At 68.1% G+C, this 56,956-nt stretch carries 54 protein-coding genes (2 of these 54 only partly in view); 30 read left to right on the top strand and 24 right to left on the bottom strand.

Annotated elements, in window-relative coordinates:
• The 3 genes in view from OG817_RS11020 to OG817_RS11010 are tightly spaced (at most 38 nt apart) and all read left to right on the top strand, a layout consistent with a single transcriptional unit that may run on beyond the window.
• Positions 1-593: the 3' portion of an ABC transporter ATP-binding protein gene (locus OG817_RS11020; protein WP_406053743.1), read on the top strand. The gene continues 466 nt to the left of window position 1, outside the view; the window shows 593 of its 1,059 coding nt (coding positions 467-1,059); its start codon lies beyond the left edge, outside the window; its stop codon occupies positions 591-593.
• Between the two features lie 38 nt (positions 594-631).
• On the top strand, positions 632-4,189 hold the full coding sequence (locus OG817_RS11015) for a CHAT domain-containing protein (protein WP_406053741.1): 3,558 nt from the start codon (positions 632-634) through the stop codon (positions 4,187-4,189).
• Positions 4,186-4,707: a hypothetical protein gene (locus OG817_RS11010; protein WP_406053739.1), complete on the top strand. Its 522-nt coding sequence runs from the start codon at positions 4,186-4,188 to the stop codon at positions 4,705-4,707. Before OG817_RS11015 ends, OG817_RS11010 begins: the two co-directional genes overlap by 4 nt.
• Here the strand turns inward: OG817_RS11010 and OG817_RS11005 are convergent.
• A complete protein-coding gene (locus OG817_RS11005; RefSeq protein ID WP_406053737.1) occupies positions 4,698-6,479 on the bottom strand; it encodes an ABC transporter ATP-binding protein in 1,782 nt (593 codons plus the stop codon). The genes OG817_RS11010 and OG817_RS11005 overlap by 10 nt on opposite strands.
• Positions 6,472-8,295, bottom strand: a complete 1,824-nt coding sequence (locus OG817_RS11000; protein WP_406053735.1) for an ABC transporter ATP-binding protein — start codon at positions 8,293-8,295, stop codon at positions 6,472-6,474. Before OG817_RS11000 ends, OG817_RS11005 begins: the two co-directional genes overlap by 8 nt.
• Before the next feature lie 107 nt (positions 8,296-8,402).
• On the opposite strand from OG817_RS11000, the gene OG817_RS10995 reads away from it, so the two are divergent.
• The 4 genes from OG817_RS10995 to OG817_RS10980 all read left to right on the top strand — a co-directional run bounded on the left by OG817_RS10995 (position 8,403) and on the right by OG817_RS10980 (position 12,976).
• On the top strand, positions 8,403-11,039 hold the full coding sequence (locus OG817_RS10995; RefSeq protein ID WP_406053733.1) for a LuxR C-terminal-related transcriptional regulator: 2,637 nt from the start codon (positions 8,403-8,405) through the stop codon (positions 11,037-11,039).
• Positions 11,040-11,091: 52 nt separating this feature from the next.
• Positions 11,092-11,343, top strand: coding sequence for a hypothetical protein (locus OG817_RS10990; RefSeq protein ID WP_360447624.1), 252 nt, complete (start codon positions 11,092-11,094; stop codon positions 11,341-11,343).
• On the top strand, positions 11,340-12,029 hold the full coding sequence (locus OG817_RS10985; protein WP_406053730.1) for a DUF4386 domain-containing protein: 690 nt from the start codon (positions 11,340-11,342) through the stop codon (positions 12,027-12,029). Before OG817_RS10990 ends, OG817_RS10985 begins: the two co-directional genes overlap by 4 nt.
• A gap of 83 nt (positions 12,030-12,112) precedes the next feature.
• Complete coding sequence (locus OG817_RS10980; protein ID WP_406053728.1) at positions 12,113-12,976, top strand: EamA family transporter; 864 nt, start codon at positions 12,113-12,115, stop codon at positions 12,974-12,976.
• On the opposite strand, the gene OG817_RS10975 is transcribed toward OG817_RS10980, so the two are convergent.
• From OG817_RS10975 to OG817_RS10965, 3 genes are all read right to left on the bottom strand, one after another.
• A complete protein-coding gene (locus OG817_RS10975) occupies positions 12,977-13,345 on the bottom strand; it encodes an STAS domain-containing protein (protein WP_406053726.1) in 369 nt (122 codons plus the stop codon).
• A 161-nt stretch (positions 13,346-13,506) separates the two neighbouring features.
• Positions 13,507-14,205, bottom strand: coding sequence for an NADPH-dependent F420 reductase (locus tag OG817_RS10970; RefSeq protein ID WP_406053724.1), 699 nt, complete (start codon positions 14,203-14,205; stop codon positions 13,507-13,509).
• A gap of 4 nt (positions 14,206-14,209) precedes the next feature.
• Entirely contained in the window at positions 14,210-15,241 is a 1,032-nt protein-coding gene (locus OG817_RS10965) for an LLM class flavin-dependent oxidoreductase (protein WP_406053722.1), read from the bottom strand.
• Positions 15,242-15,396: 155 nt separating this feature from the next.
• On the opposite strand from OG817_RS10965, the gene OG817_RS10960 reads away from it, so the two are divergent.
• The 4 genes from OG817_RS10960 to OG817_RS10945 all read left to right on the top strand — a co-directional run bounded on the left by OG817_RS10960 (position 15,397) and on the right by OG817_RS10945 (position 18,440).
• Positions 15,397-15,852 carry a hypothetical protein gene (locus OG817_RS10960; protein WP_406053720.1) on the top strand — a complete coding sequence of 152 codons (456 nt, stop codon included), beginning with the start codon at positions 15,397-15,399 and terminating at the stop codon, positions 15,850-15,852.
• A complete protein-coding gene (locus OG817_RS10955) occupies positions 15,849-16,586 on the top strand; it encodes a mandelate racemase/muconate lactonizing enzyme family protein (protein WP_406053718.1) in 738 nt (245 codons plus the stop codon). Before OG817_RS10960 ends, OG817_RS10955 begins: the two co-directional genes overlap by 4 nt.
• 119 nt (positions 16,587-16,705) lie before the next feature.
• Positions 16,706-17,122 carry a hypothetical protein gene (locus tag OG817_RS10950; RefSeq protein WP_406053716.1) on the top strand — a complete coding sequence of 139 codons (417 nt, stop codon included), beginning with the start codon at positions 16,706-16,708 and terminating at the stop codon, positions 17,120-17,122.
• A gap of 4 nt (positions 17,123-17,126) precedes the next feature.
• On the top strand, positions 17,127-18,440 hold the full coding sequence (locus OG817_RS10945) for a magnesium transporter MgtE N-terminal domain-containing protein (protein ID WP_406053714.1): 1,314 nt from the start codon (positions 17,127-17,129) through the stop codon (positions 18,438-18,440).
• 4 nt (positions 18,441-18,444) lie between these two features.
• Here the strand turns inward: OG817_RS10945 and OG817_RS10940 are convergent, their stop codons facing one another.
• Positions 18,445-20,250, bottom strand: coding sequence for a sigma-54-dependent Fis family transcriptional regulator (locus OG817_RS10940; RefSeq protein WP_406053712.1), 1,806 nt, complete (start codon positions 20,248-20,250; stop codon positions 18,445-18,447).
• A gap of 162 nt (positions 20,251-20,412) precedes the next feature.
• On the opposite strand from OG817_RS10940, the gene OG817_RS10935 reads away from it, so the two are divergent.
• From OG817_RS10935 to groL (OG817_RS10895), 9 genes are all read left to right on the top strand, one after another.
• Positions 20,413-20,658, top strand: a complete 246-nt coding sequence (locus OG817_RS10935; protein WP_406053710.1) for a hypothetical protein — start codon at positions 20,413-20,415, stop codon at positions 20,656-20,658.
• A 95-nt stretch (positions 20,659-20,753) separates the two neighbouring features.
• Positions 20,754-22,403 (top strand): hypothetical protein, encoded by a 1,650-nt coding sequence (locus OG817_RS10930; RefSeq protein WP_406053708.1) that lies wholly within the window; start codon positions 20,754-20,756, stop codon positions 22,401-22,403.
• Between the two features lie 90 nt (positions 22,404-22,493).
• On the top strand, positions 22,494-23,549 hold the full coding sequence (locus OG817_RS10925; protein WP_406053706.1) for an NADH:ubiquinone reductase (Na(+)-transporting) subunit F: 1,056 nt from the start codon (positions 22,494-22,496) through the stop codon (positions 23,547-23,549).
• Complete coding sequence (locus OG817_RS10920; RefSeq protein ID WP_406053704.1) at positions 23,546-24,730, top strand: hypothetical protein; 1,185 nt, start codon at positions 23,546-23,548, stop codon at positions 24,728-24,730. Before OG817_RS10925 ends, OG817_RS10920 begins: the two co-directional genes overlap by 4 nt.
• Positions 24,727-25,101 (top strand): propane 2-monooxygenase effector subunit MimD, encoded by a 375-nt coding sequence (gene mimD / locus OG817_RS10915; protein ID WP_396393431.1) that lies wholly within the window; start codon positions 24,727-24,729, stop codon positions 25,099-25,101. Before OG817_RS10920 ends, mimD (OG817_RS10915) begins: the two co-directional genes overlap by 4 nt.
• A 14-nt stretch (positions 25,102-25,115) precedes the next feature.
• Positions 25,116-26,159, top strand: a complete 1,044-nt coding sequence (locus tag OG817_RS10910; RefSeq protein WP_406053702.1) for an amidohydrolase family protein — start codon at positions 25,116-25,118, stop codon at positions 26,157-26,159.
• Positions 26,159-26,866 carry an iron-sulfur cluster assembly protein gene (locus OG817_RS10905; RefSeq protein WP_360448997.1) on the top strand — a complete coding sequence of 236 codons (708 nt, stop codon included), beginning with the start codon at positions 26,159-26,161 and terminating at the stop codon, positions 26,864-26,866. The genes OG817_RS10910 and OG817_RS10905 overlap by 1 nt, the downstream gene beginning before the upstream one ends.
• A 2-nt stretch (positions 26,867-26,868) precedes the next feature.
• Positions 26,869-27,894: an NAD(P)-dependent alcohol dehydrogenase gene (locus OG817_RS10900; RefSeq protein WP_406053699.1), complete on the top strand. Its 1,026-nt coding sequence runs from the start codon at positions 26,869-26,871 to the stop codon at positions 27,892-27,894.
• Positions 27,895-27,919: 25 nt separating this feature from the next.
• Positions 27,920-29,611: a chaperonin GroEL gene (groL, locus tag OG817_RS10895; protein ID WP_406053697.1), complete on the top strand. Its 1,692-nt coding sequence runs from the start codon at positions 27,920-27,922 to the stop codon at positions 29,609-29,611.
• 4 nt (positions 29,612-29,615) lie between these two features.
• Here the strand turns inward: groL (OG817_RS10895) and OG817_RS10890 are convergent, their stop codons facing one another.
• From OG817_RS10890 to OG817_RS10850, 9 genes are all read right to left on the bottom strand, one after another.
• Positions 29,616-29,993, bottom strand: a complete 378-nt coding sequence (locus tag OG817_RS10890; protein ID WP_406053695.1) for an ArsR/SmtB family transcription factor — start codon at positions 29,991-29,993, stop codon at positions 29,616-29,618.
• Positions 29,994-29,996: 3 nt separating this feature from the next.
• Complete coding sequence (groL, locus tag OG817_RS10885) at positions 29,997-31,646, bottom strand: chaperonin GroEL (RefSeq protein ID WP_406053693.1); 1,650 nt, start codon at positions 31,644-31,646, stop codon at positions 29,997-29,999.
• Positions 31,647-31,665: 19 nt separating this feature from the next.
• Positions 31,666-32,691 (bottom strand): NAD(P)-dependent alcohol dehydrogenase, encoded by a 1,026-nt coding sequence (locus OG817_RS10880; protein WP_406053691.1) that lies wholly within the window; start codon positions 32,689-32,691, stop codon positions 31,666-31,668.
• On the bottom strand, positions 32,688-33,425 hold the full coding sequence (locus tag OG817_RS10875) for an iron-sulfur cluster assembly protein (RefSeq protein ID WP_406053689.1): 738 nt from the start codon (positions 33,423-33,425) through the stop codon (positions 32,688-32,690). The genes OG817_RS10880 and OG817_RS10875 overlap by 4 nt, the downstream gene beginning before the upstream one ends.
• Positions 33,422-34,453, bottom strand: coding sequence for an amidohydrolase family protein (locus tag OG817_RS10870; protein WP_406053687.1), 1,032 nt, complete (start codon positions 34,451-34,453; stop codon positions 33,422-33,424). The genes OG817_RS10875 and OG817_RS10870 overlap by 4 nt, the downstream gene beginning before the upstream one ends.
• Before the next feature lie 84 nt (positions 34,454-34,537).
• Positions 34,538-34,873 carry a propane 2-monooxygenase effector subunit MimD gene (gene mimD / locus OG817_RS10865; RefSeq protein ID WP_131354711.1) on the bottom strand — a complete coding sequence of 112 codons (336 nt, stop codon included), beginning with the start codon at positions 34,871-34,873 and terminating at the stop codon, positions 34,538-34,540.
• 2 nt (positions 34,874-34,875) lie between these two features.
• Positions 34,876-35,973: an aromatic/alkene monooxygenase hydroxylase subunit beta gene (locus OG817_RS10860; protein ID WP_406053685.1), complete on the bottom strand. Its 1,098-nt coding sequence runs from the start codon at positions 35,971-35,973 to the stop codon at positions 34,876-34,878.
• 1 nt (position 35,974) lies between these two features.
• Positions 35,975-37,015: an FAD-binding oxidoreductase gene (locus OG817_RS10855; protein WP_360449016.1), complete on the bottom strand. Its 1,041-nt coding sequence runs from the start codon at positions 37,013-37,015 to the stop codon at positions 35,975-35,977.
• A gap of 79 nt (positions 37,016-37,094) precedes the next feature.
• Positions 37,095-38,732, bottom strand: coding sequence for a methane monooxygenase (locus tag OG817_RS10850; protein WP_131515078.1), 1,638 nt, complete (start codon positions 38,730-38,732; stop codon positions 37,095-37,097).
• A 187-nt stretch (positions 38,733-38,919) separates the two neighbouring features.
• On the opposite strand from OG817_RS10850, the gene OG817_RS10845 reads away from it, so the two are divergent.
• Positions 38,920-40,620, top strand: coding sequence for a sigma-54-dependent Fis family transcriptional regulator (locus OG817_RS10845; RefSeq protein WP_406053682.1), 1,701 nt, complete (start codon positions 38,920-38,922; stop codon positions 40,618-40,620).
• A 267-nt stretch (positions 40,621-40,887) separates the two neighbouring features.
• Here OG817_RS10845 and OG817_RS10840 read toward each other — a convergent pair whose 3' ends face one another.
• Entirely contained in the window at positions 40,888-41,028 is a 141-nt protein-coding gene (locus OG817_RS10840; protein WP_406053680.1) for a hypothetical protein, read from the bottom strand.
• On the opposite strand from OG817_RS10840, the gene OG817_RS10835 reads away from it, so the two are divergent.
• The 5 genes from OG817_RS10835 to OG817_RS10815 all read left to right on the top strand — a co-directional run bounded on the left by OG817_RS10835 (position 41,027) and on the right by OG817_RS10815 (position 43,447).
• Entirely contained in the window at positions 41,027-41,461 is a 435-nt protein-coding gene (locus OG817_RS10835; protein WP_406053678.1) for a hypothetical protein, read from the top strand. The two genes, OG817_RS10840 and OG817_RS10835, sit on opposite strands and share 2 nt — an antisense overlap.
• Positions 41,458-42,135, top strand: coding sequence for a heparinase II/III family protein (locus tag OG817_RS10830; RefSeq protein ID WP_406053676.1), 678 nt, complete (start codon positions 41,458-41,460; stop codon positions 42,133-42,135). The genes OG817_RS10835 and OG817_RS10830 overlap by 4 nt, the downstream gene beginning before the upstream one ends.
• Before the next feature lie 2 nt (positions 42,136-42,137).
• A complete protein-coding gene (locus tag OG817_RS10825; RefSeq protein ID WP_406053674.1) occupies positions 42,138-42,503 on the top strand; it encodes a hypothetical protein in 366 nt (121 codons plus the stop codon).
• A gap of 56 nt (positions 42,504-42,559) precedes the next feature.
• The gene (locus OG817_RS10820) at positions 42,560-43,234 is read left to right on the top strand and encodes a VOC family protein (protein ID WP_406053672.1); all 675 of its coding nucleotides are present in this window, start codon (positions 42,560-42,562) and stop codon (positions 43,232-43,234) included.
• Between the two features lie 72 nt (positions 43,235-43,306).
• Positions 43,307-43,447: a hypothetical protein gene (locus OG817_RS10815; protein WP_406053670.1), complete on the top strand. Its 141-nt coding sequence runs from the start codon at positions 43,307-43,309 to the stop codon at positions 43,445-43,447.
• A 9-nt stretch (positions 43,448-43,456) separates the two neighbouring features.
• Here the strand turns inward: OG817_RS10815 and OG817_RS10810 are convergent, their stop codons facing one another.
• From OG817_RS10810 to OG817_RS10790, 5 genes are all read right to left on the bottom strand, one after another.
• The gene (locus OG817_RS10810; protein WP_406053668.1) at positions 43,457-44,923 is read right to left on the bottom strand and encodes a M81 family metallopeptidase; all 1,467 of its coding nucleotides are present in this window, start codon (positions 44,921-44,923) and stop codon (positions 43,457-43,459) included.
• A gap of 94 nt (positions 44,924-45,017) precedes the next feature.
• Entirely contained in the window at positions 45,018-46,244 is a 1,227-nt protein-coding gene (locus tag OG817_RS10805; protein WP_406053666.1) for a hypothetical protein, read from the bottom strand.
• Positions 46,234-46,752, bottom strand: a complete 519-nt coding sequence (locus tag OG817_RS10800) for a SigE family RNA polymerase sigma factor (protein ID WP_406053664.1) — start codon at positions 46,750-46,752, stop codon at positions 46,234-46,236. Before OG817_RS10800 ends, OG817_RS10805 begins: the two co-directional genes overlap by 11 nt.
• 144 nt (positions 46,753-46,896) lie before the next feature.
• The gene (locus tag OG817_RS10795; RefSeq protein ID WP_396393411.1) at positions 46,897-47,352 is read right to left on the bottom strand and encodes a nitroreductase family deazaflavin-dependent oxidoreductase; all 456 of its coding nucleotides are present in this window, start codon (positions 47,350-47,352) and stop codon (positions 46,897-46,899) included.
• The gene (locus tag OG817_RS10790) at positions 47,352-47,762 is read right to left on the bottom strand and encodes a VOC family protein (protein ID WP_396393410.1); all 411 of its coding nucleotides are present in this window, start codon (positions 47,760-47,762) and stop codon (positions 47,352-47,354) included. The genes OG817_RS10795 and OG817_RS10790 overlap by 1 nt, the downstream gene beginning before the upstream one ends.
• A 69-nt stretch (positions 47,763-47,831) precedes the next feature.
• Here OG817_RS10790 and OG817_RS10785 point away from each other — a divergent pair, with 69 nt between their 5' ends.
• Positions 47,832-48,578: a DUF429 domain-containing protein gene (locus OG817_RS10785; RefSeq protein ID WP_406053661.1), complete on the top strand. Its 747-nt coding sequence runs from the start codon at positions 47,832-47,834 to the stop codon at positions 48,576-48,578.
• Here OG817_RS10785 and OG817_RS10780 read toward each other — a convergent pair.
• The gene (locus OG817_RS10780) at positions 48,575-51,010 is read right to left on the bottom strand and encodes a glycosyl hydrolase (RefSeq protein WP_406053659.1); all 2,436 of its coding nucleotides are present in this window, start codon (positions 51,008-51,010) and stop codon (positions 48,575-48,577) included. The genes OG817_RS10785 and OG817_RS10780 overlap by 4 nt on opposite strands.
• Before the next feature lie 173 nt (positions 51,011-51,183).
• Between OG817_RS10780 and OG817_RS10775 the strand changes: the two genes are divergently transcribed.
• Positions 51,184-51,621 (top strand): hypothetical protein, encoded by a 438-nt coding sequence (locus OG817_RS10775; protein ID WP_406053657.1) that lies wholly within the window; start codon positions 51,184-51,186, stop codon positions 51,619-51,621.
• Positions 51,622-51,667: 46 nt separating this feature from the next.
• Here OG817_RS10775 and OG817_RS10770 read toward each other — a convergent pair whose 3' ends face one another.
• Both OG817_RS10770 and OG817_RS10765 read right to left on the bottom strand, forming a co-directional pair.
• Positions 51,668-53,401, bottom strand: coding sequence for an L-aspartate oxidase (locus OG817_RS10770; RefSeq protein ID WP_406053655.1), 1,734 nt, complete (start codon positions 53,399-53,401; stop codon positions 51,668-51,670).
• A 78-nt stretch (positions 53,402-53,479) separates the two neighbouring features.
• Positions 53,480-54,028 (bottom strand): GNAT family N-acetyltransferase, encoded by a 549-nt coding sequence (locus OG817_RS10765; RefSeq protein ID WP_406053653.1) that lies wholly within the window; start codon positions 54,026-54,028, stop codon positions 53,480-53,482.
• Positions 54,029-54,210: 182 nt separating this feature from the next.
• Between OG817_RS10765 and OG817_RS10760 the strand changes: the two genes are divergently transcribed.
• Entirely contained in the window at positions 54,211-54,837 is a 627-nt protein-coding gene (locus tag OG817_RS10760) for a sigma-70 family RNA polymerase sigma factor (protein WP_406053651.1), read from the top strand.
• A gap of 96 nt (positions 54,838-54,933) precedes the next feature.
• A protein-coding gene (locus tag OG817_RS10755; RefSeq protein ID WP_406053649.1) for an ATP-binding protein crosses the window boundary here: on the top strand, positions 54,934-56,956 show its 5' portion. 731 nt of this gene lie beyond the right edge of the window; only the first 2,023 of its 2,754 coding nucleotides appear in the window; it begins with the start codon at positions 54,934-54,936; its stop codon lies off the right edge, out of view.

Genomic DNA, 56,956 nt, shown 5'->3' with positions numbered 1-56,956 from the left:
TCGAGGCGGTCGGTCTGTCCCCCGCCGGCGACATCATGCACCGCTATCCGTATGAGCTCAGCGGCGGGCAGCGGCAACGCATCGGCTTCGCCCAGGCGCTGGCGCACAAACCCAAGCTGATCCTCGCCGACGAGCCGGTGTCGATGCTCGACGTATCGATCCGCATCGGCCTGCTCAACCTGATGAGCGAGCTGCGCGAGACCCAGGGTGTGTCGTTCCTCTACATCACCCACGACATCGCGAGCGCGCGGTACGTCGCCGACCGTCTCGCCATCATGTACGCCGGGCACATCGTCGAGTCCGGCCCGGCCGAGTCCGTGCTGGCCAACCCCAAGCACCCGTACACCGACCTGTTGCTCGGCGCGGTCCCCGACCCGCGGGCACCGCTGACCGCCGCCGTCGAAGGCGACACCGGTGAACCGCCGAAGGTCATCGATCCCACCCCGGGCTGCCGCTTCCGCTGGCGCTGCCCGCTGGTCGTCGACGAGTGCCACCAGACGACCCCGCTCCTGCGCATCCTCGGCACCGACCATGAGGCCGCCTGCCACGTCGCCGAATCCGATCCGGGGCTCGAGGACACAACGGCGCGTTAGGTTCGCGGTCGCCCTGACGTCTTTGCAACGTCAGGGCGATGCCGTATCCAGATGGTGTGACGTCCCTGTGCCCGAACTGTGGTGCGCCGAGTGCTGCCTACGAGGCCGGTGGGCTGGTCGAGGTCGTCCACGATGCGGAGATCGACGGGTTGCGCAAGCTCTTCACCGGCGAACTGCTGCTGTCGCACTGTGAGGTCTGCGGCGATCCACTCGACGTTGATGTCAGCGTGGTCTGTGTCTCGGACGACCCACGGGCGATAGACCTGTTGTGCGGCCGGATGGCCCAGGGCTGGGACGCCGAGGCAGTGATCGCCCGCGCCGGACTTCCGGTCGACCGGCCATACGTCTCGCATCCGTCTGCCGAAAGCCTGACGCGAAGTGCTGCCGCACGGATGAAGGCGCGTCTGGCCGCGATCAACGCTGCCGGGACGGCCATCGCGGAGCATCGCCTGATGAAGTACCTCGAGGAGCACTGGCGGCAGCTTCCCGCCGAAACGTTCGCTGCTGCGATCGTGCCCGCAATCGCGCCGGTGCCAGGCACCAGAGTCGCCGCAGTCCGTGCCCAGGATGCCGGCCAGGCGGACGCCCCGACGTTCGAGGCGGTGTTGCGGTACTACGGGTCGATGCAGGCCCAGGTCTGGTTGGCACTGTGCCACTCGTGGATGCAGGACGAGACGCATGGTGAGTCCCTCCAACGCGACCTGGAGCGTTACGTGCTGCGCGGCTACGTCCTACCGGGGGCGCTCGATGCATTCGACGAGTACGCCGACACCCTCGAGACCGAGGATCTCCCGTTCCACGGCAGATACGTTGTCGAGGCCACCAGAGCCGCGGTGCACCTGGGAGCTGACGTGCCGGTGAGCGACGGACGCGAGTGGGCCATTGCTCTGGCATCACTCGAGTTCGCCTATCGGCAGGACAGCACCGAGGTACCGGACGCCTTCGGCGCCATCCGGGTGGCCGAGGAGTTCGCCCGAGCCAGCGTGTCCAGACAGGACGCGTGGTGGGCCGCGCAGTTCCTCCTCGCCACTCTCGTGCAGGACCGCGCCGCGCAGGCCGCTCGGGCCGACGCGGATGCCGCGGTGGGCAGGATCACGGGGGAGGAAATCCTCGCCGTGCAGGAGGTTGTCGAGTTCCTGGGCTTCTCGGGTCGGGACAGCGTCGTCAGTGATGTCCTCGCCGGGTTCGGCAAGGAGCCCGGATTCGAGCAGTTGCTGGATGCCGTGGATCGGTTCCACGAGCGCGGCGACGACGTCGACTCGGCACTGTCCTTCATCAAGGACATGGACGCGCCGCTGCTCCGCGCCGGACAGGCAGCCGAGCTCGAGCGTCTCGCCGACCGTGTGATCGATCGGTTCCCGTCAGTGGACGCACGCGCCGCCACCGAGACCTGGCTGGGTTCGCGACTCAAGCTGATCCGCCAGCCGAAACGCTTCCTGGCCAGAGTTGGTTCGGAACCGCGGCCCTGGGAGGCGGAGCTGGGCGGCATGCGGCGAGCGGCGCTCCTGACCGAGCGATCGAACGCACTGCGGCTGGCCGGACTGCCCGAGGTAGCACTGGAGGTCGCCAGGCAAGCGCGGGCCGCCCTGCCGGATGACGCCGGCGATGCGAACAAGGCGGTCGGGGACCGCAACATCGGGATTCTCCTGCGCGAAACGGGCGCACCGGATGCCGCGCTCGCCATCTTCACCGCGTTGAGCGCACGCGGCACGGCCGCGGAACGCCTGGAGGCCTTCCATTCGGTCGCAGTCACGCTCGCGATGTTGCACCGCGTACCTGAGGCGATCAGCGCACTCGAACACGCACTCGCGCTTGCCGACGGTCCACAGGCACACCGTGCCCTCGCGCTCCGGGCTGCTCTCGCCAACCTCACCGCGCCCGACGATCCGGCCAGAGCGGCTGAGCTGGTGCGCGAGATCCTCGATCCAGCCGCTGTGATCACCGATCCGTACGTCGTCCTGCCGACGGCCGCGGCACTGTTCATCCTGGCCGGGACGGCGCCGGAGCTGGTCGATCCCGATCAGACCGACTCGATCGACCGAAACCTGACCGAGGTCCGCGATCGCGCGATCGCCGCCGGCGACGTAGCTGTCGCCTGCCACGCCGCGAACGCGACGGCCGTCCTGCACGATGTCCTCGGCCTCGCCGACAACCAGGACCGATGGCTCGCTGCCGATCGACTCGCCGTCGAGCTCGGACAGATTCCCGACGCGATCGTGCTGCTGCGGCTTGCCGCGTTCGCCTACGAACACGACGACTGGGAGGGTGCCGGCCAGGTCCTCGGCCAGGTGCCGACGGCTCTGCGCCGGATGTATCGGGATGTCCGGGACCTCGCTGCCGTCGCGACCAGCACCGAGTCGCTCCGCTATGCGGCCGAGCGGTTGGCTGCAGCTGCACTCGGCAGCGTGCTCGACCGGCAGAGCACGCCCTGGAGTGCGCTTCGTCAGGTGGCGGACGTGGGCCGCAACGCGATCGGCCGTACGGTGGCGCGGAACAGCCGGTCGTGGAGCAGCGACGCGCCGTTGCCGGATGACCATCGGCTCGCAGCGCTCGCCGAACCGGATAGATCCATCGGCGTCGTGGAGTGGATCGAGACGACCGAGGTGTACGTCTGCATGCTCACCGTGATCACGCCGGATGGGCAGGTACGGTCGCGATTTCTCGAGGCACCCGACGAGGACCCGGTCGCCCTCGCCCCTGTCCTGCACAACCTCATCCGCGGCTGGCGGCGCGGACGCTCAGGTGACCCGCTGCAGCAGGACCAGTGGCAGGCCCTCGTCGCCTGGTGGACGCGGGAACTGTCCGAAGACCTGACCGATGGCGACCACGTGGTCGTCATCGAGCACCCGGACCTCGTCGGACTGCCCTGGCATGCTGCCTGCGGCGGCCTGTGGACGTGTTCGTACGCGGCGGGATGGTTCGCACTCCTGCAGGACACGCAGGTGAGACCCGTCCGAGGGATCGGCGTTGTGCGCGTGCCGAAGTACGGGGACGCAGAAGAGGTCCGCGACGCGCTCTTGACCTCGACCGCTCGAACCCGGGCCTTCGCGAACTCGTCGGGGCTGCAGTTCCAGGCCGCCGAGGAAGCACCGGCGGACGCCGCGGCCGTGATGTCGCTGTTGAGCACGGTCGACGTCGCCAAGCTTCTCTGCCACGGCTATCAGGATCCGCAGACGAACGAAGTGGGCATCATTGTCGCCGACGCGGGAGCGCTGCCACTGCGGAACTCGATCGCTGCTTCCACTGAGCGCGGCCGGCGCCATCGGCTCGACTGGTCGGCACTCCAGACGCTGGAGCAGGCACCGATGGTGATCTTCTCACTGGCGTGCCTGAGCGGCGTCGTCCATTGGACCGGCCTGGGCGAGCGTCTCGGACTGTTCACCGCCTTCGGACCGGCCGGTACCCGCGCACTGATCGCCCCGCGCTGGGAGGTGCCTCCCGCCGAGGTTGCCCCTATTCTCGACGCAGCGCTCGAGATCTGGCTGGCAGGCGACCTGGATCTGGCCCGTGCGCTACACCAGGCCTGCACGGCCGCCGCGGAAACTCTTCCGCCACGCTATGCCTGGGCCTTGATGCTGGAGGGGGACTGGAAATGAGCCAAACGTTCGAGGAACTGCTGGCCGAGTTGCGGCCCGACGCCGACGCGGTGGAGCAGGCCACGCGGTACTACCTCGCCGAGAAGAGCGGCGACCTGGACCCGGCGAAGATGAAGGACCAGTTACGGCAGGCTGCCGGAGAGCGCGGTCCTGAACTCGACGCGGCGCTGGCAGGGGTCGAGCAGGACGGTGCACAGATCGAGTCCGCCTGCCTCACGATCCTGGCCGAGGCCTGGGAGGACCCAGCCGAGCGCGACGCCGTCCGCGGGGCCCTGCAGGATGCCAAGGCGCAACTGCCCGTCATCGAGGTAGCCCTCATCGCCATCACCGTCGCCTACGGGATGTACCTGCTGGCAACGCGCGGCATCAAGCGACGGCTGAAGGTCAAGCGGCACAACCCGGATGGCTCCATCGACGAGATCGAGGAGGTCGAGTACGAGACGCCGGACGCGCCGCTGCGGGCCATCACCAAGCTCTTCTCCGGCGGGCAGTCGTCGGAGACCGGCGATCAGCGGTAGGCGCGCGCCTGGAGTTCGAAGAGTTCGGCGTAGCGGTGGCCCGCGCCGAGGAGGTCCTCGTGCGTGCCGACCTCCTCGACGCGGCCGTTGTGCATGACCACGATGAGGTCGGCCATGCGGACGGTCGAGAAGCGGTGGGAGACGAGGACGGTGATGCCGCCGGTCTCGGTGGCCGCGATCTTCGCGGCGGCGGCGTACTGCTCGTAGAGGCGGTGCTCGGCCTCCGGGTCCAAAGCGGCGGTCGGCTCGTCGAGGAGCAACAGCAGTGGGCGTTCACGCATGAACGCCCGGGCCAGCGCGAGTCGTTGCCATTGGCCACCGGACAGCTCGACGCCGTCGGTGAACTTCTTGCCCAGCTGCGTATCCAACCCGCGCGGCAGCCCGGCGACGACGGACTCCGCGTCGCCTCGCGCGACCGCGGCACGGACGGCCGCCTCGTCGGAGGCTCGGTCGACGTCGCCGAGCCCGACGACGTCGCGGGCCGCCAGCTCGAACTTGACGAAGTCCTGGAACCCCGCCGAGAGCTGCGACCGCCAAGCATCCGGTGAGATCGTCGACAGCTCCACGCCGTCGACCAGAACGCGCCCGGTCGTCGGGTCGTACATCCGCGCGAGCAGCTTCACCAATGTCGTCTTGCCCGCGCCGTTCTCCCCCACCAACGCGACCGCCGACCCCGCGGGCAGACTGAGACTGACATCGGTGAGTACGGCGGAATCCGTGCCAGGGTAGGAGAATCCGACGTTCCGCAGCTCGATGCCGGACACCAGCCGGGCCGGTGCCGCGGTTGTGCTCGACGTCCAGGAGTTCTCCTTCGCGTACGTGCGCAGCCAGTCGTACCGGCTGAAGCTCCGCACGACCTCGCCCACCCAGTACACGTTCCGCGCGATCCCGCCGGTCATCTGATCCACCTGCGGCGCCAGCAGCAGCACAAGTACGACGTCGCCCGCCGTCTGCTGCCCGTTCCGGGCTCGCGCGATGATCCACACCACGGCCGCGGCGTACGCGAGACCGAACACGAGGCGGACGGACCCATCGACCTTGCCGCCCCATCGGGCCGCCGCGACTCGGCGCCGGAACCGCTCCGTCTGCAACGCGAAGATCCTGTCCAGCAGCACCTGTCCGAGCCCGAAAACCCTCAGCTCTAGGCCCGTCCGCGGGTCCTTCGCGACCTCGATCAGCCGGTCGATCAGGCGCTCCTGAGGCATCGAGTCCTCCCACGCCTTGTGCTGCCGCGTGCTGCTCAGGTACGCCGACCAGATCCGTGACGCACCGAGCAGCGGAAGGATCAGCAGCAGCGGATTCACCGACCCCAGCAACCCGAGCACGGTCACCGTGTTGGCAATCGTCGCGAAGGCCCACAGCAGCACCTCGGCGCCGACGCCCATCCGCCACGCGCGTTCGCGCACGAGCTCCAGCCGGTCGGCCACATCCGGCCGTTCGTGATGCGTCAGCCCCGGAATGCCCGTCGTCACGTCCAGCAGGTCGGCGTGCACGCGACCGGCCATCCGCTCCTGCGCGGTGTCCTGCAGCGGCCAGCCGACAACGTCGGCGACGAACGAGACCGCCAGCGCACCGACGATGATGCCGATGCCGAGCGCGATCGTGCTCGACTGGTCTTCCGCGATCCCGTCGACGAGCCGGCTGACGCCGTACGTCTGCAGCGGGGCCGTGACCGCTCGGGCCGCGACGAGCACGGCCGAGATCGTCATCAGCAACGGCGCGGCCCGGAACGACGTGGACAGCCACAGCCAGCAGATCCGGAGGCTACGCATCGAGGACCTCGCTGCCGGCCTTGTCCGAGGACGTCACGTATCGCTCGGCCTGCAGGCGGAACATGGCGGCGTACGTCCCACGCTTGTCGAGCAACTGGTCGTGCGTGCCGTCCTCGATGATGTGGCCGTCGGCCAGCACGCAGATGCGATCCGCGTTCCGAACGACCGAGAAGCGATGCGAGATGATCAGCGACGCCACACCCGACGTCAGCTCCAGGTACCGCTCGACCAGCTCAGCCTCGGCCCGTACGTCGAGAGCCGCCGCCGGCTCGTCCAGCACCAGCACACCGGCGCCCGCGTGGACGGCGAACAGCGCCCGCGCCAGCGCGATCCGCTGCCATTCACCGCCGGACAGGTCGACGCCGCCGTCGAACGTCTTGTCGAGCACTGTGTCCCAGCCCTCCGGCAACCGGCGTACGACGTCGTCGATGCCCGACTCGCGAGCGACCTTCGCCAGTCCGACCTCGTCGTCGACGCGCTCGACCGCGCCGAACGCGACGTTGTCGGTCACCGACAACGGGAAGCGGAGGAAGTCCTGCACGATCGCGGCGATCCGCCGCTGCCAGGCGGTCAGGTCGATGTCCGCAAGGTCGACGCCATCGACCAGGATCCGGCCCGTCGTCGGCCGGTACGCGCCACCGAGCAGCTTCACCAGTGTGGACTTGCCGGCGCCGTTGACGCCGACGAGCGCGAGCGCTTCGTGCGCACGGATCGTGAGGTTGAGGTCGCGGAGTACGTCGACGTCGGAGCCCGGGTACCGGAAGCTCACGTTCTCGAAGCGGACCTCGCGGGCCGGCATCGTCTCGACGCGGTGCTTGGTCGTCGCGCGCGGCTCGGGATGACGCTCGGCGATCGTCTCCGGCAGCCCCTTCATCGCCCGGTACGCCGACAACCCGCGCCGCACCTGCACGACGCCGTACCCGTTGCTCGACACCCCGATGGCCAGGATCGCCGGAACGGTGGTCGCGACCTCGGTCAACGGCAGGTCGCCGTTCAGCGCGGCGCGGCCGGCCAGCAGGATCGCCAAGCCGTTCGCAGCCAGGTGCAGGCCGCCGGTCAGGATCGACCACTTCACATTCCTGCGGCGGCGTTCCCAGACCGGGCGGAAACCCGCGGTCCATTCGCGAACGTACCGCTGCACCAGCCAGTTGTGGAGGCCGAAGACGCGGAGCTCCTTCGGCGCGTCACGCATGCCGAGGTCGAACAGGTAGTTGGCCCGGCGCTGCTCCTCGGTGTTGCCCCACCACACGTCGATCTCACGCTCGATCAGGCGGCCGCCGTACCACTCGAGCAGGAAGGTGACCGCGACCAGCATCACGGCGACCGGCCACGAGAACATCACACCGACGATGGCCGCCGATCCGATCAAGGTGACCCGGCTCGCGAGCAGCCACGGCAGATTGCCCAGGCCCTGGGCGAGATGGAAGCCACCCTTGCCCTTGGCCCGCTCCTGCACATCCAGCACCTCGGTGTCCTCGAGATGCGCGATCCGGCGCGGACTGAGCAGCGGCTCGGTGATGCCGGTGCCGATCGCCCGGGTCAGCGCCGCGTCCATGATCAGCGTCGCGACCTGGTGGATCGCAGGCGTCAGACTCTCGAGAACGAAGACCACCAGCAGTCCGCCGAGCAGCCAGCTGAACTCGGTCATCGGCATCGCTCCGGGCGCATCGTTGATCACCCCGGGAACGGCGCCGACCACGCGGCCGGTGAGCAGTACGACGGCCATGCCCAGCAAGGAGCCGAGCACCGCCAGGCTCATCGTCAGGGCGGTGCTCCAAGGTGCAACACGCAGCGCGTACCGCAACAGAGTCAGCACTTGACCGACCGTAACGGGGACCACCGACAAAAACATCCGAGTTTCACAGGCCCTGCCCTACGCTCGTTCCAACAACGCCGACGAGGGGAGCTGGTGATGCGTTGGTGATGCACAGCCCTCTCCTCGAATCCAAGCTCTATCTGCCCCGGAACCGGCAGGCTCTCGTGCCACGAGCGCGGCTCACCGAGCGTCTGCGACGCCGGGACGAGGTCAGGTTGACGCTGGTGTCGGCACCGGCGGGGTTCGGTAAGACGACCCTCCTGTCAGCGTTGGTGGCCGAGCGCCCGGGCCGGACCGCGTGGGTCTCGTTGGAGGCGAGTGATCGTCACGCCATCACCTTCTGGGCCTACGTGCTGACCGCATTGGAGCGGGCCGCTCCGGGTGTCGGCGAGGGCGCGCTCGCGTTGCTCCGGTCGGGTCAGGCGCCGATCGAGTCGGTGCTGGCCGGCGTACTCAACGAGCTCAGCGTTCTTCCCGAGGACGTGGATCTTGTGCTGGACGACTATCACCTCGCCGACGGTCCGGAGATCCAGCCGGGCATGGCGTTCCTGGTCGAGCATCTCCCGCCACAGGTGCAGCTGCTGATCAGCACCAGGGCCGACCCCGCACTCCCCCTTGCTCGGTTGCGTGCGCGTGGCGAACTGGCCGAGATTCGCGCCGCCGATCTCCGCTTCACCGTCGGCGAGGCGACGGCGTACCTGAACGATCTGACCGGGCTGGATCTTGATGCGGCAGCCATCGCGACGCTCGAAGGCCGGACCGAGGGGTGGATCGCCGCTCTCCGGCTGGCGGCACTCTCGCTCCAAGGGCGTGACGACACGACCGCGTTCATCGAAGGATTCGCCGGCGATGACAGGTACGTCGTGGACTATCTGCTCGACGAGGTGCTCGACCGGCAGCCGGACGACGTACGCCGGTTCCTGCTCGAAACGTCGATCGCCGACCGGCTGACCGGACCGCTGTGTGATGCCGTGACCGGACGGTCCGGTGGCAAGGCGATGCTCGAGGCGCTCGAACGGCAGAACCTCTTCCTGGTCCCGCTCGACGACCATCGCCGGTGGTACCGCTATCACCACCTCTTCGGCGACGTACTGCGGTCGCATTTGCGTGAAGAACGTGGCGACCTCGCGGAGCTGCACCGGCGCGCCAGCCGTTGGTACGAGGAGGCCGGAGAGACGGTCGCAGCCGTGCAGCACTCCCTTGCGTCCGGCGACGCTGAGCATGCCGCGGACTTGGTCGAGCTCGCCGTGCCCGCCTTGCAACGGGAGCGGCAGGAACCCACGCTGCGACGCTGGCTGGACGACATACCGAACGACGTCGTGCAGAAACGGCCGGTGCTCGCAGTCGGATTCGTCGGGGCACTGATGTCCTGCAACGAGTTCGACGGTGTCGGGCAACGGATCGACGACGTCGAGCGCGTGCTGGCCGGACCGACGGATGCACTGGTGGTCGTCGACCGTGGCGAACTCGTCAAACTGCCCGGCGCCATCGAGACGTACCGGGCCGCGCTGGCGCTGGCTTCCGGCGATCCGGCCGGGACGATCGAGCATGCCGGCCGCGCGATCGATCGCGCTGTCGACGGCGACCACCTCACCACCGCCTCTGCCTCAGCGCTGGCGGGTCTCGCGCACTGGACCGGCGGGGATCTCCAAGCCGCGCATGACGGCTACACGACGACCGCGCGGGATCTCCAACGGATCGGGTACATCGCCGACGTCCTCGGCTGCTCGATCACCCTGGCCGACATCGAGATCACGCAAGGTCGCCTCCGGCAGGCCCAGAGCACCTTCGAGCGAGCCCTCGACCTCGGCGAAGGTCTCCGCGGAACAGCGGACATGTACGTCGGGTTGAGCCGGCTCGCACTGGAGCGGAACGATCTCGATGCTGCTAGCAACTATCTACGCCGCGCCGACGACCTGGGACCGGCCGCCGGCCTGCCGCAGAACCCCTATCGATGGCGCGTGGCGATGGCCCGCCGCCAGGAAGCGGAGGGCGATCTCGTCGGCGCCCGGGATCAGCTCGATGCGGCCGAACGCGTGTACGTCGGCGACTTCGCACCGAACGTTCGTCCGATCGCGGCACTCCGGGCGCGCGTCCTGGTTGCCCAGGGCCACTTGTCCGCCGCCCGCGACTGGATCCGTCAGCAGGGTCTGTCAATGGACGACGAACTCTCGTACCTGCGCGAATACGAGCACCTGACGCTGGCCCGCGTCCTCCTCGCCGAGCAAGCACGCGGTGACGCCATCCGGCTGCTCGAACGGCTGCAATGGGAGGCCGAGGCAGGCGGCCGCACCGGGACCGTCATCGAGATCCTCGTACTACGGGCGCTCACCCAAGGTGACATCGATCCGCTGGAACGAGCGTTGACGCTGGCCGAGCCCGAAGGCTACGTCCGTGTCTTCATCGCCGAAGGCCCACCGATGACGTCCATGCTGGCGGCTCTCGCACAACGCCGGCCCGACTGGCTCTACCCGCGCGTGCTGCTGGACGCGGTACGCCGGCCCACCTCCCAGGCTCCGAAGCCGGCCGGAGAGCAGGTCCTCGTCGACCCGCTGAGCGACCGGGAGCTCGACGTACTGCGGTTGCTGGCCGGCGAACTCGACGGCCCCTCGATCGCGCGCCAACTCGTCGTGTCGCTGAACACCGTGCGCACTCACACCAAGCACATCTACGCCAAGCTCGGCGTCACGAACCGGCGCAGCGCGGTCCGGCTGGCTCACCAGCTCAACCTGCTCACACGCTGAATCACCACATGATGTGATGCCCGGTCACCACAAGCGCTCGTAGCTTGCGGACATGTCGCACGATTCAGCTTGGTACGAGATCCGCCTGCAAGGGCAGCTCCACCCGCGGTGGGCTACCTGGTTCGACGGCCTGACCGTCACCAGCGCCGCCGACGGCACCACGGTCATCCACGGCCGCGTCGCCGACCAGGCCGCACTGCACGGCGTACTGCAGAAGCTGCGCGACCTCGGCCTCCCGCTGCTGTCGGTCGCCCGGATCGACTCCGATCCGGCGAAGCACTCATCACCTGGAGAACTGCCATGACCATCACCGCATCAACCGCATCCGCCGACCGTCGTACCGCAGACCCGACCAGGAACAACGCCCGGGCCGGCGGCATCTTCTACCTGATCACGTTCGCCGCCTCGATACCCGCGCTGGTACTGCTCAGCCCGGTGCTGAACGACGCCGGCTACATCACCGGCGCCGGTCAGGACACCCGCGTCCTGTGGGGCTGCTTCCTCGATTTCGTCAACGCCGTCACCTGTGTCGGCTCCGCGGTCGCGGTGTATCCGGTGGTGAAGCGACGCAACGAGTCCCTGGCGCTCGGCTTCGTCAGCTCCCGGCTGATCGAGGCCGCCATCATCATGGTCGGTGTCGTCAGCCTCCTCGCCGTCGTCACCCTGCGGCAGGATCAGGCCGGCGACGTCGCGACCGGTCAAGCACTGGTCGCCGTCCGCGACTGGACGTTCCTGTTCGGCCCCGGCTTCATGGCCGCCATCAACGCCGTACTCTTCGGCACCCTGCTCTACAGGTCCCGCCTGGTCCCCCGCATCATCCCCACAATGGGCCTCATCGGTGCACCGATTCTCTTCACTGCGAACATGCTCACCGTCTTCGGCCACAACACGCAGACGTCCACCTGGTCCCTGCTCGCTACGCTCCCCGTCGCCGCCTGGGAGCTGTCCGTCGGCGTCTACCTGACCACCAAGGGCTTTCGACGGGTCTGAACCTGTCGAGTTGAAGGCATCGGGCACCTCACGCTTACCGGAACGCCATGGTAGGCGAGGTGTCCGATTCCTACGGTTGTGGGGTGCGAAAGACCAAGGACGCCGGGCTGGTCGACGTCGTACCTGCACAGACGTACTTCGTCGTCAGCGCGATCTTCCACTATCTAGGGCCGGCCATGGCAGTCCTGCTCTTCGCGCGGATCGAGCCGCTCGGCGTCGCGTGGTTGCGGATCGCGGCCGCAGGCACGATCTTCTGGCTCTGGCGCCGGCCACTCAAGGCGTGGCGATCACTGGACCCGGCCACCCGCAAACTGCTGGCCGGCTGGGGCGCCGTTCTCGCGGTGATGAACTGCAGCTTCTACCTGGCGATCGACCGGGCGCCGCTGGGAACGGTCGCCGCGGCCGAGTTCGCACCGGTCATTGTGCTGGCCGCGATCGCGGTGCGCAGCCTCCGGAACCTGCTGGCGCTCGTTCTCGCCGTCGCCGGGGTCTACATCCTCACCGACATCAGACTGTCGCAGGACTGGATCGGCCTGCTCTGCACAGCGCTCAACGCGCTTCTCTTCGCGGCGTACGTCGTACTCGGACACCGGGTGTCGCGCGTCGACGGACTGCGCAGGATCGACGGGTTGGCGCTCGCGATGGGCATCGCCACTGTGATCGCGCTGCCGGTCGGGGTCATGCAGGCCGAACCGGCGTTCACAGACTGGAAGCTACTGGCCGCGGTGGTCGGCGTCGGGGTCTGTTCGTCGGTCATCCCGTATGTCAGCGATCAACTTGCGATGGCCCGGCTCAAGCGATCAACGTTCGCGCTGATGCTGGCCTTGCTGCCCGCCACAGCGACGGCGATCGGTGCCGTCGTACTGCGTCAGATCCCGACGCTCGCCGAACTCGCGGCGGTCGCGGTCATCGTCGCGGCGGTCGCGCTGCACCACGAGAAGACGTGATCACGCGGACGGGGCCGGCCGGTACGACGGCAACGCGTCCGCGAGGCTCGGATACTGACGGATCCGCTCGCCGAGGTCCGACAACAGCTCGGCCAACCAGGTTGCGGCGCCGGCGACCCGCAGCCATCCGTTGTGCTGGACCGCCAACTCACCGGCGGTCCTCAGCACCTCGATGCCGGCACGATCCATGTGACTCACCCGGCGAAGGTCGACCACGAGCGTCGGCAGCTTGGTGGTGATCACGTGGTGTAACTCGGTCTCCAACGTCGGCGCACTGACGTCGTCGATCCTGCCCGCGACGCGAACCACCGCGCAGTCTCCGACCGCCGACCAACCGCAGACGAACGGACCACTCACGTCCGTCGGCATGTTGGCAGATCGGACCACGCGCGGTGTACTCACATGCCCGGCCCCCGAACGTCTCACTGCTTTCACTGCGACTCCTCGAACGTACCGCGGGCCGTCCCTTCGACATGCCACGTGCATACGTCCCGTACCCACCCGTATTCACCGTGACACCGAGGCGTGGGTCACGCCGTCAGGCGGGAGTCCTCCGACCGGGCCTCGCTGACCGCCTGGCCGCGCGGGGTGTCAGGGAAGCGGGTGAGCATGGCGTGGATCTCGTCCGCCGGGACGTTCGCGCCGAAGAGCTCGGTCCCGGGTTCGAGTCGCATGCCTTCGGCGAGCGGGCCGGCGATCACCGGGTCGAAGCCCAGCGCGTCGACGATCTCCGCAACCGCGGTCGTGTCCGCGGGTTCGCCCGCGATCGCGATGGCCCTTCGATCCGGGGATCCGTGCGGGCGGGCGCCCTCGTCGAGGTCGTGGTAGCCCATGTGGTTGAAGGCCTTCACCACGCGGGACTCGGGCAGGAGGTCCTGCACGATCTCGCTGGACGACGTCCGCGGATCGGTCAGGTCGTCGCGGATGCCGTCGACCTCCCACCAGTAGTTCATCGCGTCGATCACGAGCTTGCCGCGCAACGCCTCGACCGGAATAGTCCGGTACTTGCCGAGCGGCAGTGCCAGGATCACCACATCGGCCTGCGCCGCCGCCTCGTCCGCCGTGGTCGCGACGGCGCCCGGCGTGACGATCTCGACGATCAGCGCGATCTTCGAGACGTCACCCGAGCCGGCGATCAGTACGCGGTAACCGGCCGCGACCGCGAGCCGGGCGAGCACGGTGCCGACCTTGCCGGCACCGAGGATGGCGATCGTGGTTTTGTCGGTCATGACGTCAGCCCGCCAGGATGTCGCGGACCATCGGGATGACCTTGGTGCCGTACAGCTCGACCGCCTTCATCCGGGCGCTCACCGGCACCGGTCCGGCGCTGTAGATCAGGTCGAACCGGCCGACACCCAGCTTCTGGACCGCACCGGCGATCCGGCGGGCGACAGTCTCCGGCGATCCGACGTACATCGAGCCGTGGGCGACCTCGGCGTCGAACTCCTCACGCTTGATCGGCGGCCAGCCACGCAGCGCGCCGATCCGGTCGCGCATGACCTTGTACCGCGGGTAGAACACTTCCTTCGCTTCCTCGTCGGTGTCGGCGATGAAGCCCGGCGAGTGCATCCCGACCGGGTGCGCGACGGTGCCGAACTGCTCGGCTGCCTTCTTGTAGAGATCGAGGTACGGCGCGAACCGGTCCGGCGCTCCACCGATGATGGCCAGCATCAACGGCAGGCCGTAGTACGCCGTACGCACGACGGACTGCGGCGATCCACCGACGCCGACCCACGTGTTCAGGTGGCCGGACTCGGTCTTCGGGTAGACCTCGGCGTTGTCCAGCGCGGCCCTGGTGGTGCCTTCCCAGCTGACCGGCTTCTCGTCGAGCAACCGCACGAACAGTTGCAGCTTCTCCTCGAACAGAACGTCGTAGTCCTTCAGGTCGTAACCGAACAGCGGGAAGGACTCGGTGAACGAACCACGACCCAGGATCACCTCGGCGCGTCCGTTCGACAGCGCGTCCACGGTCGAGAACCGCTGGAACACCCGGACCGGGTCGTCGGAGCTCAGCACCGTCACGCCGGATCCGAGCTTGATCCGCTCGGTCTTCGACGCGATTCCGGCCAGCACTGTCTCCGGTGTTGAGATCGAGTACTCCGGCCGGTGGTGCTCCCCCAGCGCGATCGCGTCCACGCCGAGCTGGTCGGCCAGCACGGCCTCCTCGACCACCTGCCGGATCGCCGCCGCGGCCGGCACTAGCTCGCCGTTGTCACCCTCCGGAATGTCCCCGAAGGTGTCGAGCCCGAACAAGAGGTCGCTCATCCGTCCACTTCCCATCTGCTGTCCACATCAGCCTGAACAATTCTAGGTTGACATGTCAACACCGCTGGCGGCACGTTCATTCCGGCCGCTGACAGGATGGTCCGGACGATCCCCGAAGCCTGAGGCAGGTGCCAGCCGCTGTGAGAATCACCGCCGTGGAGACGATCCGACCCCGGATCCAGCCGAATCTGATGTTCCTGCGCCTGCACACCGACGACGGGCGGGTCGGGCTCGGGGAGGCGTTCTTCGGTGCCCGGGCCGTGGAGGCGTACATCCACGAGTCCGCCGCCGAGGTGGTGCTGCAGGCCGAGGACGCCACCCCGGAGGCGATGGCGCAGGCACTGACGCCGTACCTCGGGTTCCAGGGCGCCGGCGCGGAGGTACGCGGCAACGCTGCCGTCGACCTCGCACTCTGGGACCTGCTCGGGCAGTACGCCGGTCTGCCGCTGGCCGCGCTGCTCGGCGGTCCGGTGCGGACGTCGGTGCCGATCTACAACACCTGCGCGGGCCTGGGTACATCGGCTCGAGCACGCGACAGCGGTCGGACAACTGGGGTATCCCGGATGGCTCCGCCGAGCAACGCCCGTACGAGGATCTCGAGGCGTTCATGACCAGGCCCGCCGCTCTCGCGCGGGAACTGTTCGACGAGGGCATCGGTGGTCTCAAGGTCTGGCCGTTCGACCAGGCCGCGGAGGCGACCGGCGGTCTGACGATCGGCCACGACGACCTGCAGCGGGGTCTTGCGGTCATCGAGGCGATCCGATCCGAGGTCGGGATGGACATGAACCTCATGGTCGAGTTGCACGGCTTGTGGAGCCGCGGTGCCGCGACCACGATCATGGAGGCACTCACGCCGTACCGCCCGTACTGGGTCGAGGATCCGATGCGCTCCGACGCGGTCGACGCCCTCCAGGTGCTGGCGTCGTCGGTCGACGTACCGATCGCCTGTGGCGAGACGGCTGTCGGACGACGCGGGTTCGCCGCGCTCCTCCAATCCGGCGCGATCGATGTAGCCACCCTGGACGTCCAGTGGACCGGCGGCCTCACCGAAGCCCGCAAGGTCGCCTCACTGGCGGACACCTACGGCATCCCCATCGCCCCTCATGACTGCACCGGCCCAGCCTCCCTGGCCGCCTGCACCCACCTGACCCTCGCCTCCCCCAACGGCCTCATCCAAGAAACAGTCCGAGCCTTCCTCCGCACCTGGTACACCGACCTGGTCGACGGCCTCCCCCAAATCACCAATGGCCGAATCACCATCCCCAACACCCCCGGCCACGGAATCCGCCTCCGGCCCGAAACCCTCGAAAGCGATCAGGCAGAAACGAGGATCAGCAATCGCTGAAACCGGCGTTTGATTGATCCCGTGGCTATTGCTCGCCGCGATTTTCCACCGCATCCTGTTCACGCGTAGGAATTCGTGGCGCGTTCGCCGGACGCGGCCCCGATTCCGGGGAGGTACGCATGAGCAAAACAGCTGTCTGGGCCGTGTCGATCGCCACCGCGGTTGCCGTCTTCGCAGTCGTCCTGGTCGTCGGTTACCGGATCACGGACAACGACCCGCCGTGGCTCATCCCGTTGGCGGCAGCCGCTTTCGCGGCATGTATCGCGATCGGGAACACGGTTGTGTCACTGCGCTTCAAGCCAGCACCATCCAGCCCGGATACGAGCGCGGCCGCGGCGCCAACGACTCAGGCGCCGAACAACCCGGCACCGACTCGTCCCGCACCGACTCACGAGGCACCGCCGAGTCAGCAGACCGGGACGACGTTCGCGACCGGCGGCTCGATCGCGGGCATCAACGCGGGCGGTGACGTCACGATCGGAATGCCGGCCCAAGACAGCACCGCGACACCGAAACCGCCTGGCGAAGGCGCATGATCCTGTGGCCGCCGCCGATGATGGCTCCACACCGGAGCCGTCCCAGCAGACCGGGCCGACATTTGCCACCGACGGTTCGATCGCGGGCCTGAATGCCGGTCGTGACATCAACATCGGAAGTACGTCGTCCATCAACGACCTGGTTCTCGAACTCCAGCATCTGAGTTTGAACGGCGCCTTCCAGAGATTCCGCCGGATCGAACTCAAGGCCGGCGTGCTCGGACGCCTCAGCGCGAAAAACCCGCGGCGCGCGTCCGATCTGGTCGAGAAGCTGCTCAAGGTCGATGCGCCGGCCGCCGGCCAACTCATTCGGCAGCTGGACGCGACCTTTGCCGCGAAACTCCTGCTGCCCATGAAACCGGTGGCGCGCGCCGAGCTGATGGCCGCGTTCGGAGCCCCGGCACGGATCGTCGCCGCAGCCGGGGTGTCGGACGGCGCCGGACTTCTGACGGACCTGGCCCGAGTCGACGTCGAGGGGGCCGCGACGGTCCTCCAAGCCCTGCCCGAAACGCATCGCGCCGAGTTCGTCGCGCGGATGGACCCGCACCAGGCCGCCCGCATCCTCTGCCGTCTCGAGCCCACCAAAGCCGCGGAGATTCTCGATCGCTTGCGGGCCAGTGACCCGAACACCGCCGAGAGCGTCGCGACCGAGGTGGACCGGCTGACCCGATCGACGCAGCGCGAACGCGCTCTCCGGCGGACCGTGCGCGGCTGGCAGATCGCCGCCGGGGGCCTGCTGGTCGCTCTGGTCCTCGCCGTCGCCCTCCGAGGCGGTGGTTCAGGGCAGCCGAACGCAGCTGCCGCAGATCAGCCGACGGCCAGTCCTACGCCCCGTCCGCTGACCTCGATGGCCACGGCGCCGAATCCCCCGATCGTGGCCGCCGTACCTCGCGACTTCCCCGCGGATCACCTGCTGCGGGACGATCTGGGCCAGTGGTCGGACATCTGCGGCCGTTGGATGGAGGAGCCGGAGGCCAAGGACAACCAGGTCACCCGACTGATCTACAGCTGCGAGACCGAGCAGGGCGTCTGGGTCGTGTACACGCAGTACTCGTTGAAGGTCACGCCCTTCACCTTCGGCAAGCCCAAGCAGGCCGACGCGGTCGCCGGGTCCTGGACGGGTCCGGACAAGCGCAGTGGCACCTACCTGCTCTACTCGCGGGATCCGGGACGCCCCGGGTTCTGGCTGGAGGAAGCCGGCACGTCTCGTGTTGCCTTCATGGTCTGGGCACCGGAGAAGAGCGGCCAGGACGAGCAGCAACTCGAGGATTCACTCCGCGCGCTGCTTCGGGACCACGGCTACACGCTGACGTCCTGAGCGGTTACGAGGGTTGGATGCCGTAGTCGTGGATTTTGCGGTAGATGGTGGCTCGGGACATGCCGAGGGACTTGGCGGCGCGGCCCTTGTGGCCGTCGTTGGCGACGAGGCTGCGGATGATCGCGTCGCGTTCGAGGGCCTCGAGTTGGCTGAGGCTGCGGCGGCTGATGGCCTGGACGCGGGCCGGGAGGTCGGCCGGCATGATCACGCCGGTACGACGGCGGCGTAGAACGATCTGTTTGAGGACCTGGCACAGCTCCCCGGTGTTACCCGGCCACGAGGACCGCATCAGCTGGTGCATCGCTTCCGGTGAGCAGCTCAGGTCACCGTGGCTCACCTGGTTGAGGACGTACGGGACGAGTTCGCGGACATCCTCGATGTGGTGCCGCAACGGTGGCACTTCGACGGTCAGCGGGAACAACGCCAGCAACTCCCCCAGATCAGGGAGTTCCGTGCCGTCCGATGTCATCGTGAGCGCGATCCACGGCGGCTCGGACGGCCGGCGCTCGAGTACGTCGTACAGGGCCTCGATCGTCGCCTCGACATCGCGCGGGCCGAGGCGGTCGGCGTGCCGGATCACCAGCGCCTGGACCATGTCGTCGGCCAGCTCGGCCTCCAGCTCCGCGCCGAATCCGCCGTTCGAGCCGACAGCGTCGACGATGTGGAACAGGCCGGCCGGGTTGTTCTGGTGGTGCGCGGCGCGGGCGAGTGCGACCTTGCCGACACCACGCTCGCCGGTGAGTACGACCCATTGCCCGGCCCGGCACGCGTTGTCGACCTCACGGCTGCTGCCCAGCCACGGCGCACTGCGGCCGACCAGGCCGGGAAGGACCGGCCGGGGCGGTGGACGATGCGTCGCGGTCGGCAACCGGCTCTCTGGGCCGGAGTTGTGCGGGCTGACCTGGATGATGCCGGCCTCGTCTCGCGCGCCGACGGCGATCGGGCGGCAGCTGATCTTGACCCAGCTCCCGGTGGGCAGCTCAACCACGACGGCGTCGGTGCCACCACGCGCCAGCAGCTCGCCGGCGTACCCCAGCACCGCTCGCTGGTCGGTGGCGTCGAGACACTGCCGGGCCTTCGCGTTCATCAGCAGCAGGTCGTCATCGACCGCGAGAATCATGTCGCCGAGCCGGCGTGCACTCTGCCGGTACGCCTGCAGCAGCGCCAGCTCCCGAGTCGAGCTGTCGGTCAGCATCGCTGCCCTGATGTTGTCGGCCGTGGTCTTGGCGAGCGCGATCAGCAAAGTGCCGGCGTCCTTGCGCCAGCAGGTCAGGTCGATCGCGCCGACCGTCTTGCCGGTGACCGGATGCTTGATCGGCACGCCTGCGCAGGCGAGGTCCTCGAGATCCTCGGCGTAGTGCTCGTGCCCGAAGACATGCATCGGTCCGCCGCCTTCCAGGGCGGTCCCGATCCCGTTCGTCCCGGCGAACTCCTCGGCATAGCTGAAGCCGGGCGCCAGATGGACCTTGTCCAGGTGCCGGGCCAGTTCGGTGTCGGCGGTGAGACGCTGGAGCACCAGGCCGGTCCGGTCGGTCAGGATGACGCTGATCGGTTGACCGGCAAGGTGTTCGTGCAACTGCTGCAGGACTGGTCTCGCGCTCCTGGACAACGGAAGTTCCAGGTCGGGATCCGCGACGTAGGGCAGCGAGATCCGATCGGCCGGCAGATTCCACCGCCGCGACCTGACCCAGGAGGCAAGGATCGACGGCCGGACGTCCTTCGGCCCGACCGGGTCGAGCGTGAGGAAGTTCAGCCGTGCCTTTGCGGCCCGCCCGCTGTCGTCTTCCGTCGGGAGCACGAGTTCTTCCACGGGGCCTCCTGACGCACGGCGGGCACGGGTGCTGAAGTGCCACCGCCCCACCGGTCCCTCGCACTTCGAGCGTAATGCAGTCCGGCGCCATTGGCGTCTCAGATTGAGACACCCATCGAGGCCCGGCGGGATTGTGATCGAAGCAGCGATCAGGAGGTTGCGATGGACAGCGCTGTCCCGAGCCGGCAGACCTACAACCCGTGGACTGTCGTGAACGTCGTCTTCGAGCACCTGGCCGACGCCGGGCTCCATCCGGTCCTCGGTGCGACCGGGAACCCGGGCGAGCCGGCCGCCGCTCTCCTGCAGGCGTTCGGGATCCAGCCCGATCCGCAGGGTGACGAGCAGATCGCGCTGGCCAAGAACGCCCGGCTGGCGGAGCTCAGACAGGCGATGTTCGGCAGCCCCTGAGCCGGTGACCGTCCGTCATCTCAATTTGAGACCTCCACGGCGGTCACAGCGGCGATGTACTGCAAGTGCAGTCGGCCACGAGTGTGAGGAGTGCCATGAGTCGCCAAAGTGTGGCGAAGGCCCACCAGAAGATCCAGGAATTGTCCTGGGAACCTGCGTATCACGAGCCGGTCTCGCACTACGGGACCGACTACACGTTCCAGAAGGCGCAGAAGAAGGACCCCCTCAAGCAGGTCCTGCGGTCGTACTTCCCGATGCAGGAGGAGAAGGACCACCGCGTGTACGGCGCCTCCGACGGAGCCATCCGCGGAAACATGTTCCGCCAGGTGCAGGAACGCTGGCTGGAATGGCAGAAGCTGTTCCTGAGCATCATCCCGCTGCCGGAGATCTCGGCCGCCCGGGCGATGCCGCTGCTGTTCCGGACGGTGCCGAACCCGGAACTGCACAACGGCCAGGCGATCCAGATGATCGACGAGGTACGGCACTCGACGATCCAGCAGAACCTCAAGCGCCTGTACATGAACAACTACATCGACCCCGCCGGCTTCAACTCCAGCCTGCGGAACTTCCAGAGCGACTACTGCGGCACCATCGGCCGTCAGTTCGCCGAGGGGTTCATCACCGGTGATGCCATCACGGCGGCCAGTATCTACCTGACCATCGTGGCGGAGACGGCATTCACCAACACGCTGTTCGTCGCCATGCCGGCCGAGGCGGCCGCGAACGGCGACTACCTGCTACCGACCGTGTTCCACTCGGTCCAGTCCGACGAGTCCCGGCACATCAGCAACGGCTACGCGACGCTACTGATGGCACTCGCCGACGAAGGCAACCACCAGCTGCTCGCCCGCGACCTGCGCTACGCGTGGTGGAACAACCACCGTGTCGTCGACGCCGCGATCGGCACCTTCATCGAGTACGGCACCAAGGACCGCCGCAAGGACCGCGAGAGCTACGCGGAGATGTGGCGGCGCTGGATCTACGACGACTACTACCGCAGCTACCTGGTGCCGCTGGAGAAGTACGGCCTCGAGATCCCGCACGACCTGATCGAGGAGTCCTGGAACCAGATCTGGAACAAGGGCTACGTGCACGAGGTGGCGCAGTTCTTCGCCACCGGCTGGCTGGCCAACTACTGGCGGATCGACCCGATGACCGACAAGGACTTCGAGTGGTTCGAGTACAAGTACCCCGGCTGGTACGACAAGTACGGCGCCTGGTGGGAGAACTACAACCGCCTGTCGATGCCGAACGGGCACAAGCCGATCGTCTTCGAGGACGTCGACTACGAGTACCCGCACCGGTGCTGGACCTGCATGGTCCCGTGCCTGGTCCGCGAGGACATGGTGATGGCCAAGGTCGACGGCCAGTGGCGGACCTACTGCCACGACATGTGCCGCTGGACCGATGAGGTCGCCTTCCGGCCGACGTACCAGGGCCGGCAGACGCCGAACATGGGCAAGCTGATCGGCCACCGCGAGTGGGAGACGCTGTACCACGGCTGGAACTGGGCCGACGTGGTGTCCGACATGGGCTTCGTCAGGGACGACGGCAAGACCATGGTCGCGCAACCACACCTCGACCTGAACCCGGACAAGATGTGGACGCTGGACGACCTGCGCAAGTGCCCGCCACTGGCGAGCCCGAACGTGCTGCTGAACGAGATGAGTGACGACGAGCGGACCGCGTTCGCCGCCCGCTATGTGCGTGGTGGCCCCGCCGGCCGCGCACCCGCCGACGCGTGATCCCCCCCTCGGGGCGGGCGGCACCCCCGTGTCCGCCCGCCCCGGTCCGTCCCCGCAGAGACGTCAGGAACCATGGGCGATAAGCATGTCGTGAGGTTCGAGCCCGTCGGCATCGAGATCGAGGTCGACGAGGATCAGACGATCCTGCGCGCCGCGGCCGAGCAGGGCGTGATGCTCATGCACGGCTGCAAGGAGGGCCAGTGCTCGTCCTGCAAGTCGTTCGTCCTGGACGGCGAGGACATCGAGCTGGACCGCTACTCGACGTTCGCGCTGCCCGAGTACGAACTGGACGAGGGCTACACGTTGCTGTGCCGCGCCCATCCCTACGAGGACCTCACGATCGAGCTGCTCAACTACGACGAGGAGATGATCCGCTCCGGGCTGCCGATCCAGGACCGTACCGCCGAGGTCGTTGCGATCACGCCGGTCACCCACGACCTGCGCCATCTTGTCCTCGAGCTGGTGGATCCCGGCGAGCTGAAGTTCTTCCCCGGCCAGTACGTCGACATCCGGGTTCCGGGCTGGGACGCCACGCGCTCGTTCTCGATGGCGAACACCTCCAGCCGGGAGAGCGGGCAGCTGGAGTTCGTGATCAAGGTCTACCCGGGCGGTATCTTCTCGGATTTCCTCGATCAGAAGTTGGAGGTCGGTCACCGGTTGGAGCTGTCCGGGCCGTTCGGTGTCTTCACCCTGCGGGACAACCCGGGCGCCCGAATTGTCTTCGTCGGTGGCGGCGCCGGGATGGCACCGATCCTGTCGCTGCTGCGATCGATGGCCGAGCGCGGGATCAACCGGCCGGCGACCTACTACTACGGAGCCCGGACCCACCTGGATCTGTGCTTCGACGAGGAGCTCCGGGCGCTGCAGGAGGTCCTACCGGGGTTCAAGTACGTACCGGCGCTGTCCGAGCCGGCCGAGGACGCCGAGTGGGACGGCGAGGTCGGTCTGATCACCGACGTCGTCCGCCGGCACGAACCGGATCTGGCCGGAGCCGACGCCTATGTCTGCGGTCCGCCACCGATGGTGGAGGCCGCGATCCCGCTGCTCGAAGGGCTGGGCGTCGTCACGAAGCACATCTACTACGACAAGTTCACCACGACCGGCGACGCCGGTGACTCGAAGGTGCTGGAGGCAGAGAGCCGATGACCACCACACAAGACTCCGCCACAGGGCGGAGCGTGCCGAAGCCGGTCTTCACCGACGCCGAAGCTGGCGCTCGCGTGTTCCCGGACTCGTACTCACGGCAGTTCAACTACTACACGCCGCAGAAGCGCAAGCAGAGCCACTATGAGGACGTGACCGTCGAGGTCCAACCGGATCCGCGGCACTACCTCACCCAGGGCTGGCTGTACGGGTTCGCCGACGGGCGCGGCGGGTATCCGCTGGACTGGACCGCGCTGAAGGCGTGGGGCTCGGACAAGCCCGCGCCGAAGCGCGGACCGGGCACCGGCGGCATGATCGTCGAGAACTGGCCGGCGACCGGCTGGCACGAGTTCCGCGACCCGAACGAGGAGTGGGAGCTCTCGCTCTACCGCTACAACTCCAACGTCGTCCGCCAGATCACCCAGAACATCGAGGCCGCCCGGCAGTCCAAGGCCTTCGAGCAGTGGAACACCAACTGGGTGCGCTTCGTCGAACACCACATCGGCGCCTGGATGCACGTCGACCACGGTCTCGGCCTCTACCTGTACGCCAACGCGAACCGGCGCGCACCGACGAACATGCACAACAACGCGATCTCGGTGAACAGCATGCACCGGATCCGCGCCGCCCAGGATCTCGCGCTGTACAACCTGACGCTGTCCGAGGAGATCGAGGGCTTCGACGGCAGCGCCCACTTGGAGACGTGGAAGTCAGACCCGGCCTGGCAGGGTGTCCGCGAACTCGCCGAGCGGCTGACCGGGATCGACGACTGGTGTGAGGCGATCTTCGCCGCGAACGTCGTGTTCGAGCCGATCGTCGGCGAACTGTTCCGCAGCCAGCTGGTCCAGCAGGCCGCGCCCAGGAACGGCGACTTCGTCACGCCGACCGTGATCGGCGCCGCCGAGTACGACTTCGCCGAGCGCGACCTGCGCTACACGACGGCGATGTTCGAGCTGCTCACCAACGACCGCGAGTTCGCCGACCACAACAAGTCGATCATGCAGGACTGGGCCGCGGACTGGACCTCGCGGGCGTTGACGGCAGCCCGGACCCTGCAGCCGCTGTGGTCGCAGCCGGACGCGAAACCGCCGCGGTTCGAGGACGGCCTCGACCGGGTCAAGAGCCGGTTCAGCGGCATCGTCACCTCGCTGGGCCTCGAGGAACCGAAGGAGTTGGCACAGTGACCACGCTCAAGGCAGTCGTCGAGAGCCCCTTCAAGTCCGACAACACCGCGTCCAACCGGTGCGGCGTCACGCTGATGAACAACCAGGTCGGGGCGGTCGTCGCCGACGTGATGAGAGAGCTGGACAACGTCACGGTGACGCCGCTGCCGTCGATGATCCGCGTCGACGCGGTCGGCAAGATGGAGTTCATCTACGACGACATCTCCGAGGCGCTCGGTGAGGAGCCCGGGTACTTCGACCAGGCCGAGTTCGAGGAGAACATGTCGACCCACTACGGGCGCATGGTCCACCTCGACGACCGGACGATCATGTTCGCCAATCCAGAGGACGCGGCCGAATACATCGGGTTCGACCTGTCGGCTTCCAAGTAAAAGAGGAGGGCCGGATGTACGAGAAGGACGGTCAGAAGTACTTCGTCGTCGACAGTCACATGCACTACTGGGACGCCTCGCCGGACAACTGGGTGCCGGGCGCCGAACAGTACGCGAAGGGCTGGATCGAGTGTTTCCACGCCTACCAGAGTCTCGCGCCGAAGGAGACCCACTGGACCATCGAGAAGTTCATGAAGTACTCCGAGGACGACCTGATGAAGGACGTCTTCGAGGACGGCTACGTGGACGTCGCGGTGTTCCAGCCGACGTACCTGAAGGAGTGGTACATCGAAGGGTTCAACACCACCGAGCGCAACGCCGCACTGGGCGAGAAGCACCCGGGCATGTTCGTCCACAACACCCGGTTCGACCCGCGCGACGGCGATCCGGGACTGGAGGACCTGAAGAGGAACGTCGACCGGTACGGATCGCGCGGGGTCAAGCTCTACACCGCCGAGTGGAACGCCGGCTCGCGCGGCTACAAGCTCAGTGACCCGGCGGCCTACCGCTTCCTGGAGAAGGCCCAGGAGCTCGGGATCAAGAACATCCATGTCCACAAGGGCCCCACGATCTGGCCGCTGGACAAGGACGCGTTCGACGTCTCCGACGTGGATCACGCCGCGACCGACTTCCCCGAGCTCAACTTCATCGTCGAGCACGTGGGACTGCCGCGGATCGAGGACTTCTGCTTCATGGCGACCCAGGAACCCAACGTGTACGCCGGCCTGTCGGTCGTCATCGGCGGCCTGATGAACGCCCGGCCGCGGTTCTTCGCGAAGGTGATGGGCGAGCTGCTGTTCTGGGTCGGCGAGGACAAGATGACCTTCGGCAGCGACTACGGCATCTGGGAGCCGAAGTGGCAGATCGAGGGCTTCGTCGACTGGGAGTTCCCAGCGGGCGACGAGTTCGCCGACTACCCACGACTCGGAGTGGAGGGCAAGAAGAAGATCCTGGGCCTGAACGCCGCGAAGCTGTACGACCTCAAGGTCCCCGACGAGCTCCAGCTCAAGGAGGCGGAGCCGGCCGCGCAGGACGACGCCAAGCTGGTCACCCAGTAATGACGGCGGTGACTGGGGAGAAGTCCCGGGTCCTGACCGCGCTGGACGCGGTCCGGGACCCGGAGCTGGACGAGCCGATCACGACGCTGGGTTTCGTGTCCACCTGCGTCGTGTCGGCCGCCGGTGACGTCGTGGTGCGGTTGCGGCTGCCGACGTACTTCTGCGCGCCCAACTTCGCCTTCCTGATGGTCGCCGACGCGTACGACGTGGTCGCCGCCCTGCCCGGCGTCCGCGGTGTCGACGTCGCGCTCGTGGACCACTTCGCGTCCGACCAGATCAACGCCGGGGTGGCGGCGCGGGCTGGATTCGCCGCCTCGTTCACGGGCGAGGCGGACGGCGAGCTCGACGAGCTGCGCCGGACCTTCGTGACCAAGGCGATGCTGGCCGGGACGGACCAGGTGTGCCGGCCGCTGCGGGCCGCCGGCGCCGATCCGGCCCGGCTCGCCACGATGACACTCGGCGACGTCCCCGCGTCTGCCGAATTGGAGCGGCTGCTGCGGCGGCGGGCCGAACTCGGGCTGCGCACCGATCCCTCCGCTCCGCTCCTCGTCGACCCCGGCACCGGCTCCCCCATCACCGGTGCCGAGGCGACGAGGCATCTCGGGTTGGCCCGCGTCACCCGGACCGGGATCGAGGCCAACACCGGCATCTGCAGGGGAATGCTGCGCCACCGGTACGCCGAAGCCGGCGTCGGCGAGGAGGAGTAGGGATGAAGGCCGTTCGACTGCACGGATACCACCAGCAGCCGGTCGTCGACGACGTACCGGAACCGGTCGTCAAGGGCCCGCTGGACGTGATCGTCAAGATCGGCGGCGCCGGGGTGTGCCGCACCGACCTGCACATCATCGAAGGCCAGTGGGCCGAAGCGATGCACCCGGCCCTGCCGTACACGATCGGCCACGAGAACGCCGGCTGGGTGCACGAGATCGGTTCGGCGGTGACCAACGTCCAGGTCGGTGACACGGTCATCCTGCACCCGACCCCGACCTGCGGACTCTGCGCCGCCTGCCGGGCCGGCAACGACATGCACTGCGCGCAGAGCAGTTTCCCGGGTCTCGACAGCGACGGCGGCATGGCGGAATACCTGCTGACGTCGGCGCGTGCCTGCGTGAAGCTCGACCCGAGCACCCGGCCGCAGGACGTCGCGGCGCTGGCCGATGCCGGCATCACGGCGTACCACGCGGTCCGCAAGGCGATCCCGCTCCTCCCGCCCGGCACGACGTGCGTCGTGATCGGTGCCGGCGGTCTCGGGCACATCGGGATCCAGTGCCTGGCCGCCCTCACCGCGACCAGGATCATCGTCGTCGACCGCAACCCGGAGGCCCTGAAGCTGGCCGAGCAGCTCGGCGCCGATCAGACAGTGGTTGCCGACGGCAAACAGGTGGAGGCGGTCCTCGACCTGACCGGCGGCGTCGGCGCGAACGTCGTACTCGACTTCGTCGCCGAACAGGGTGCGGAGCAGGACGGCTTCGCGATGACCGCACCGGCCGGTTCGTACTTCGTCATCGGGTACGGCGGCCAGGTCCAGATCCCGACCCTCGACATCATCTCGACCGAGCGCAACATCATCGGCAACATCGTCGGCACCTTCAACGAACTGGCCGAGCTGATGGCGCTCGCCCAGGCCGGGAAGGTCACCCTGCACACCAGGACCTACCCGCTGGACGCGGCCGTCGATGCGGTCGCCGATCTCGACGCCGGCCGGGTCCGCGGCCGCGCGATCCTCGTTCCGTAAGTCACGACCGACCGGGAGGGCTCTGATGGCCAAGGAACTGCGATTCGGTGAGCAGGCCCGCGACCTGCTGCTGTCCGGAGTGGACCAGCTGGCGGACGCGGTGAAATCGACCCTGGGCCCGAAGGGCCGCAACGTGATCCTGGAGAAGATCACCGGATCGCCGGTGGTCACCAACGACGGCGTGACCATCGCCCGGGAGATCCATCTGAAGAACCAGTTCGAGAACATGGGCGCCCAGCTGGTCAAGGAAGCCGCGATCAAGACCAACGACATCGTCGGCGACGGAACCACCACGGCGACCGTGATCGCCCAGGCGATCATCCGCGAGGGCATGGCCGCGATCAGCACCGGTGGGAACCCGGTGCTGGTGAAGCGCGGCATCGACATGGCCGTGGCCCGGTTGGTGGAGCGGCTCCGAGAGGTGGCGCACCCGGTCGCCACCGAGCACGACTTCGCCCGGGTCGCGGCCATCTCGGCCAACGACGACGACATGGTCGGCGCCGTGATCGCGAACGCCCTGTACACCGTCGGCGACGGCGGCATCGTCACCGTCGAGGAGTCGGCCGTGCACGGCATGCGGGTCGACTTCGTCGAGGGCTTCGAGTTCGACAACGGCTACCTGTCGCCGTACATGGTCACGGACCCGGGCAGCCTGCAGGCCGTGCTGGACGACCCGTACATCCTGTTGTGCAGCGAGAAGATCACCAAGGTGCAGGAGATCATGCCGCTGCTGGACAAGATCATGCGGGAGCCGAAGCCGCTGGTGATCCTCGCGGAGAACCTCGAGGGCACCGCGCTCAGCATGCTGGTGCACAACCACGTGAACCGCCTCTTCCAGTGCGTGGCGGTCAAGGCGCCGGGCTTCGGTGACCGGCGGCTGCACAAACTGGAGGACATCGCGGCGATCACCGGCGGCGCGGTCTACAGCCGCCACTCCGGATTCACCCTCGAGACGATGCGGCTCGAGCAGCTCGGCCGGGCGGACCAGGTCAGGGTGACCGCGGACCGTACGGCGATCGTCGCCGAGTCCGGGCACGAGAAGGACGTCGAATTCCGGATCACGCAGTTGCGTGCCGAGTTGGAGCGGGCGACGTTCGGGGTCGACGAGGACGTGCTCACCGAGCGGATCGGTGCATTGTCCGGCAAGGTCGCGGTGATCCGGGTCGGTGCCCCGACGCCGGCCGAGCTGAAGGAACTGCAGCACCGAGTCGAGGATGCTTTGTCGGCGACCCGCGCCGCCATGGCCGAGGGCATCGTCGCCGGTGGCGGGATGGCTCTGCTCCATGCCGAGTCGGCGCTCGACAGTCTCGACGTCAAGGACGACTACGCCATCGGTGTGAAAATCGTCCGGCGGGCGTTGCGCGAGCCGGCGTACCTGATCGCCGCGAACGCCGGCTACAACGGCGCGGAGGTCCTGGAACGGACCTCGCAGCTCGGAGTCGACGAAGGCTTCGACGCGCTCGAAGGCAAGTACGGGAACATGCTCGACATGGGGATCGTCGATCCCCTCCGAGTCGCCCGCTCAGCACTACAGAACGGCGCCTCGGTCGCCGGCCTGCTGCTCACCACCAACACACTGGTCGCCGAGGAGCAGACACCGTGGGGCGGCAGCGCCGCCCTGATGACCGAGTACGGCGCTCTGGACGAAGGGCTGCACCAGCCCTCCCCCGACTCCAGCACACCTCAGTCCCTGGGTCTCGGCCCGTCGGTCGGCTGACCCCTCACCGCCCGCCGGCTCGAACCTTCCGCTCGAGCCGGCGGTGCCCTGTCTGGGCGGCGCGGAGGGGTGGGTCGGGCGCGAGTGTGCCGTCGGGGGCGATGTGGGCGAGGATCTGGTCGACCAGGGCCACGATGTGCGGATCGTCGACGGTGTAGATGCGGCGCCTGCCCTCCCGACGCAGCGAGATGAGACCGGCCAGGCGGAGTTTGGCGAGGTGCTGGCTGGCCGTGGTGATGCTGACGCCGGCACGATCGGCCAGCGTGCCTACGTCGTACTCGCCGTTGGTGGCGAGCCAGACCAGGTGCAGCCGCACGGGCGCGACGAGCAGCCCAAGGGTGCGGGCCGCGGCGTGCAGCTGCAGACTGGTCGGCTCGGTCATGACTCAGTAGATGTTGGACGGACGGACCATGCCTTCGGCCAGGTCGCCGAAGCCGGGGGCCATGATCGCACCGGGGTTGCCGAGGATCTCCTCGACGACCGCGGTCTCGGTGGTGATCAGCAGCGCCGCGATCGAGGCAGCACTTTCCAGGGCTGCCCTGGTTACCTTGAGCGGGTCCATCACACCTTCGTCGAACATGTCGGCGTACTGGCCGGTGAGCGCGTTGAAGCCGGTGCCGAGCGGCTGGCTCGCGACCTTGGCGACGACCTCGTCACCGTCGTACCCCGCGTTGATCGCGATCCATCGCAGCGGCTCGGGCAACGCCCGCCGGACGACCTCGCGGCCGACCGCGGCGTCACCGGTCAGCTCGACCCGTGACACCGCCTCCTGTGCCTGGACGAGCGCCGTACCTCCGCCGGCCACGACACCCTCCTCGACCGCGGCCCGGGTCGCGGCCAGCGAGTCCTCGACCCGCAGCATCCGCTCCTTGCGCTCGACGCTGGTCGCGCCGCCAACCTGGATGACAGCCACCCGCCCGGACAGCCGGGCCATCCGCAGCTGCAGGTTGTCCCGGTCGGCGTCGATCCTGGCCCGCTCGAACTGCGTCTCCAGCTGGCTCAGCCGCGCGTCCACCAGGTTCGCGTCGCCGTGACCCCCGACGATCGTCGTCCGGTCCTCGGTGATCGTGATCCGGTCACACGACCCGAGGTGGTTCAGCGCGATTTCGGCCAGGTCCAGCCCGGTGTCGGTCGCGATGACCTGACCGCCCAGAGCCACCGCGAGGTCTTCGAGCTCGGCCACGCGGCGGTGCCCGAAGCCGGGAGCCCGGACGACAACCGACCGCATCGTGTTGTGCATGTTGCCGCCGACAAGCAGTTGCAGCGCCGGACCGTCGACGTCCTCGGCCAGTACGACGAGCGGCCGGTCCGCGCGCTTGGCCGCCTCGACCGTCGGCATGATGTCCTGCACCTGGGAGATCTTCTTGTTGGTGAGCAGGATGACCGGGTTCTCGTAGACGGCCTCCATCCGCTCCTTGTCGGTGACCATGTACAGCGACACATAGCCGTGGTCGAACTCGATCCCGTCCACGATCTCGACCGACAGACCGATGGCATCGGACTCTTCCGTGGTGACGACGCCGTTGCGGCCGACCCGAGTGACCGCGTCGGCGATCACCTCGCCGATCGTCTCGTCGTCACTGGCGGCCAGCGTCGCGATGTGCCGCAGGTCGTCCGGGCCGCCGACCTCGGCGGCCCACGAGCGCAGCGTCTCCACCACGACCGGAACTGTCTGCTCGATGCCACGACGGACCCGCATCGGGTTCGCGCCGGCGTCGACCGCGCGCAGTCCCTCACGGACCATCGCCTGCGCCAGCACGGTCGCCGTCGTGGTGCCGTCGCCGACGACACCGTTGGTGTTCATCGCGACTTCCTTCACCAGCTGGGCGCCCATGTTCGCGAACGGCTCGCGCAGCTGGATCTCTTTCGCGATCGTCACGCCGTCGTTGGTGATGGTCGGCGGGCCGGTCAGCTTCTCCAGGACGGCGTTGCGCCCCTTCGGGCCGAGCGTCACCTTGATCGCGTCGGCGAGCGAGTTCACGCCGGACTCGAGCAGCCGGCGTGCCTCCTCGTTGAACCGCAGTTCCTTTGCCATGGTCAGACCACCTTTCGGGTCACGGGATGAGAATCGCCCGGCCGCGGACCCTGCCCGCGTCGAGGTCATCGAGAGCCTGCTGGAAGTCGGCGAGTGGGTACTTCGTGGTGTGCAGGGCGACCTTGCCCTGCGCGGCCAGCACCATCAGTTCCTGCAGATCGGTGTAGGAGCCGACCAGGTTGCCGACGAAGTTGATCTCGGTCGAGATGATGTCGATCGTCGGTACGACGAGGTCCTCGCCGTACCCGACGACGTAGTAGTTGCCGGCCCGGCGGAGCATCCGGACACCCTCGGAGGTGGCGCCGCCTTCGCCGACGAAGTCCACGACCGCCTCCGCGCCCTTCCCGCCGGTGAGCGCGAGTACGTCCTCCACCTGGGTGCCGTTGGCAACAATGCCGTGATCGGCCCCGATCGCGACGGCCAGCTCGACCGCCGCCGGGTTGCGGTCGACCACGACCAAGGTCGCGGCCGAGATCGCCTTCAGCACCTGGATGCCGATGTGGCCGAGACCGCCGGCGCCGATCAGCACGCAGACGTCCCCGGGCCTGGTCGACCGGGCCACCTTGGCCGCCGCGTGGTACGCCGTCAGTCCGGCATCCGCGAGTGCGGCTACGTCGGCCGGATCGAGGCTGTCGTCGATCCGGACCACGCTGCGGGCAGTGGTCCGCAGGTAGTCGGCGTACCCGCCGTCGGTGTCGATGCCCGGGAACCGGCTGTTCTCACAGTGCACGTCGTCACCGGAGCGGCAGGCACGGCACAGGCCACAGGTCATCAGTGGATGCAGGATCACCTTGTCGCCCGGCTGGACGTTGGTGACGGCATCGCCGACGGCGTGCACCCAGCCCGCGTTCTCGTGGCCGATCGTGTACGGCAGCGCGACGCCGCTCTTCCCGGCCCACTGCCCTTCGAGGATGTGCAGGTCGGTCCTGCACACCCCCGCACCGCCGATCCTCACGATCACGTCGAGCGGCCCCTGGATCTCGGCTTCGGGTATGTCGGTGAGCTGCAACTTGGTGTGGTAGCCGACTACCTGGACCGCCCTCATGACGTGCTCCTTGCGTTCGTGACTCGGATGGACATGCCGTCGGGCTCCACGTCGGCGTACCGGGTCGCGAGCAGTCCGCGGCAGAAGTGGGAGTTTCCCTCGATCGAGATCCGCACGGCCTTGGCGAACCGGAGCCGCAACGGGACCGCCTCGGCGGCGAGCGGCGCACCGTCCTCGTCCACCAGCACCGGTTCGTCCGGATGTACGCCGAGACCGATCGCGACCCGTCGTCGCAGCAACGCCTCCTTGTGCGGACCGTCCGGGAGATCGGCGAGGGTGACCTGGTGGAGATCGTCGACCGTCATCCCGCTGGCCTTCAGCACCGCCTCGGCACAGCGCTCCATCGCCGCGGTATGCGCCTTGTGCCGGAAGATCCGGCGCAGTTCGTCCAGGCTCGTCTCCGCCTCGACACCGAACGTGCCGACGTACCCGGCGTCGGCGGCGAGGCCGGCGTTGATCTTGTCCGAGTCGTGGTGATCGTCGAGTCGCACCACAACCCGTCCCAGGCCGTCGACCCGCCGGAGCGCGTCGACGGCGTCGGATGCCATCAGGTACGCGAAGTTCGGCGAGCAGAACGACGTCGGCAGCCGCAGATGGACCACGACCTTGGTGTCGTCGATCCGGATCGACCGGACGAACCCCAGCGTTGTGATGGGTTCGTCCAGTTCCGGATCCGTGACCGTCGCCAAGGCGGCCACGATCTCGTCGACCACCGAGGTCGCGACGGCCGTCATGCGCGTGCGCCGGCCGCCACCTCGACAGAGGCGTCACCGGCATCGGTGGGCAGCCGCAGCTCCTGCGGTACGTCGAGGTCGTACAGCGCGGCCGCGTTCAGGCCGAGGATCTTCTTCTTCTGCGCGGTCGTGATCGGCGCGTACTCCGGCAGCTCCGCGGGGATCTGGAAGTCCACGAACTTCTCCACCAGCCACTGGGGCGTCCAGAGCGCGTAGTCGCTGGCGAACAGGATCTTGTCCTCGCCGAGCCAGTAGAGCAGTTCGCCGATGATCTGCGCGAAGTACTTCGGCCGGGCGTGCACGAACGGCATGGCCACCGCGAGACCGCCGTACACGTTGGACTCCTGGGTGGCGATCCAGCAGAAGTCCTCCAGCCGGGGCAGGCCGACATGCTCGACGATGAAGTTCAGGTCCAGGTAGTCGGTCGCGACCTTGTCGATGTCGGCGACGTCGAACGCGTCCCGGTCGAGCGGGCGGATCGTGGGGCCCTTGTGCACATGGATGTTCTTGATGCCGAGCTTGAGGCACTCCTCCAGGTACCGGCGCGACCACGGGTCGTCGAGCTTGTAACCGCGCGAGTCACCGTGCCACTCGGCGGTGTAGAGCTTCACGCCCTTGAGGTTCATCCGCTCGGAGTCCCGCCGGAGCTGCTCCAGACCCTCCTCACCGTTGCGCGGGTCGTAGGCGTGGTTGTAGGTCAGCTTGTCCGGGTGCTTGGACGCCAGCCCGAACGCCTCCTCGGTCTGGCCGAACCCGTTCTTGTAGAAGTCGCTGAGCAGCGTGGCCTGGAAGATCGCGTGGTCGGCGTACCCGTCGTCGAAGACGTCCTTCATCAACCGGTCGCCGCCGTAGTAGGTGTAGGTGTCGTAGTCCCACACCACGTCTTCCGGGCTGAGGTTGCGGTGGTAGTCGTAGAAGCAGTCGATGAACTGCTTGCCGTGCACGTTCTTCAGGTTCGACTCGCGGCCGTCCCAGATGTGTACGTGCGCGTCGACCACGTAGTACTTCTCGCCGTTCTTCTCGTACATGACGTCCTCGCTTCGTGGGTCTGATCTCGGGATGAGCTCCGGTCCGGGCGCGGGCCAGGCCCCGGACCGGAGCGGCACAGCGTGTTAGTGCACGGTCAGGTCGAAGCCGATGTATTCGGCGGCGTCCTCGGGGCTGGCGAACAGGAGGGTCTTGTCGTCGAGGTGGACCATCCGGCCGTAGTGGGTGGAGCTGATCTCCTCGAACACCGAGCCGTCGAACTCCGAGCCGAGCGCGTCGGTCAGTTCGGCGTAGTCGAAGTCGAGTACGCCGGTCCCGTCGACCCGGATCATCGACGGGTACTCGGTCAGCTCGACGCCGTCCTTGGCGCCCATCACCTGGGCGACGACCCGGCCGACGGGAGTGTTCATCAGGGTCACACCGGTCTTGTTGGAGAACTCGGCGGCAGATCCGAACTGCATGCTCACTTGTCCAGCTCCTTCGGAATGTCCAGCCCGAGGTCCTCGAGCAGGCAACGGAACTTCTGCTTGGCCGCGTCCAGGCTGTCCGCGAACGTGACGGACTTGTCGGCCGGCTGCGACCAGATCGGCTGCAACGCCTGCGCAGCAGCGATGCAGCGCGGCACCCAGGTCGTCAGCCACTCGCCGAACAGCACCTTGTTGGTCTCGCCGTACTGCTCGTCGCGGGTCAGCAGGCGGAACAGGTTGCGGGTGTAGGCCAGGTCGCGGTCGTAGTCGTGCTCGCCGGTGCCGACGATGGTCGGCGTCAGGTAGTCACCGTTGCGGGCCGCGATCTGCATCACCAGCTCGGTCCGGAACAGCGAGCCGACCAGCTGCTCGAACACGATGTTGGTGGCGAACAGCAGCTCGCACCAGTCGCCGACGGCGGTCAGTCGCTCGACCACCTCACGCGTCGGCTGCCACTCCGGCGCGCTCTGCCAGACCTCCTTGTGGGCGGCGCCGTCGAACTCCACCTCGGCCTCGGCCAGGTCGAGGTTGAACAGGGCCAGGTCCTGGGCGAAACGCATCTTGTGGGCGGCGTTGACGGCCACCGCGGTGTTGATCATGTTCGTCGGTCCGGACCGCTGGATGCTGGTGAAGACATGCAGCGCCAGGCCGTTCTCGGCGTGCATCCAGGCACCGAGGTTGCGTTCGACGAACTTCAGCCAGGCCGGGTTCCAGGCGTCGTACGCCCTGGCCCGCTTGGCGTTCTGCAGGCCCAGGTCGACCTGACGGACGACCGCGGAGTTGTTCCGGTAGATCGTCTGGTTCCACTCCTCGTTCGGGTCGAGGAAGGCGTGCCAGTTCGACGACTTCGCGGCGGTCCACTCCTTCGGGTAACCGCCGGGGCCGTCGCCGAACCCGTAGATCCAGCCCTGCGTCAGGTGCCGCTCGGGGTCCGGCTGGACGTCGACGGTGACGTCCTCGTACATCGTCGCCCGCAGCTTGGCCGGCTTGTAGTAGTTGTACGACCGGCTCTTCGAGCTCGGGAACTCCAGCGCCCCCGCCTCGGAGTCGGTGAACTCGATCTTGGGGAAACTGCGGTGCTTGGTTTGCTCCATCTCAGACTCCATCGGTAGTCGCTGGGCTGGTGAACTTGTCGTAGAAGACCTGGTCCTTCGGCACGTTGGTTGCCTCCAGCAACGCCAAGGCAGCGTCGACCATCGGCGGCGGACCGCACAGGTAGACCTCGCTGCGGTGCAGCTCCGCCTCCCGCCGCTCGACGATGTCGGTGACGTTGCCCTCCTCGACCACGAGACCGTCCGCATCCGCGGCCGACTCGGACAGGCAGGCCACGAACTCGAAGCCGGCCAGTTCCGCGCCGAGCTCCTGGATCGCGTCGAGGTAGAACAGGTCGCCCGCGGTCCGGGCGCCGTAGTAGAACCGGACCGGACGGGTGCTGCCGGTCTCCCGCAGGTGCCGGAGGATGGACAGGATGGGTGCCATCCCGGCCCCGCCGGCCACGCAGACGACCGGCAGTACGTGGCCGTCCTTCAGCGTGGACGAGCCGTACGGCCCGGTCAGCGACAGTTCGTCGCCTACCGCCAGCTCGCCGTCCAGCAAGGCCGAGAACCGGCCGCCCGGGTACTTCTTGATCAGGAACTCGAGGTCGTCCGGCGTCGACTGGGTGGTCGCCATCGAGAACGACCGGTGGTCGTCGGTGCCGGGGATGGTGATGTCGGCGTACTGGCCCGGCTTGAACTCGAACGCCCGCTCGGCCTTCAGCCGGAGCGAGACGATGTCGCGGGTGACCGGCTCGATCGCCACCACCCGGGCGCTCAGCGTCTGGATCGGGACCCCGCCGAGCAGCTCCTCCTCGTCGAAGTTGAGCAGCTCGATCGTGCAGTCACTGAAGGCGTGTGCCCGGCACAGCAGCACGTAGCCCTCGGCAACTTCGGCGTCGTTGCAGGCGAAGGTCGAGTAGCGCTCCATCTGCAGGTCGCCCTCCAGCACGTACGACTTGCAGGCGGAGCACTGCCCCTCCTTGCAGCCGTGCATCAGGTGGATGCCCTGCCGGAACGCCGCGTCGAGGATCTTGTCGTCCTCGGTGACGTCCATCTCGATGTCGACCGGTTCGAAGCGGATCCGGTGGGTGTCGGCCACGTCGGGGCCTCCTCACGCTCGGGTGGAACGACTGGTGGCGACGCTCATCCCCGCGCCGCCACCAGCCGGTTCGGTGGGGTCAGGCGACGGCCTTGGTGCCGTTCGCCTTGTACGCCGCGATGTGCGCCTCGCGCTCGGCGTCGGTCATCTCGTTCAGCAGCACGTTGGGGCTGTTGAACGTGTTGCCGCGGACGTCGTCGAGGGTCCACATCTTCTTCGGGTCGTCCAGGTCCAGGTGCGGCTGACCGATCAGGGTCTTGCCGTCGTCCCGGACGTACCCGAGGTCGGAGACGATGTCAGCCAGGTCCTTGCCGTGGTGCAGCGTCTCCCATTCGCGGAAGCCGGTCAGGCGGCCCATGTTCGGGGTCGGCCGGCCGTCGTACTCACCGCGGAACGCGACCGCGTCGGTCCAGTAGCACGTCTCGGAGCAGTAGGTGCGCCACTGGCCGTCGACCTTCTCGGTCACCATGTCCTCGTGGATCAGCGCCGGCACCATGCAGGTCCAGCACCGGTGCGGGTACTGGTAGCCGACGTCCTCGAACGCGATCGGCTTGTTCCGGCCCGGGTAGGCCAGCCGGTTGTAGTTCTCCCACCACTTGCCGTACTTCGAGTACCAGCCCGGGTACTTGTCCTCGAACCACTCGAAGTCCTTGTCGGTCATGGCGTCGATCCGCCAGTAGTTGACCGGCCAGCCGGTGGCGAAGAACCGCGCCACCTCGTGCACGTAGCCCTTGTCCACGATCCGCTTCCAGGCCTCTTCGACCAGGTCGTGCGGGATGGTGAGTCCGTACTTCTCCAGCGGCAGCAGGTAGCTGCGGTAGTAGTCGTCGTAGATCCACCGGCGCCACATCTCCGCATAGCTCTCACGGTCCTTACGGCGGTCCTTCGTGCCGTACTCGATGAACGTGCCGATGGCCGCGTCCACGACACAGTGGTTGTTCCACCACGCGTACCGCAGGTCGCGCTCGAGCAGCGGCCGGTTGCGCTCGTCGGCCAGCGCCATCAGCAGGATCGAGTACCCGTTGCTGATGTGCCGCGACTCGTCGGACTGGACCGAGTGGAAGACCGTCGGCAGCAGGTAGTCGCCGTTGGCCGCGGCCTCGTCCGGCATGGCCACGAACAGCGTGTTGGTGAAGGCCGTCTCGGCCACCACGGTCAGGTAGATGTTCGCGGCGGTGATCGCGTCACCGGTGATGAACCCCTCACCGAACTGCCGGCCGATGGTGCCCGCGTAGTTGTTCGCGAACGCCTTCTCGGTCATGTCGAACCCGGCCGGGTCGATGTAGTTGTTCATGTACAGCTTCTTGAGATTCATCTGGATCGTCGAGTGCCGGACCTCGTCGATCATCTGCACCGCGAGCCCGTTGTGGATCTCCGGGTTCGGTACGGCGTCGATCGCCATCGGCATCGCCCGGGCCGCGGAGATCTCCGGGAACGGGATGATGCTGAGGAACAGCTTCTGCCACTCCAGCCAGCGCTGCTGGACCTGGCGGAACATGTTTCCGCGGATGGCGCCGTCCATGGCGCCGTACACGCGGTTGTCCTTCTCCTCCTCCATCGGGAAGTAGGACCGCATGATCTGCTTCAGCGGGTCCTTCTTCGGCGCCTTCTCGAAGGTGTAGTCAGTCCCGAACCGGGTCGCCGGAGTGGCGAAGGTGGGCTCCCACGAGAGTTCGGTGATCTTGGCATGCGCCTTGGTGAGACTCTGCCTGCTCAATGTCTGCCTCCAGGGTCGGGAGCCGGCTTCTGCCCGGCTCCAGCGGTACGGCTGAGCTGCGTTCCAGGCATGAAAGCCGCACCGGTGGGGGCGTTCTGTCTCAATGTGAGACGTGAGTCACAAGCTTGCCAATTACCGTTGGTCGTGTTGTTCTCTCGAAGAGTCGGCCGAGAGGAAGGAGCTGACCATGGCCACCAGACCCGCCGTCCGGGACTCCATCCGGATGTCCTGGCAGCGCTCGGAGGCGTCCCTGGTCGACACCGACCGGCCCGCGCCCGCCTACTTCGACGGTCTCGATCTCAGCACCACGCTGGCCCGGGCGGCCCGGCCGGTGATCGACGCCCTGGCGTCGGAGCTGACCAACGAGCCCGTGTGCATCATCCTGACCGATGCCCGCGGCATCGTCCTGGACCGTCGCGGCGGCGACAAGACACTGATCCGCCGGCTCGACTCCGTCGATCTGGCACCCGGTTTCCGCTACGCCGAGTCCGAGGTCGGGACGAACGGGATCGGCACCGCGCTGGAGGTCGGCGGCCCCATCCTGATCGACGGCGCGGAGCACTACACCGGTGTACTGCGCGGCTTCTCCTGCGCCGGGGCGCCGATCACGCATCCGGTCACCGGCGGCCTGCTCGGGATCCTGGACATCACCACCCAGGCGAAGAACTCCAACGCGATCCTGCTGTCGTTCGCCAAACTCGCGGCCCGGCGGATCCAGGAGCGCGTCCTGGAGGAGGCGAACGCCCTCGACCAGGCGCTGCTGACCGAGTACTACGCGGTCTGCCGGCACACCGGAGGCTCGGTGATCGCCCTCGGCGACGAGGTCTTCATGATCAACGCCCATGCCCAGCAGCGCTTCGACTCCACCGACCAGGCCGCGCTGATCGACCGGACCCGGGATGCCCGCGGCGGGACCAAGCCGGTCACGTTCCTCGCTGACCTGCCCAGCGGGATCAGCGCCCGGCTGGCGTACCAGCCGACGTTCCTCGGCGACGCTCTGGCCGGCGGGATCGTGCAGATCAAGGAGCAGCGGTCCGGACCCCGCACGACCGGTGGTGGAAGAGTCCCGTCGCTTCCCGGCATGACCGGGACGAGCGCGCTGTGGCGGCATACGACGCAGGATGTGCTCGATGCCTGTCGCCGGGCAGAGTGGCTGGTCGCCGAAGGTGAGCCGGGTGCAGGCAAGTTGACTCTGCTCCGCGCCGTCCACGACTACAGCTCGCCGAGCCGGCGACTGGCGGTGCTCGATGCCGGCGATCAGGGTGATCTCCTCGCCTGCGCTACCAGCGAACTGGACTCCGGCTCCGATCTCATCATCCGGAACGCCCACCTGCTCTCTGCGGAGGTCATCCAGGGTCTGGTGGACCTCCTGCAGTCGGTGCGCGACAGTTCGGTGGCGCGCGAGCCGTGGGTCGCGCTGACCCTGCTGACCGGACAGTCGCGCGGCCAGGACGAGCTCGGGACGCAGCTACTGCGGTTCTTCCCGCGGACTGTCGCCGTACCTCCGCTGCGTCATCACCTCGAGGACATCCCGGTCCTGGTGCGGTACCTGCTCGGGCGAGCCGGCGTCACCAGCGTGACGGTGTCCGGGGCGGCGCTCAACCAGCTCATGCGCCTCCCGTGGGCGGGCAACGTGACGCACCTGCGGAAGGTACTGACCGACGTCGCCCGCCGCCGGCGCTCCGGTGTCGTCGAACTGGAAGACCTCCCCGCCGAATGCCACGCGACAACCCGCCGGCACCTCACCCGCATGGAAGCCCTGGAGCGCGACGCCATCGTCGGCGCCCTCGCCTCCCACCACGGCGACAAAACCGCCGCCGCATCGGCCCTCGGCATGTCCCGAGCCACCATCTACCGCAAGATCCGCGACTACGGCATCGTCACCTGATCCGGGCGCCGCCCGCGAAGCCTGCTGAGCTCTTCGAGTAACAGCCTGGACCCCATCCCTGGAACCGGAGCAACTAATCCGGTGGGTGGTCGCGTCTGTCTTGGTGAGGCGGCGACTGAGGGGGTCTGGGGTGGGTTCGCGGCGGAGCGGTAGTGGGGTTGGGCTTGCTGTTGTCTGTGTGGTCGTTTGTGCTGTGGCGTTCGCTGGGGCGATCAGGGTGTTGATGCCGGGCGGGCGGGAGAAGGCGAGGGTGGTGTCGGCGGAGGATCAGACGCCGAGTCCGGTGGCGCCTACGACCCGGTCTCCGTCACCCAGTGCGGTGACGTCGACGCCGGTCGCTCGGACCGGGACGGATGCGTGTCCTGGGTTCAGTGGGATCGAGGCGGACGTGCCGTTGTTGATGGTCATGCGGGATACGTTCGCCTGGGGCAACGATCCGGCCTACAAGGTCGGCGATGGTTCGGGTGATGTCCGCTGGCGGTCCGATCCGTATCACAAGCCGAGTTGGTACATGTGGCTGCATTCGCTGCGGTGGTTGGGACACGGGATCATCGCGGCCCGGACCGGCGACCGCAAGGCCATGACGCATACGATGGCGATCATCCACGACTGGGTGCGCGACAACCCGTACCCATGGAAGAGCGACGTCGGCGCGTGGGAGTCGACGATGCACCGGACGAACGTGCTGATCTGTGCGCGGCAGGCGGTGTTGTCCGGTCTGCATATCCGCAAGCTGGGGCGGACCGTCGAACCACGGCACGGACGAGAGCATCGCGATGTTCGGCGTCGGCTGCACTCTCGGCCGGGCGGACCTGGAAGAACCGCGCCGTCGACCGGTTGACCCAGGCAATCACCACTGCAATCGACCCGCAGGGATCGACGAACGAGCAGTCCGTCGGCTACGCCATGTTCAACTACCAACTGTGGGGCCGGGCGACCACGGCACTGCAGCGCTGCGGCGCCGACCCTGGACCCGTCATCGAGGAACGACGACGCGCGCTCGCGGAGTTCCTCGCGCTCGCCACCACCTCAGCCGGCGAGATCCCCCAGGTCGGCGACGCGGAACGCCAGAAGCCGCAGGCCGCGGCCGGCACCTCGTTGGAGTACGCCGCCACCCTCGGGCTACGCGGGACGAAGCCGTCCAAGCGGACCGCGGTCTTCGACGCCGGGTACGTCTTCGGCCGGACCGGATGGGGCGAGACGAGGCCGTTCACGCAGGAGTCGACGTACAGCATCCGGTTCAGGCCGGCACGCAGATACCACGGGCACGACGACCACATGTCGATCACCTACAACTCGCACGGCCGCGACTTCCTGATCGACCCGGGCCACCCCGGATACCAGCTCGACAAGTGGCAGGAGTGGACCAGGAGCCAGGCATCCCACACTGTGATGACGATCCCGTCGGCCAAGGGCGCACCTGTCGAGACGAAGCTGGTCAGCGCGGCGATGACGCCGCGGCCGGCAGTCAGCGGTACGAGACGTTGTGGCACCTGCCGCCGGGCCAGAAGGTGACCGTGCAGTCCCCGACCACGGCGGTCGCCACGAAACCTGGTGACAGCACGAAGACGTACCTACTGCAGATCCCTTACGGGCAACAGCTTCCGGCGGACGCGATCACGGTCGAGCAGGGCAAGCAGGATCCCGTCCAGGGCTGGTACTTCCCCGACATCTTCCACCGTGTGCCGGCACCTGTGGTCAAGTTCAACCGCAGCGGACCGACCGCCTCGATCCTGTCGGTCGTCGTACCGGCCGCGGCCGCCGAGAAAGTTGCCTTCAGCACCAGAACCGTGGGATCCATGCTGCTGGTCGACCTGACCGTCGGCGTGCGGCAGACCACCGTCCGGGTGACGCCGAACGGTCGCCTCTCGCGCATCCGCTAGGCCGGATCCGGTCATCGCTCATGGCGCCATTGGTAAACGTTTGCCATGATGGTCAGGTGATCTATGAACTGAACCATGTCGGTGGTCGTGTCCAGGATCTGGATGCGAGCTTGGCCTTCTACTCCGGGATCGGCGCCGAGGTGGTCGACCGGTTGTTCATGGCCGGTCCGCGGGTCCATCGGGTGCACATCCAGCTGGCGACCGGGCTGGTGGAACTGCTCCACAACGAGGAGGTCGACCCGGACGCGGCGTACGGGCTGAACCACGTCGGGTTCATGACGGACGATCTGGACGGCGACTACGCCCGGCTGATCGGTGCCGGGTACGCCGAGCTCAGCTCGCCGAGGGTGGCGGGGAGCGGCCAGGGCCGGCTCGCGTTCCTGTCCGATCCGAACGGCGTACGGGTCGAGCTTCTCCAGCGGTCGGAAGAGTTCCGGGTCCCGCCGATCACGTCGGGACCGGTCAGCCGGCTGTCGTTCATCGCGCTGGACGCACCGGATCTCGACGCCGCCGTCGAGTTCTACGGCGACCACCTCGGCATGGAGCGGGTGCCGTCCGACGAGGCCGACGCGGCGTACTTCCGGATCGGCGCCGACGCCGTGAAGCTCTACAAGTCATTGCCGCCGGCAAGCACCCACGTCAACCACCTCGGCCTGGCGGTGGCCGAACCACGGCCGGACGCTCACGACCCGGACGGGAACCTTATCGCGTTCGTCCCCGGCTTTCAGTGACCGGCAATCGCTGAAAGTGGACTGAAAGTCCGATCTGCGAGTCTCACTCCTTGAGCACGTCGGGAGGGATTCGTGAAGCGACCGTCATTCGTCGAGGCCGCGCTGGCACTCGCCCGCTCCTGGCTGGCCACCACTGGCCCGGAGCGGGACACACCTCCCCCTCCGGCCGACGCGAACGGCGACCGGCCGGAGGAGGACGACGTACGTCGCTGATGCCCGCGGTCAGATGATCTCGGGGGTGAGGTCCGGGTCGGGCATGTCGGGGTCGAACGGGAACATCGGGCGCTCGATGCCGTGGTGGCCGAGGCTGAGCAGGTCCTGGTTGACGCCGCCGGGGGTGAGGGCGAGGAGCCAGTCAGCGGCCATCGCGTACAGCTCGGGCTCGAGGTAGCCGATCTTCACGATGACGAGGTCGGCGTCGCGCGGCGCCAATCCAAGGGCAGCGAAGTCCGACTCGATGTGGTACGGCTTGCGGCGCATGGTCACGATGACGTGCAACCCGCCGACCGCGAGCGCCACCGCGCCGGCGGCAGAGTCGATCCCGGTCACCCGACCGGTCAGCGCGACCGGACCGCACGGTTCGGAGTCGATCTTGCCGCCCACCTCGACGCTCACCGTCGCGCCGACGCCTGCCTCCATCGCCCCGGTGGTCACCTCGGGGTCGACGATCGCCGCGTAGATCGTGGTCAGTTCGGACTCGGTGATCGCCGGCATGCGGAGCAGCTTGTCCAGGGTCCACGAGGTGTCCCCCGCCCCGCCGGCCGTCGGGTTGTCGCCGGAGTCGCTGATGTAGAACGGCCGGGCGGTCGACGCGAGCGCCTGGTCGAGGCACTCGGCGAGCGTCCCGGTCGGCGCGACGAACTCGAACTTGTCGTGGGCGTCCCAGTAGGCGTCCGCGAGCCGCTTCGCCTGAGCGGTGATGACCTGCTCGTCGTCGCCCATCACCACGACCGCGGCCTGACAGCGTGGCTCGTCCGCCCACGCGTACCCGACCCAGATCGCCGCGTCCAGTACGCCGTCCATCGCCTCGACCTCGTCGACCTGCGCATAGATGCTCTTGGCCGGCTCGATCCTGGTGCTGGTCTTCTCCCCCGGCAGCAGCACCGGCACCTGCACCCATGCCTTGAGCGGTCGACCTCCCGAGCGCAGCCGTGCCACCAGGTTGCGCGCCGCGCGTTCCTTGGTGTCCCACGCGTCGGTGTGCGGGGCCTTGCGGTAACAGGTGGCCAGGTCGAGCAGCCCGATCAACTCGCGCGACATGTTGCCGTGGAGATCCATCCCGGTCGAGAGAAGTACGTCGGGACCGACGATCCGGCGGATCCCGGCGACGAGGTCGGCCTCGATGTCGGTCCGGCCGATCACGCTCATCGCACCGTGCATGTCGACGAAGACGCCGTCCAGCTGCCCCGCCTGTCCCAGCCGCTCGTAGATCTCCGCCGCGAGTTCGTCGTACACCTCTGGTACGACGGGGCCGCCTGGGACCGCGCGGGCGTGCAGCAGCGGCACCCACTCGACGCCCTCGGTCAGGGGCTTGCCCGGCGCGAGGAAGTCGTACCGGCCGAGCAGCTCGTCGCCGCGGGTGACGTGGAAATCGTCCAGCCTGGTCCGATGCGGCGAGAACGTACTCGACTCGATCGCGATCCCCGCGATCCCGATCCGCAACCGCCCGGACTCCGCTGATGAGCTCACAGAATTGCTCCTTCGTGTGTACGACGCTGCCTTCGCACACAATTCTGCGCTCTCGACCCCTGCTCATGCGAGGCCGAGAGCGCAGACAGGCCGGTCAGCGTGGGAGGGCTGTGCCGGCGTCGTACCAGTTGGCCGGGTTGGTGGGATTGGCCGGCAGGGCGAGTGACTCGGCGATCTTTCGGAGCTGGGCCTTGTCGGCCTTGCCGCTGAGGAAGCGGATAGTGATCGCCACGCCGTTGTGCTCCATCCGGAGTCCGTTGTCCGGGCCCGGCTGGTACAGCGGCTTGCCGCCCTTCCGCGCGGTCTCCAGCTTGTCCCAGGTGAACCACGCGTTCCAGCCGTGGATCGTCAGGTCCGCGGGGTCGTCGTCCATCCTCTTCGAGTTCATGTTCCAGAACTTGTCGGTGCTGTACCGGATCTCGAGGTCCTCGCCCGGCTGCGGCTGGGGACCCCACAGACTCCCGGTCTTGGGCCCGGCCGCGGGGTCGGGCTTGACCCCGGTCGCCGGGTTGCCGTCGCTGAACACGACGTCGAACGAATGCCCGTCGCCCGTGAAGTTCGCCGTCTTGTCGACCACCCGCTGCGCGTGCAGTCCGCTCGGCACGTAGCCGATCCTGAACGGCGAGGTCAGCCGTTGGGGGGTGGCCTTGATCGACTTCGCCACCGCCACCGCGGTCTCCCTGTCGTCGTCGTACGGCGCGTCGATCTGCGGCACCGCCCGGGTCCCGAGCTCCTGCTGCTTCTCACAGCTGAGCAGCGCCCAGATCCCCTTGGCCGGCTGCCAGGCGACCGACGTCATCGGGCGGGCCGGCACCGACGCCATCGCGTACCCGACCGGAAACGGAACGATCGGCTCACCGTTCGGCATCGTGATCAGGCGTCCGGCCAGCCCGTTGAGGTCGATTCGCGGGCTGTCCGACGGGATCTTGCCCGGGTTGAAATCGCCGTTGCGGTGCAGTGTCAGCAGACACCATGACGCCCACAGGCTGCCCGCTCCGACCAGCTGGTAGACCTGCCGGTTCGCCTCGTAGGCACGCGGGTTGACGATCATCCCCTTCGGCGCGGTCAGCGTGACCCAGTTGCCCCAGGGAGAGCCGGCCTGCTCACCGGCCGGCTGGGTCGAGGTGTCCCGCAGGTGGTCCACCAGGATCGGGCCGCCCACGGCCGCGGCCGCCGTCGCCATCACGGTGGCCAGGACCAGCGCCGTACGACGCCGTCGCGGCGGACGGTCAACAGGCAGATTGCCGGCAATCGGGCTGCGGTCGGGAGCCGTCGCCGCGATCCGGTCGAGCGCGTTCCGCAGATCTTCCTCAGTGCGCATTGATCACTCCGTGGGGTGCGGTGGTGGTTGGGGACGAGGGGCCGAGTTCGATCCGGAGTGCGGCGAGAGCCCGGGACGCGTACGAACGCACCGTGTTGGGTGAGCAACCCATCGTTTCCGCGATCTCGGCGTCGGTGAGGCCGCCGTAGTACCGCAGCGCGAGCACGGTCCGCTGCCGGCGCGGCAGCTTGGCCAGCTCGGCGACCATCTCGTCCTGGTCCGCGAGCCGGGCCGCGTGGTCGGGCTGCTGGCGGTCCGCGTCGGCCCAGATCTCCGGGCGTGGCACGAACCGGGACCACTTCCGGCGCCAGGACAGGTACTCGTTGACCACCATCCGGCGCAGGTACGCGTCCGGTCGTTCGGCCCGCTGGATCCGGTCCCAGTGCCGGTGCGCCTTGATCACGGTGTCCTGGACGAGATCCTCGGCCAGGTGGCCGGACCCGCACAGCACGGTCGCGAACCGCAGCAGGTCCGGCACGCCTTGTCGCGCCCATTCCTCGAAGGTCACCCTCGACTCCCCTCTTCAGGCCGGTTCAGCAACCGGCCTTCCCAGCAAAGACAGCCCCACCTCCTGATGTGATGCGCGGATCCAGCGATTTTCTCTCCGACCCACAGAAATCGGTCAGTCGAGCTTCGGCCGTCACCGCCCACCTCACCGCGGGGTGAGGCGGATGACCGGGTACTGCCGATCCGACTTCGCCTGGTACTTCGCGAGCCGGGGCTGGGCGGCCGTGATGCGCTGCCAGGCCTGGTCGCGCTCGTTGCTGTCAAGACTGTGTGGCGTCACCTGCACCAGACCGCTGCCGGGCAGTTCGACCGACACGCGGTCGGGATGCGCCGTCAGGTTGGCGTGCCAGTCGGGATGCTGACTGCCGCCGCCCGACGCGACGACCAGCCAGCCGTCGTCGTCCGCGAACCAGCCGAGCGGCGTCTCGCGGGGCTCGCCACTGCGGCGGCCGATCGTCTTGAGGATGAGCACGTCCATCCCCATCATCCTGTCGCGCCCGCCGCGGATCTTCTTGGCGGTACGGGCGTTCATCGTCCGCTGCACCCACCGCGAGAACGCGCCGGGCGTACCGGGTTTGCGCGCTGCCTGCTGCTGACTCATCACGCCACCTCGCCGATCCGTACGGTGTTACCGGCGGGGTCCCGGAACGCGCAGTCCCGCACACCCCACGGGTGCTCGGTCGGTTCCTGGACGACAGGCGCCTCCGCATCCCGCACACGCGCGAAGGTCCCGTCGAGGTCGGGGGTGGCCAGGATGATGACGCCATAGGTGCCCTTGGCCATCATTTCGGCGATGGTACGGCGCTGGTCGTCGGTCATCGTGCGACTCGCGTCCAGCGGATGCAGCACGATCGACGTACCCGGCTGTCCCGGTGGGCCGACGGTGATCCAGCGCTGCACACCGGCACCGACGTCTTGGCGTACCTCGAACCCCAACGTGTCCCGGTAGAAGGCCAACGACGCGTCGGCGTCCTCGTGCGGTAGGAAACTCGCTTGAATGGTGATGTCCATGGCCAAGACGCTACGAGCAGGTGGCGATCCGCCGCTTCTCGATTCCTGATCGGTTCAACGAGGTGATGAATGAGCGTCCGCGTGATCGGCGTCGATGCCTGCAAGGCGGGCTGGGTGGGCATCAGCGGCGAACGTCGCGGGTACTTCGGCGCGACGATCGAGCAGTTGATCTCGTCGGCTGAGCAGGACGGCCCGTTGGCTGTTGTGGCGATCGACATCCCTATCGGACTGCCGGTTGACGTCCCACGGCAGGCCGACGTACTGGCGCGCCGCTTGATCGGGAAGCGCTCGTCGTCGGTCTTCTCGACGCCGGTCCGGGCCGCGTTGCTGGCGGCAACTCACGCCGAGGCGTCAGCCCTCAACCGAGCAGCCACCGGCAAAGGTCTGAGCCAGCAGGCCTACGCCCTGCGCAGCAAGATCCTCGAGGTCGACGCCTGGTCCCGCACCACCCACCACCAAGTCATCGAGTCCCACCCCGAGCTCTGCTTCGCCACGATCGCAGGTCACCCACTCGCCCATCGCAAGTCCACCTGGGCAGGCGTCGAGGAACGCCGCCGAATCCTCGCGGCGGTTGGCATCGCGGTGCCGTCCGACCTCGGTCTGGCGGGTGAGTTGGCAGCAGTAGACGACGTACTCGACGCCGCAGCCGTCTCCTGGACCGCCCAACGCCACGCCGAGGGCCGAACCGGTCCACTGTCCGGAAACTTCTCGCCTCCCGGCGGCCATTTGTTTCCGCATAGCGCATCGCCCCTGCGGCGCCCCGATCAACCACCCTGGCCCGCTCAGGTGGTCGGGCCGTGCACAAAGCCGGACTAGGTCGGCGTGGTGAGGACGATGGTGGGTGGGTTGAGGAGGCCGGAGTTCAGGTGGTCGGCGGCGTGGGAGATGTGCTGGAGGTCGAAGCGGTGGCCGCAGTCGGTGGTTACCGACTCGACGAGAGGAAGGAGGTAGGGGTCGGCGGAGAGGGCGTTGGCGGCCGTGTTGTGGATGGTGATGCGGAGTGCGTTGCGGCCGGGTACGGCGGCGTCGGTGAGGTCCACGCGGTACGGCGGGGACCAGAGGGTGCCGCAGGGTACGTCGTTGAGCCAGATCTCCGCGGCGACGCCGATCGGAGGGTCGAGCGTCGCGCGGTAAGAGTTCGGAGGGAGATACGTCTCGGTGTCGGCCGGCGCGGGTTCGCCGGTGCCGAAGTCGAGCAGGACCCGCGTCTTGGGATCGAGCTCCGGCAACTCGAGCTCGGTCTGGTACGACGCTGCCCCTGAGTACGCCGCTCGTCCGGGATCGTCCTCCCACCGATGCGGCAGTTCGACCGACGACGGCGAGTTGTCGAAGGTGACCTGCCAGGACGCCCGGATCGTTGCCCGCGTCACCTTCTCGATCGTCAGGTCGGGCGCCGCGTCGTCGGTGGGTACGAGGATGGTTGCTTCGTAGGGGTGAAGCGTCAGCGAGATGCCATCGGGTGAGCGGCGGTGGAGCGAGGTCTTGCCGGTGGCGGCATCCCATTGTTCGAAGGAGGTTGTGGCGCCGGGGATGTCGAAGTGGAAGGTTCGCGCCTGGTTGCCGGTGTTCGCCAGGAAGTAGATGTCCCCGTCGTCGAGCCGCCGATGCACCACACCGATGTCGTCCCGAGGACTCACCCTCGGCCCAGGCACCTCCGCCAATCGCTCCGCCAGCTCACCGACCGCCACTCCCCCGGCAAGCGTCGACCCCTCAGGTACGACGACCAGCCCGAGGTCAAGCTGCCCCGGATCGACCAACTCGAGCGCATCGTCGTCGATCAGGTCGAAGTCCAGCCCGGACTCACGAATCGTCCGCGGGATCTCGTCACCGATCAACCGACGCACGGTGCGATACAAGTTCAACGACCCATCGGAATACGCCTCAGCAGCGGGCACGTAGACCTTCACCGGCCGAACCGGCGTCCCCTGCTGCAACAACCACGACAGGCGGTGCAGATACCCGAACAGATCCCCCGCAACCGGCCACCAAGGATTGCGGTCGTCCAGCGCACCGGAGGCATAGAAGATCCAGCCGACCCCAGGCGCACTCGATGGCGAGTACGGCCACCCGTGACCGATCAGCTGGTTGACGCCCGACAAGAAGTGCTCATGCGCCTCGCCCTTGAGATCGAGCGGGGTTGCCCGGAACGACGGCGAATGCACCCACGTCCACACCTCGGCCGACACCACCGACCGCCCGTAGAGGTTCGCGGCCGACGACGCCCACCGGGTCTCCGGCAGCCGCGTCCACCCCCACCCTTCACCCTCGAACAGGTCGGCGAAGCGATAGCTGCTCATCGTCGCCGGCGGCTCGCCGTAACTCTGGATCCGGAACGGTACGCCGTGCCCCGCCGCCCACCGCTGGAAGACTGCGACGAAGTTCTCCTCGTACAACTCCGACAACGTCCGCCGGAAGTCGATCCGCACCTGTGCGGACTCAGCCGCGTCGACGAGCAGCTCGTACAGCCGAGGACGCAATTCATAGCCACGCCGCCGCACGAACTCGTCGAACAATCGAGGCGTCCAGTCGGCCTGGTACACCTCCAAGCTGTCACAGAACACCGACCCGAGCAGCTCCGGCGTTGCCGCCAGCAACAATGGTTCGGCCACGCACCTGATGTGCTCGTTCGCCGCTGCCGCCGAGTAGTGATCAAGCACCGGCCCTTCCGCGCCCGCCGCGGCCCGCTTCACGTTCTGCCCGGTCAGCCGCGACGACGCGATCAGCACCTCACGCGGTCCGTGCCCAGCCGGTACCCGGATCATTCCGTTGCTCACAGCAACCTCGACGTACGACGCCGGTACGCCGGCCGATCCCTCGCCCACGAAGGCCGCAACCACCTCGTCCCCGGGCCACGCAGCCACCACGGGTACGTCGTACGCCTCGGCGCCGATCTCGCGCCGATCCCAGCTGAGGCTGCGTGCCGCGTGCTCCGGACCGATGTGCCCGCCACCGAAGGACCAGCCGCTGCCCAGCGTCACGTCGAACCGCAGACCCAGTTCCCCCGCCGTCCGCGCGGCGTACCCGACAAGCTCCAGGAACTCATCCGATCCGAACGGCGCCTCGACCGGCCCCATCGGATAGACGAACGCAACCTCGACGCCACCCAGGCCGGCCGCCGCCATCGCCCGCAACTGACGCTCGAGCTCACCGCGCTCCACCGATGGTCCGAACCACCACCAGCGCACCATCGGCCGCCCCTCCGCGGGCGGTGTCCGGAACTGCCTTCGTACGTCGTCCAATGTCGCCACAGGACCGGCCTCCGCACTCGGTTGTCTCGGTCCGTCCACCCCATCGCGACCGGCAACCCGCCGTCAACGAAATCGACCACTACCGGTCAGCCAACCCTGGTCCCCCGGTCTAGGCCGGATCGCCTAGGATCTCCGCCGGGGGATCGAGCTGCCGACGAAAGGTTCTGTCGTTCATGTCTCAGCCCCCAGAGGGTGGTTATCCCCCGCCGTCCCAGGGTCAGCCCGGGTACGCCGGCCCGCCGCAGGGCTACCAACCGCAGCCGGGATATCAGCAACCGCAAGGCTTTCAGCAGCCAGGGTTCCAGCAACCACAGGGTTTCCAGCAGCAGCCGTGCGGTACGCCGGGCTCCTATCTGTACACCGTGACGGCGTACGGGCCGCTCGCCGAACTCGATGAAGCGTTCCTCGGGGTGAAGGCACCGATCGAGGAGGTCGCCGGCGGCTCCTGCTACAGCTCGGACGAACGAGCCCGGGACTGCGCCGTCGCCAACGGCAAGATCGTCGTGATGGTCGGCACCGCCTGGACGTCGGCGACCAAGCGCCCGCGCACCGATGCGCAGATGATCCAGGACGGGAAGAAGCTCGCCGACGCCCTCACCCAGGGCCAGTAGTCGGACCGGCCCGGCGCTCTACCCAGCGCCGGGCCGGTGTACGGGGTCACTCGACCAGCTTGCCCTCGGTCGAGATGTCGTCGCGCATCAGCTTGCGGAGCTCGTCCGGGATCGGTGGGATCGCCTCACGCTCCACCGCTCCCGGCCCGGACCACACGAGATTGACCTGCAGCGACTCGTCCAGCTGCGGGTAGTCGGACCGGTTGTGGCAGCCGCGGGACTCACGCCGTTCGAGCGCGGCGTCGAGGGTCGCCCGCGCGGCCAGGGCCGAGGACTTCAGGTCGAACGCGTGGGCCAGGTCCTGGTAGCCGGCGATGTCGGGGTGTACGCCGATCCGCGTCATCCGGTCCTCGAGGTCCGTCAGCTCCGACAGCCCGGCCTGCAGTCCTGCCTCGTCGCGCACCACACCGGCCCGCGTGGTCATCGTGTCGCGGAGCGCCCGCTGCAGCGCCCGCACGTTCTCCGGACCATCGCTAGCCAGCAGGCCGTCGACCTCGGCCCGCGCTTCGGCGACCGCCTCCGCGGATCGCTCCTGGGACTGCCGGCCGATCGAGTACTTCGCCGCTTCCTCGGCAACGATCCGGCCGAAGACCAGCAGTTCGATCAGTGAGTTGCCGCCCAGCCGGTTCGCGCCGTGCAGACCGCTGGCCGCTTCGCCGATCGCGTACAGCCCTTCGACACCGGTAGCGTGATCCTCCGGGCGGACCCAGACGCCACCCATCGAGTAGTGCGCGGTCGGTGCGATCTCGATCGGCTGCTTGGTGATGTCGAGCATCTGGAGTTCGAGCAGCGTCTGGTAGACCCGCGGCAGCCGCCGCATGATCGTCTCTCGCGGCAGGTGCGACACGTCGAGCCACACCCCGCCGTTCGGCGTACCGCGGCCTTCCGTGATCTCGGTGTACGCCGCCAGCGCGACCCGGTCCCGCGTCGACAGCTCCATCCGCTCGGCGTCGTACCGCGCCATGAATCGCTCCCCCAGGGCGTTCCGCAGCTGACCGCCCTCGCCACGCGCGGCCTCGGATACGAGGGTTCCGGCGGCGTTCTCGGGCTCGAGCAAGCCGGACGGGTGGAACTGGACGAGCTCGGGGTCACGGATCTTGCCCCCGGCAAGGACCGCCAGGCGGAACGAGTCACCGGTGTTCTCGTCGCGACGGGACGACGTACGCCGCCAGATGCGGGTGTGACCGCCCGCGGCGAGGATGACCGCGTCGGCGTGGATGACGTAGCGCCGCCCAGTGGTCAGGTCGAACCCGTAGGCGCCGAAGACGGTGTTGTCCCGCACCAGGATGCGGGTGACGTACACGGTGTCGAGGATCGGGACGCCGAGCTGCACGGCGCGGTTGACCAGGGTCCGCTGGATCTCCAGGCCGGTGTAGTCGCCGGCGAACGCGGTCCGCCGGTACGTGTGGGCGCCGAAGAACCGCTGCGAGATCCGGCCGTCGGCCTCACGGGCGAACGGCATGCCGTATCGCTCGAGGTCCTCGATGCCACGAGCCGCACCCTCGGTGACGATCTGCACCGTGATCGGGTTCGCCAGCAGGTAGCTCTCCTGCAGCGTGTCGGCCGCGTGCTGCTGCCAGGTGTCGTCGGGGTCCATCGTGGCCAGCGCCGCATTGATCCCGCCGGCGGCCAGCGAAGTGTGGGCGTCCGACCGCGAGCGCTTTCCGAGAACGAGTACTTCGACGCCCTGCTCGGCCAGTTCGATCGCGGCCCGTAGACCGCCACCACCGGATCCGATCACCAGGACGGACGTGGCGATCTGCTGTTCGGTGGTACTCATCGGAATCTCCTCGCGTTCCAGGCGGTGGTCTCACCACCTAGGACCACGCACGGCACCGATCTGTGACTGTCTGCTCAGTCACACCGCCGAGGACTCGTCGTCGCGGTAGGCCAGATCGTCGTGGCGGAGGCGGTACAAGTTCAGACGCTGGTGGTGGTACTGATCCGTCTCGCCGATCGGCTCCATGCCGATCCGCTCGGCTGTGGCCGCGGCGCGCTTGTTCTTCGGGCTGACCAGAGCGAACAGCTCCTCGACGTCCGCCGTGTGCATCGACCACCGGGCCAGCGCCTCCCCCGCCTCCGAGGCGTAGCCGTGACCCCACGCCGTACGGGCGAGCTGCCAGCCGACCTCGAGGTCCTGCCACGGCTCCAGCCGGAGCAGGGCCACGCCGCCGATCACCCGCCCGGTCGCGCGGAGTTCGACCGCCCAGTGGCTGGCGGGTGCCACGTCCTTGGCCGCCCACCCGTGCAGCACGTTGCGCATGGCCAGCACGTTAGGCACCCAGCTCATGGCCGGCGTCAGCCAGCGCGTCACCTGCTCGTCACCGTAGATGACCAGCGCGTCCGACACATCGGTATCGCGCCACGCCCTGATCTGCAGTCGTTCGGTCTCGATCGTCGGCTTCATCTCACGCTCCTGGGCTCAGGGAACCGGTCGGCACAGCTATGACCGGGCAGGGGTCGCAGCTGTGACACCCACGGAGACCACGGACTCGACCACGGACTCCCAGGGCGCGCCGACCACGGTCGTTCCTGGACGGTGTCAGTAGTCCTTCGCAAGCCCCCAGCGACGACTGAAGGAGTCCCGACGTGACGCAGACCGCCACTCTCGATCAAGCGGTGTCGGACTTCGTCCGGCTCCGTCCACGCCTGTTCCGGGTCGCCTGCCGGATCGTCGGCAACGTGCACGAGGCCGAGGACATCGTCCAGGACGTCTGGCTGCGCTGGCAGCGCACCGACCGGGCCGCCGTCGCCGACCCCGCGGCGTTCCTCGCCACCGCGACCTGCCGGCTCGCCATCAACGTCGTCCAGTCCGCCCGGCACCGGCACGAGACGTACGTCGCCCCGTGGCTGTCCGAGGAGACCACGGAGGGCGGCGCCGATCCGCAGGCGGTGATCGAACGCCGTGAGGCCGTCGACCACGCCGTACGACTCCTCCTGGAGCGACTGTCACCCGCGGAACGCGCCACCTATGTACTCCGGGAAGGCTTCGAGTACCCGTACCGCGAGATCGCCGCGACGCTGCACATCGCAGCGCCGAACGCCAGGCAGCTCGTGAAGCGCGCCCGCGACCGGCTGTCGTCCGACCGCCGTCATCCGGTCGCCCCCGCGGCACACGATCGGCTCCGTCGCGCCCTGGCGTCGGCGTCCAGCGCCGGCGAGCTGGCCGGCCTCGAACAACTCCTCACCGCCGACCTCGCTGCCCAGGCGAGTTGATGCCAACTCCCAGCAGATCGCGGACCTGAGACACCTCAGGGTTCGCTGTCGTCGATCGGCGAGGGGCACTAGCCTCAGGTGAGGGGTGGTGGATTCGTGACGATCGGCGGGGCGGCACAGGAACTGCGCGGGCGGCGGGCTGAGTGTGCCCAGCTGGATCGGGTGGTGACCGGAGTGCGTTCCGGCCAGGGTCAGGTCCTGGTCGTCCGCGGCGAGGCGGGCATCGGGAAGTCCGCCTTGCTCGACTACCTGGCCGGCCACGCCGGTGAGTGTCGGGTCGCCCGCGCGGCGGGCGTCGAGGCCGAGATGGAGCTTCCGTTCGCCGGTCTGCACCAGTTGTGCTTGCCGTTGCTGGATCACACCGATCAGCTGCCCCGGCCACAGCGCGAGGCGCTCGCGGTCGCGTTCGGCCTCGAGGCAGGTGGCCCACCCGACCGGTTCCTGGTCGGTGCGGCGGCACTGAGTCTGCTGGCCGAGGCGTCCGACGAGAAGCCCCTGCTGTGCGTGATCGACGACGCACAGTGGCTCGACCAGGCCTCGGCGCAGGCCCTGACATTCGTCGGACGTCGCCTGTTCGCGGATCGCATCGGCCTGGTGTTCGCCGTACGCGAGCCTGTGACCGGTCCTGAATGGCGCGGGCTTCCGGAGTTGATCGTCGGGCGGCTGTCGGACGCCGATGCGAGCGCGCTCCTCGAGTCCGTGGTTGCGGGGCGGCTGGACGAGCACGTCCGGGATCGGATCGTGGCCGAGACCCGCGGCAACCCGCTCGCCCTCCTGGAGCTGCCGCACGGTCTGACGGCGACCGAGCTGGCCGGTGGGTTCGAGCGCCCGGACGCCCGGCCGCTCGCGAGCCAGATCGAGCAGAACTTCACCCAGCGGCTGCGGGCGCTTCCGGCGGAGACGCAGAAGCTGCTCCTCACCGCCGCGGCCGAGCCGGTCGGCGACGTACCGCTGCTGCTCCGGGCGCTCGGGATTCTCGGGATCCCGGTGAGTGCTGCCGGACCGGCAGAGACGGCCGGGCTGTTCGAGATCGGTCGCCGGGTGCGGTTCCGGCATCCGTTGGTGCGATCGGCGTCGTACCGGGCAGCGACCTGGGCCGATCGTCGCGAGGTCCACCAAGCCATCGCCGAGGCGATCGACCCTGGTCACGATCCCGACCGGCGCGCCTGGCATCGCGCCAACGGAGCGGACGGGCCGGACGAGGACATCGCCGCTGAACTCATCAGTTCCGCGGACCGGGCACAGCGTCGCGGCGGTGTCGCGGCCACGGCCGCGTTTCTGCAGCGGGCGACCGACCTGACTCCGGACCCGGCCCTGCGGGCGCAACGTGCCCACGCCGCGGCCCAGGTCACCCTCGGCGCCGGTGCGTTCGAGACTGCGCTGAAACTGCTCGTCACCGCCGACGAGGTTTCGGTCAGCGCTGTCCACTCTGCTCAGGTGAACCTGCTCCGGGCACAGATCGGGTTCGCCTCCGGTCACACTGCGGACTCCGCCCATCTGCTGCTGGAGGCCGCCCGGCGATTCGAACCGCTGGATGCCGACCTTGCCCGCGACACGTACCTCGACGCGATGATGGCGGCGATGTTCGCCGGCCGCCTCGCCCCGGGCTCTCCACAGACCGACGTGTCGCGGGCCGCTCGCGCTGCACCACCGCCGACGAAGCGCCGCAAGCACGACCTGCTGCTGGAGACCGAGGCGGTCATGTTCACCGACGGGTACGCGGCAGCGGTCCCGTTGGCTCGGGAAGCGCTCCGGGCATTCACCGACGAGCAGCTCGCCGAGCCGGGCGATCTGCGGTGGTTGTGGCTGGCATCGCGTACCGCGGTGGATCTGTGGGACGACGAGTACTGGGATGTGCTCACCGACCGGCACATCCGGATCGCGCGCGAGTTCGGCGATCTCGCCGGGCTTCCGCTGGTGCTGAACTCGCGAGTGTTCCTGCACCTGTTCGCCGGGCAGTTCGCGGCGGCCACCTTGCTCGTGGCCGAGATCCGGACGATCTCCGACGCGACCGGGCTCGGCCTGGCGCCGTACGGCACGCTCGGGCTGACGGTCTGGCGGGGTGACGTCGCCAAGGCGACCCCGCTGATCGCGGCGAGTCTGGAGGATGTGAGGGCAC

The sequence above is a fragment of the Kribbella sp. NBC_00889 genome (genome assembly GCF_045207705.1).
GTDB lineage: Bacteria > Actinomycetota > Actinomycetes > Propionibacteriales > Kribbellaceae > Kribbella.
Note: the sequence above shows the minus strand (reverse complement) of the source record. Positions and strands in the feature narration are given on the sequence as shown.

What these genes read in the sequence shown, in the direction of transcription:
- OG817_RS11015 (WP_406053741.1), top strand. Translation starts at nt 632, where the DNA reads ATGCCGTATCCAGATGGTGTGACGTCCCTGTGCCCGAACTGTGGTGCG.
- OG817_RS11010 (WP_406053739.1), top strand. Translation starts at nt 4,186, where the DNA reads ATGAGCCAAACGTTCGAGGAACTGCTGGCCGAGTTGCGGCCCGACGCC.
- OG817_RS11005 (WP_406053737.1), bottom strand. Translation starts at nt 6,479, where the DNA reads ATGCGTAGCCTCCGGATCTGCTGGCTGTGGCTGTCCACGTCGTTCCGG.
- OG817_RS10995 (WP_406053733.1), top strand. Translation starts at nt 8,403, where the DNA reads ATGCACAGCCCTCTCCTCGAATCCAAGCTCTATCTGCCCCGGAACCGG.
- OG817_RS10990 (WP_360447624.1), top strand. Translation starts at nt 11,092, where the DNA reads ATGTCGCACGATTCAGCTTGGTACGAGATCCGCCTGCAAGGGCAGCTC.
- OG817_RS10985 (WP_406053730.1), top strand. Translation starts at nt 11,340, where the DNA reads ATGACCATCACCGCATCAACCGCATCCGCCGACCGTCGTACCGCAGAC.
- OG817_RS10975 (WP_406053726.1), bottom strand. Translation starts at nt 13,345, where the DNA reads ATGCCGACGGACGTGAGTGGTCCGTTCGTCTGCGGTTGGTCGGCGGTC.
- OG817_RS10970 (WP_406053724.1), bottom strand. Translation starts at nt 14,205, where the DNA reads ATGACCGACAAAACCACGATCGCCATCCTCGGTGCCGGCAAGGTCGGC.
- OG817_RS10965 (WP_406053722.1), bottom strand. Translation starts at nt 15,241, where the DNA reads ATGAGCGACCTCTTGTTCGGGCTCGACACCTTCGGGGACATTCCGGAG.
- OG817_RS10955 (WP_406053718.1), top strand. Translation starts at nt 15,849, where the DNA reads ATGACCAGGCCCGCCGCTCTCGCGCGGGAACTGTTCGACGAGGGCATC.
- OG817_RS10950 (WP_406053716.1), top strand. Translation starts at nt 16,706, where the DNA reads ATGAGCAAAACAGCTGTCTGGGCCGTGTCGATCGCCACCGCGGTTGCC.
- OG817_RS10935 (WP_406053710.1), top strand. Translation starts at nt 20,413, where the DNA reads ATGGACAGCGCTGTCCCGAGCCGGCAGACCTACAACCCGTGGACTGTC.
- OG817_RS10930 (WP_406053708.1), top strand. Translation starts at nt 20,754, where the DNA reads ATGAGTCGCCAAAGTGTGGCGAAGGCCCACCAGAAGATCCAGGAATTG.
- OG817_RS10920 (WP_406053704.1), top strand. Translation starts at nt 23,546, where the DNA reads ATGACCACCACACAAGACTCCGCCACAGGGCGGAGCGTGCCGAAGCCG.
- OG817_RS10910 (WP_406053702.1), top strand. Translation starts at nt 25,116, where the DNA reads ATGTACGAGAAGGACGGTCAGAAGTACTTCGTCGTCGACAGTCACATG.
- OG817_RS10905 (WP_360448997.1), top strand. Translation starts at nt 26,159, where the DNA reads ATGACGGCGGTGACTGGGGAGAAGTCCCGGGTCCTGACCGCGCTGGAC.
- OG817_RS10900 (WP_406053699.1), top strand. Translation starts at nt 26,869, where the DNA reads ATGAAGGCCGTTCGACTGCACGGATACCACCAGCAGCCGGTCGTCGAC.
- groL (WP_406053697.1), top strand. Translation starts at nt 27,920, where the DNA reads ATGGCCAAGGAACTGCGATTCGGTGAGCAGGCCCGCGACCTGCTGCTG.
- OG817_RS10890 (WP_406053695.1), bottom strand. Translation starts at nt 29,993, where the DNA reads ATGACCGAGCCGACCAGTCTGCAGCTGCACGCCGCGGCCCGCACCCTT.
- groL (WP_406053693.1), bottom strand. Translation starts at nt 31,646, where the DNA reads ATGGCAAAGGAACTGCGGTTCAACGAGGAGGCACGCCGGCTGCTCGAG.
- OG817_RS10880 (WP_406053691.1), bottom strand. Translation starts at nt 32,691, where the DNA reads ATGAGGGCGGTCCAGGTAGTCGGCTACCACACCAAGTTGCAGCTCACC.
- OG817_RS10875 (WP_406053689.1), bottom strand. Translation starts at nt 33,425, where the DNA reads ATGACGGCCGTCGCGACCTCGGTGGTCGACGAGATCGTGGCCGCCTTG.
- OG817_RS10870 (WP_406053687.1), bottom strand. Translation starts at nt 34,453, where the DNA reads ATGTACGAGAAGAACGGCGAGAAGTACTACGTGGTCGACGCGCACGTA.
- mimD (WP_131354711.1), bottom strand. Translation starts at nt 34,873, where the DNA reads ATGCAGTTCGGATCTGCCGCCGAGTTCTCCAACAAGACCGGTGTGACC.
- OG817_RS10860 (WP_406053685.1), bottom strand. Translation starts at nt 35,973, where the DNA reads ATGGAGCAAACCAAGCACCGCAGTTTCCCCAAGATCGAGTTCACCGAC.
- OG817_RS10845 (WP_406053682.1), top strand. Translation starts at nt 38,920, where the DNA reads ATGGCCACCAGACCCGCCGTCCGGGACTCCATCCGGATGTCCTGGCAG.
- OG817_RS10835 (WP_406053678.1), top strand. Translation starts at nt 41,027, where the DNA reads ATGCGGGATACGTTCGCCTGGGGCAACGATCCGGCCTACAAGGTCGGC.
- OG817_RS10840 (WP_406053680.1), bottom strand. Translation starts at nt 41,028, where the DNA reads ATGACCATCAACAACGGCACGTCCGCCTCGATCCCACTGAACCCAGGA.
- OG817_RS10805 (WP_406053666.1), bottom strand. Translation starts at nt 46,244, where the DNA reads ATGCGCACTGAGGAAGATCTGCGGAACGCGCTCGACCGGATCGCGGCG.
- OG817_RS10795 (WP_396393411.1), bottom strand. Translation starts at nt 47,352, where the DNA reads ATGAGTCAGCAGCAGGCAGCGCGCAAACCCGGTACGCCCGGCGCGTTC.
- OG817_RS10790 (WP_396393410.1), bottom strand. Translation starts at nt 47,762, where the DNA reads ATGGACATCACCATTCAAGCGAGTTTCCTACCGCACGAGGACGCCGAC.
- OG817_RS10785 (WP_406053661.1), top strand. Translation starts at nt 47,832, where the DNA reads ATGAGCGTCCGCGTGATCGGCGTCGATGCCTGCAAGGCGGGCTGGGTG.
- OG817_RS10775 (WP_406053657.1), top strand. Translation starts at nt 51,184, where the DNA reads ATGTCTCAGCCCCCAGAGGGTGGTTATCCCCCGCCGTCCCAGGGTCAG.
- OG817_RS10770 (WP_406053655.1), bottom strand. Translation starts at nt 53,401, where the DNA reads ATGAGTACCACCGAACAGCAGATCGCCACGTCCGTCCTGGTGATCGGA.
- OG817_RS10765 (WP_406053653.1), bottom strand. Translation starts at nt 54,028, where the DNA reads ATGAAGCCGACGATCGAGACCGAACGACTGCAGATCAGGGCGTGGCGC.